Below are 57671 nucleotides of genomic sequence, written 5' to 3' on the forward strand. Positions count from 1 at the left end.
TAATTATGATATCGATTTATCAAAATACAATAATTTTTTAGTTATAGACAACATTATTAGGGCTGTTAATTTATTTCAAGATCAAATAATTATAAACCTTAAAATTAATCCTAATGAAAAAATTGATTTACATTTAGATATTGCAAAAAGTAAATTTGATCCAAGCTCACCGCATAATAAATTAATATCAGCTGCATTGAGATTTGAATTTAACAACTAAATAAAATTTTTTCTTGATTAATTAAGACTACATATTTGAATTATGAAATTGTAATTTTAATAATTACAATTTTTTATTACTTTATTTTTTTAGTTATATAATGTTATTATAAAAATATAACTTTTTATAACATTAAAATTATCGGGAGTTAAAATGAAATTAGTTATTTTTAAAAATATAGATGATTTACAAAAATATTGTGCCCAAAAATTTATTGATCAAGTAAAGACACAACCTAATTCAGTAATTGGGTTTGCAACTGGGGTTTCACCGATTGAAGCTTATAAATATATTATTAAAGATCACCAATTTAATCACACATCATGAAAAAATGTTACTACATTTAATTTAGATGAATTTGTAGGTATTGATCCAACTCATCCTGAAGCATTCATTCAGCAAATGCGAACCAATTTATTTAATCATATTGATGTTAAACCTCAAAACATTCACATCCCTAACTCTCAAGCTGCTATCCCAGAAATGGAAGCCAACAATTATGAAAAGCTAATTGCCCAAAATCCAATTGATTTTCAATATATTAGTTTAGGCATTAATGGCCATATGGCTTACAACGAACCTGGCACACCATTTGAGTCTTTTACACATGTAACTAACTTAACACGAGAAACAATCGAAGATATGATTGCTAAAGCTAAATTTACCTCTTACCAAGATTCGCCCAAACAAGCAATTACTATGGGAGTTCAAACCATTTTAAAACATACTAAAAGGGCAATTATGGTTGCTTATGGAAAACATAAAGCTTTAGTTACAAAACAAATGTTAGAAGATCGCCCAAATAGTCAAGTTACTGCCAGTTATTTACAACTCCATCCTAACTGCGAGTTTGTAATTGATGCTGCTGCAGCTAGTTTATTAAGTCCAGAAACTTTAGCTAAAGCAGAAAGAAGGTAATAATGATAAAAGTTTTACAAGGAGTTAAAAAGCAACATCTTCCAAATCGATTTAAGGCTTTTTTCAATCGCATTTTAAATCAATTACAACGTTTAGGAAAAGCTTTAATGTTTCCAATTGCTGTCTTACCAGTTGCCGCTTTATTATTAAGAATCGGTGCTTTAATTAGTGATCCTCAAGCTAATAATTCTGAAGGGATTAGTGAAGTACAGCAATTTATTGGCAAAATTATTTCCACACCTGGTGGCATAATTTTTGATAATTTAGCAATTGTTTTTGCAATTGGAGTTGGCTTTGGCTTAACCAAAGACTTACGCGGTGAAGCTGCACTTGTTAGTGCTGTTGTTTGATTTGGAATGACAGCCATGTTGAAAGACGGCATGCTTGCAAGCAAAATTTATCAAAGTGTTTTAGTTTCTGAAGATTTAGGAGGTAAAACTTCGCTGCTATATTTTTTAAAAAATGCTAAAGTTGTTTATCAACTAGACACTGGTGTAGTGGGTGGGATTATTTGCGGAGGTTTAACGGCTTGAATTTATAATCGTTACAAAAGCATTGAATTACCTCAAGCTTTATCATTTTTTGGTGGACGGCGTTTTATACCTATGCTTGGCGTATTTACAATTTTACCTTTGAGTTTAATTTTTGCAATTATTTATCCTTGATTACAACTAGGTTTATTAAAAATGGGTCAAGGTTTATCTAATGCTAGTGGATACGGAAAAGGAGCTGCAGCGGCAGTTTATGCATTATTTAATAGATTATTGCAACCTTTTGGATTACACCATATTTTAAATACATTTATGTGATTCCAACTACCGGTGTCTGGGGCAGTTGTTTCTAATCCAACCGGACCGGCAGTTGAGGTCAATGGTGATATTACTGCTTTTAACCGAGGAATTTTAGGATCAGGAATATTTACAACCGGGTTCTTTCCATTGTTTTTAGGTGGATTGCCAGGAGCTGCACTTGCAATGATTTTAACTTCTGATAAAGATAAGCGTAAGCAAATGTTGTTCTTTTATGGTGGTACAACAATCGTTGCTTTTCTAACCGGAATTGATGAGCCATTAATTTTTGCTTTTATCTTTATTTCACCAACATTATATTTAGCTAATGCCTTTATGACTGCATTAATTTATATGTTTGTAACTTGAACTGGAATTTCATTAGGAATTGGCTTTAGTGCTGGGTTTATTGATTACATTGTTTCAGCGCCAATGTCATGAAACATGGCAAATGCAAATGGTTCAGTTATTGCTAATCCATTGTGAATTTGATTATTTGCTGCCATTATGTTCTTGTTATATTTTGGTGTTTTCAGTTTTGTAATCAAATTCAAAAATATTCCAATTCCAGGAAGAGAAAAAGCAACTGGATTTGCTACAGATCAAGTGGTTATACCTACTTTTAGTACTGAACCTATTCCAATTGGTGAAGCACCAATTGTAGCAACTGCTGCTGAAACTATGCCAAAAAATATTAATACACCTCATGAAGTTATGGCTTATCAAATTATGCAAATTATAGGAAAGCAAAATATTGAAATTGTTGAAAACTGTGCTACAAGGTTACGCTTAATTGTGACAGATAATTCTAAAGATAAAATTAGTGATTCCGAAATTATGAAAACTGGGGCAAGAGGGATTGTGCGAGCTGGAAATAAAGGATATCAAATTATTATCGGTACAGATGTTGAACATGTAGCTGATGCATTAAAAGAAATTATGGAAAAATAAGAATCGATTAATTAAAAGGAAAATATGTTAGTTAACCCATTTGAAGTATTTAGCAAAGCTAATCATTCTAATCGAGCAATTTTAGCTTTTAATGTTGTAAATCTCGAAACGTTACAAGGCGTGGTTGCTGCTTGTGAAACAAGTGATCAACCAGTCATTATTCAAGTAACTCAAGGAGCTTTAAATTATGCTGGTTATGATTATTTAGTTCCAATGCTAAAACATGTTTTGACAGTTTCGTCACATCCTTTTATTTTGCATTTGGATCACTGCCAGGATTTAGCACTTTTGCAAAAAGCAATTGCTGATGGCTTTAATTCAGTAATGTTTGATGGTTCATTATTGCCGCTAAAAGAAAATATCACTCAATCTCAACAAGCCGCTTTAATTGCTAAAAAAAACAATGTATTTTTAGAATTAGAAATTGGTACTATTGGTGGTAAGGAAGATAACATTGTAGCTGATAAAATTGTGCTTCATGATGTTGACACCATTGTTGAATTTGCTCAAGCTACAAAACCTGATTCACTAGCAATTGCTTTTGGAACTTCTCATGGAATTTATAAGTTTGAAGCAGAATTAGACTTTAACTTAGTAAAAGCTGTAAAAGCCGCTTTGAAATTACCACTTGTCATGCATGGAACAAGCGGCTTAAGTGATCAATTAATTTTAGAAGCTGTAGCAAGCGGGATTAATAAGGTGAATGTAGCAACGGATTTATTAAAAGTTTTTAGTGCAGAAGTAGAAAAATACTTTCAAGCTCACCCTCAGGCATGAGATTTGCGTAAAATTAATCAAGCGGGGATTGAAGCAGTTAAATCCAAGGTTAGCAGTTATTTGAATTTGTTAAAATAAAATGATATTTTTAATTATTTCGCTTATTATTGCTTTGTTGTTATTTGCTATCACACTAATAATTAAAATTACATTATTTTACAAATTTAAAAATAAATTATTTGTTAAATTATTAATTTTTATTTTAGTTGTTATTGCTCTTGCTTTTATAATTTCTGGCTTTAGTTATTATTTTGCATCATAAATAAATTTTTGCTAATATATCTTCAACCTCAAAATTATTTGAGGTTTTTTTATATTTTTGTGAAAAGTTTATAATTAATGCAAAGAAAAGGGAATATGCAAAAAAATATAAGTTTATCACAAGCAAAAAAACAAAAAAATGATGAGTTTTACACTACTTTTAATGATGTTAAAGCTGAACTAAGTAACTATAAACATCAATTGCAAGGTAAAGATATTTTTTGTCCTTGTGATTATGATTGAAATGCTTTAACGCCAATTCAACAAACAACTATTAGACTTGGAAAGCTAGTAAAAGGAATTAATGATGCTTTTGCTTTTTCGCAATTTCTAGAGTCTGTCAAAGATAAATGAGACATAAAATCTATTACCTATGCTCATTATAATCCCGAAACTAATAAAGGTATCCCTTTTCAAAAAAGCATTCCGGATTTTGCAAAGAAATACCCTAATGGTATTGTAATTACTAACCCACCATTTAGTTTATTTCGCGAATTTATTGATATTTTAATGCAATATAATTTAAGTTTCTTAGTTGTAGGTAACAAAAATGCCATCACTTATAAAGAAATTTTTAGTTATATTCAAAATGATCGAATGTGATTAGGTTACAAAAAAATATACAAATTTTTAGAACCCAATTTAAATTTTAAAAAATTCGGCAATATCAATTGATTTACTAATTTAATTACAGCACAAAGAATTCAACAAATTCCTTTAGTATATTCATATAAAGATAATCCGGTTATGTATCCTAAATACGATAATTATAATGGCATTAATGTAGATCGCATTAGTTTTATTCCCTATGATTATGCCGGCCACATTGGTGTTCCAATTACTTTTTTGGAAAAATATAATCCTGAGCAATTTCAAATTATTGGTCAAGGTCAAGGTAAACTATATCAAGATTTAGCATCAAGAGGATTAAGTAAAAAATTTGTAGAAGATTATTATCGAAGCGGTCAAAAAGGTAACATCATTGAAGGCCACCTTGTTTTAAGTTATTATGACCAACAACAAAGACCGATTATCCCTTATATGCGCATCATTATTAAAAATAAAAATCCTAAAAATTAATTGATAAATTTAGAAAGTAAATTATGAATAATAAAAATGAAAGACTTCCAGAATTTGGAACTTTAAATTGAAAAGATTTTATTTTACAAGAAAAACAAAAGCCTTATTTTCAAGAATTATGAAATTTTTTAGAACAACAAAATCAAGAAAAGAAAGTGATTTTTCCAACAAAAGCTAATTGATTTCGTGCTTTTCAACTTTGCCCATTTGCAAAAACGCAAGTTGTAATTCTTGGTCAAGACCCTTATCATACTCCTGGTATGGCTGATGGGCTAGCTTTTTCAACTCACTCAATAAAATTACCACCATCTTTAAAAAACATTTTTCAAGAACTCAAAAACAATTATCCTGAAACAGAAATTCACGGCGGTCAATTAGATCATTGGGCGAAACAAGGTGTATTGTTGCTTAATCGTGTTTTAACTGTGGAGCAAAATCTTCCGACCTCACATTATCACCGAGGATGAGAAATTTTTACTAAAAATGCTCTTCAATATTTAGTGACTCATAAAAAAGATTTGGTATTTGTGCTTTTAGGTTCCAAAGCCCAAGAAATTATTACTGAAATTAACTTGACACAACAACATATTATCCAACTATCGCACCCAAGCCCCTTTAGTGCTCGCATTTCTTTTTTAGGTAGTGGTTTATTTTTGAAAATTAACAAATTAGTGAAACATCAAATTAAATTTTAGTTTTTTAAAAATTAGTTTAGTTGTTAAATTAAATTTAATGTTTTAAATTTTTAACATAAATTAACATTTTTAAAGATTTATAGCTTTGATATAATAAATTCATGACAAAAAATTTTTTATATAATTCTGCAATTTTGCAGTTTTTACATCAAGTTGCTTGATCAACATTTGATCCCAATGAAAATAAGGATAATTTACGCAAATGAGTTAAACCATTTAAATATTTATATGCAGCCATAATTGCTTTTGCTTGTTTGGTATCGTTTGGTACGTTGTTTAAATTTGATCCAACAATTCAAAAAAATTGAAATATTTTTATTGCAACTTCGCAAGCGATTGCATTAATTATTTTCATTGTTGATTATGTGATTCATTTTGTTACTTATATTTTTGTAAAAAATAAAAATGAACCTTTATGAAAAACCTATTTACGCTATCCGTTTAGTTATGGCGGTATAGTTATTTTATTTTGTATTTTGGCATCACTAAATTCTCTAACTGTTATTGCAGCTGATTTAGATACTAAGAGCTGACATGTGCAATTTTTTAAAAATTTTAATATGATTAAAATTTTACGTTTGCTATTAGTTTTAAAAATTTTTACTCCTTTTAAAATTATTTTTAATGTTTTTCAAAAGCAGGGCAAAATTTTATCCTACGTTTTTGTTTTAGTAGTGGTGTTAATTTTGCTATTTGCTCTTGTTATTTGAAATAACGAAAATACATGACTGAGTGAACAACAAGAAACATGAATCAAATCTAATCCTGGTGTGCAAGATTATTTAAATAATGCTGATTATCAAAATTTATCAAATGGAGTTGTAACAAGTTTTTGAAATAGTTTGTATGCTACAACAATTACGCTAACAACAATTGGATATGGTGATTTTACGCCACACTCTGATACTGCAAAATTTATAGTGATGATTATTTCGGTTGTTGCCGTTGCTCTAATTGCCATCCCTTCCGGGGTGATTGCTGGAGCATTTTTACAAGAAATTCAAAATAAAATTGTTTCATCTAAAACTAATCAATCTAAAAAACAAGATTCAAAACAACAGAATAATTCTGGTGTATCAGAGTAAAATTTTTTAATTCCTTAGGATTTAGTTTAAAAAATCAGCTACATTTTTAGTTAAAGTTACAATTAATTATCAAATTAAAATTTTTCATATTTTTTAATTCACTGCAAAATTTAGTTTAAAATTAGAAAATTTATAACTATGAAAAAAAAGATATTTTTTCACTTATATTTAGTTAGAAATGAGTAATTTTGTTAAAATTTTCTAAAAAAAGTTAAAATTTATACAAAACTATATAAAAAGTTTTAATACTTAGAAAGTGAGAATATTTATGGAACAAAACAACAATGTTAATAATGAAATTGAAATTGTTGAATAGGTAGAAATTGTTTCAAATAAAAGCAAAACTACATTAGTTTTACTTTCATTATTTTTAGGATTCATCGGTTTAGATCGTTTATATGCAGGAAGAATTGGTTTATTTATTTTTAAAATATTTTTAGGTTGAACTGGATGATATTTGGTTGATTTATTTTTGGCAATTACTGGTTCAATGCGTGATGAAAACGGTTTAAGAATTTCTAATTGATAAAAAAATGAAAAATAGCAAATCACAAACTTGCTATTTTCCGAATTGAAATATAAAATGCAACGATTAATGATAGTCGTTGCATTTTATATAATCTTAGTGGAAAAAGATATGAAAAAGCTAATCCACTATTGACAAAAATAAAAATGAACTTGATATAAATTATCAACAATTATATTATGGGAAAAAACCAAAAAATGATTATTTGTGACATTGTGTTTATAAGTTAGTTAAGTAAATACCCAAAATTTTAATAAGAAACAAATCCACAATTTAAAAAAATAAAAAGAAATTTTAATAGTAAAAAATATTATTAACTTAATTTTACACAACAAAAAAGCAAAATTTTTAAAACAAAAACAAAAAAATACTCGCTTAAGATGCAAACTAGTATAATTTCTTTTGTGTGAAAGTGTTGAATTTTATATTTCAATATAAAAAGCAAAAAATAAAAAATTAAGGTGAATAATGAAAAAAAATAAGAAAGTAAAATTATTAATACCAATGATGTTAATAACAAGCATCACTATAGTTAGTTCTTGTATTTCTAATTCTGATGTTACTTTGCCAAAAAAAACAGAACCTATTTTAGATGACAAAAAACCAAAAGATGAATTAGATAATTCTAAAAATAATGGTTTTAAACAAGAGGAAAAAAATTCTAAAGAGTTGTCAAAAGAAAAACCTAAGGAACCTAATCTTAATAATTCAGAGAATAAAAACCCAACCGAAAACCAACTCTTCCCAAATAAGCCGAAAAAAGTAACGGAAGCGGTTCAAAATCCAGAAAACAAAAACTCTGAAATAAATAATTCTGAGAATTCTCGAGATTCAGCAGTAAATAGTCCTAAAATTAAACCCTCTGAAGAAATAAAAAAATCAGAAAACTCAAGCAAAGTTAACGATAACGATGAAGAAAATGAATTAAAAAATACAGAAATTATCGAAAATACCGCACCTAAACAAGAAGAAAAAAAATTACCATCATATATCCCGGATCAAGAAAAAAATTCTAAAGATTTGTCAAAAGAAAAACCTAAGGAACCTAATCTTAATAATCCGGAGAATAAAAAACCAACCGAAACCCAACAACCTTTAACAAATAAGCCAAAAAAAGCAGTTGAAGCGGTTCAAAATCCAGAAAACAAAAACTCTGAAATAAATAATTCTGAGAATTCTCGAGATTCAGTAGTAAATAGTCCTAAAATTAAACCCTCTGAAGAAATAAAAAAATCAGAAAACTCAAGCAAAGTTAACGATAACGATGAAGAAAATGAATTAAAAAATACAGAAATTATCGAAAAAGTCTCGCCTAAACAAGAAGAAAAACCATCAGAAACAATACCAGTTTTAGCAAATCAACAAACAGCAGTTTACCAAACTTACAAAAATTATTTAGATCCAAATTTAGGTTTTGAAAATTATAAATTTAAGGTCAAACAAAAATCAGAAAATACATTTGAAAAGTTTTATAGAATAAATACGCTTTTAAATCGTAAAAATTGAAATTTTAATGAAAAAAGTCAAGTTTTTACTTGAAATTTTAGCTTAAATGAAATTGATGATGTTTTAAAAACTGATCCTTCCCATTCCAACCCTTATTTATGATTATTTTTAGATTTTAAAAGACATGCATGAGAAATTTCAGAATCTTCACCAACATTAATTGATAAAGGTACTTACTCATATTGATCAAACCACTTTAACAAAAATATTCATGAAAATATCAATAAAAAACAAAATGCCGGAATTAAATTTTCATTAAATGAAATTAAAAATAAAAAAGTTTTAGAAATTAATGATATTGACGATGTTGCAATTAAAATAGAATATAGCCTTGATAATGAATTAATTTTTTCATTAAAGAAAAAATCTTCTAGCACCAAATTATTAACTGATAATATTTATGATGCTAAGGCAAACAATAAAATATTTTTTTCATACTTTACATCATTTATAAATTTTAGTTTTACAAGTGAAAATAATCAAAACCAAACCTTAGGTAAATTTGAATTACCTGAAGCATATAAGCATTTTGATTTTGCTGATTTCTTTGATAAAAATGAATTTTTAATTTCCCAATCAAATTTTCCAACAAAAGCTTATTTATTTGATCCAAAAAAACCATTTGAAGTCAATGTTAATTCAAATGATTTAAGTACAAAAGAAGATGTAGATTGAAAAAATGTTGGTAATAAAAAATTCAAAAACACTTACACACCAACACTTAGTCAAGTTTATGGTCATAATGACACACCACTAACTGAAGAAATGCGTATTAGAACATTTTTTTTAGGCGGTACTTGAACAATGTTTGCTAAAGTTAAGCCTTCGGATCCTGAAGACGAAAGATATTATGTAATTACAAACAAGCATGTTTTGGCTGCGATGGGCCCAGCAACAACTTTTAAAAAAATTGGTAATTCATTTTTTAAAAACCATAAAAATGTTGATTTTTGATACGACATTGATACACTTACGAAAAAAGATGATAATTTTAGTATCAAGCATTTTTGAACAATTAGCAAAACAACAAAAAAAGACAAATTAGGTAATATAGATCCTGACGATATAGATGTACAAGTTGTGATTATTGATTTAAAAGAAATTAAACAATTAATTAAACAAAGAATTCTTTACTATAAACTTTCTGTCGAAAACTGAACATCTGTTTTAGAAGATTTTGAAAAATGACCAACGTTGCCACCTTTAGATTTTAGTGACGCCTACACAAATTTATACTCAGATTATGGTAGTTTTTTTGTAAGTTTTTTTATGAATGGTTATGGTGGTTTGGGATACAATAATCAAATTATTCACAAGGCTAAATATACTAAAGAAAATAATAAAGGTCCAGAATTTACATTTGAATATAACAGCGATGAATATTCTCAACTTATGCAAGGTAATAGTGGTTCATTAATTGTGGATGAAAATGGTAAAATAGCCGCAATTTATTGAGGAGGTACCAGAATTAGACCTGGTGTTTCTTTCCAAAAAAAACGAGCTTATCTTTTGAATTCACCAAAAACGGATGTTATTGGGGCAAATTATGGCAAATATGATCCTGCAAAAAATATCAATCCCAATACACTTTGTCACAAAATTATCCAATATTCTCAAAAATTACCAGATAAATTTGAAGTAATTAGTATGTGTCTCCCAGCAGGTAATTAGTTTTTGAAATATTAAAAATAAATAAAAAATAGCATCACAATCTTAGAAAGCAGATTTGATGCTATTTTTCATTATTAAGTTTTAAATAAAGATTAAAACTTTTTTGGCTTTGAAAATGCAAATGTTAAATAACAAAACATAAAAATACCCACTTAAAATTTATATAAGCATAATTTCTTTTATGTAAAAGTGTGTGTTGGATATTATATTGCAATAAAAAAATAGCAAACCATAAACTTGCTATTTTTTATGCTTTTTTAAGCTGCTTTAACCTTTAATAATCCTTGAGCTAAAACATGTCCTCGCATTGCTGTTAGAGCTTCAACGCTAGTTTTAAAATTTGGTAATGTTGTTGGATCTAAATCAGTTGCAAAAACAAAAACTGTATAAAACCCTTTGGTATCTGTTACACCTGGATAATCCACTAATCCCATTCCAGTAGAGATATCAACGGTTTGGTTTAATAAAGTTTCGGGTAATGTTTGATTTATAACATTTTTGCTATATGAATTTTGGGTAGTTTTGAAATTACCATTTTCTTCTAATACAACTGTATCACCATCAGCTGGTTGAGCAATACCATAAACATTTCAATTATTTAAAGCTAAACCTCATTTTTCCATGTTATTTGAATTGTTTAAAAATACAAAATATGACTTAGCTCCATCAACTTTATTTCATGAAATTTTTGGTGTACCTTTGGCTTCATATTTATTAGTTGTTGAGTTTAAAGTAGCGAAATATTTTTTCGGTAAAGTGTTGCTATCATTAATTTTAATATTTTTAATTACGCCATGTACTTCTGATTTGAAATATTTATTAGTTATTTTAGCTACTTGAATTTGATCATCTTTAACTTGAGGTCCGACAAAGTTATAAACATCCATTTTTAAAACTTTACCAGCAATTGCTTTTTCAAAATCTGGAAAAAACAATGGTTTAGAAACATCCAAACCTTCAAAAGCGTTGTCAGTATTTAAAGCAACTACAGTTAACTCATATAAATGATCTTGATCTGGAGGATAAGGCCCAAAATATGTGTTAGCAACTTCTTTTTGAAAACTAGCGGGGATGATTGAGCTGCCAAATTTTTTAGAAGTTGAATTCTCAAATTGTAATAATTGTTCTTTTAATTCGACTGCGGCATTTTCAGGCAGTGCGTTAGTTTTAATATTTCCAACAATTCAGTGAAAAAAAATCCCGCCAACTACATCAGTAGCATCTTTATCAATTAAAGCAATTGCATAAGATTTAGCCCCGGGTACAGCATCTCATGAAAATTGCGGTGAACGATTTGAACCTTTTGAAAATTCAGGTTTTAAAACTCCATTTGCATCGACGCTAGTTGAAGTGATATTCATATTAGCTCCTTTATTTACTGGTTGTTTAGGTTCTTCATTGGCAGCGGGGCCACAAGCAATAATTGTTAATGGCAAAATTGGTGTTGCTGCTAAGAAAAATTTAGTTATTTTTGATTTTTTCATATTTATCCTTTAAAAAATATTTAGTATTAGTTTCTAATTTAAGCATTAGAACTTTTGAAATACTAATTCTTAAATTATACTTCTAAATGAAAAAACTTAAATTAACTTATTTTTTTTAAATAATTTTTAACTTTTTTATAAAACAAAAAAAAAAAAAAAAGTTAAGACGATAACTTAACTTTTAATAATGCTTATTGTGGCTTGATTTGTTTTAATGCTGATTCATCAAATGTTTTAATAAATTCAACCATTAAATCAATTACAGCTTGCATGTCACTTAATGAAGCAACTCCAATTGGTGAGTGTAAATAACGAGTTGGAATTGAAACACTTACAGTAGGAACTCCTCCTTGTCCATATTGTAATTCTTCAGCATCAGTTCCTCCACCTTGAGAAACAAATTTATAGACAGGAATATTGTGTTTTTTACCTAAATCAACTAAAAATTGCAATAACTTTGGATTTGCTAAAGTTCCCCCATCAGCCACACATAAAGCAACCCCGCCACCTAAATGGCTTGTTCCTGGTAAAGCTCCATGAGTATCATGTGCAGCTCCGGTGTCAATTGCGAAAGCAACATCAGGTTTAATAATTGATGTTGAAGTTTTTGCTCCCCTTAATCCTACTTCTTCTTGTACTGTTCCTACAATGTAAGGTTGATTTGGTGTTTCAACATTTTTTAACGCATTAACGATTTCATCAATAACTGTTACTCCAGCACGGTTATCCATTGATTTAGCTCCAACAAAATCTCCATTGTGGAAACGAATTGTTTCACCGTTTAGATAAATTTTATCACCAATTTCTACACCTAATTCTTCAGCCTCTTTTTTGTCTTTAAAACCAAAATCAGCAAATAAATCTTTTTGCTCAACAGCTTTTGTAATTTTATCACGTTCTAAAATGTGAATTGAAGTGTGTCCAAATACTCCGTAAAATAGCTTCCCTGCTGTAGTAATTAATTTTGCTCGAGTTCCAACTACAACATTTGGTCAAACTCCACCGATTGCTTTAATTAGTAATTGCCCATTGTCTAAAATTCTTAAAACAATGTAACCAACTTCATCCATGTGTGCCGCTAGTAAAATTTTTGGTCCAGTTGTTTGCCCTTTTTTAGTCATAATTAGTGACCCAAAATTATCACGTGCATAATCAACTCCGGCATTTTTAGTGTTGGCTTTTAGTTGTTCAACCACCTCATCTTCGTGACGCGACATTCCTTCGATTTCGCAGTAAGTTTTTAATTTATTAAACAAATGATCTAAATTTTTATTATTCATTTTTTCTCCTTAAATAATTTCACATGAAATTTTAGCATTTATTAACTAATTTAATGCATATTTAATTAATAAATTTTTGTTTAAAAATTGCAAATTTTTAGTTATTTTAATTTTAGGGTTTGTTTTTTAAAATTAAAGTGGCTAACTTAATTTTAATTAAGCTTATTTTTGTATAATTTAAAGCATGAAATCACGTAAAAAAATTTTTGGTTCTATTGCTTTTGGAGTTATTATTTCAGTTACACTGGTAGCTTGTGGCGAAGTATCAGTTACTACAACTACTCAACCACCACAACCAAATCCACCACAACCGCCAATAGATACTAATCCCAATCAGGCAAATTCTGCACCAAAACCAAATCCACAACCCCCAGTGGATACTAATTCAAGTCTGTCAACCCCAACCCCGAAACCAAATCAACAACCTCCGGTAGATACTAATCCAAGCCATCTTAATCCTGCAACAAAACCAGATCCACAACCCAAACTAGCTGAAGATTTGGATCTAGCTATTGGAGATCTTGAATTATTTAAAGATTTTAAAATTACATTAACAAATGATAAATTACCCCCAAGTGCTTTGATAAATAAATACAAAAAATTTCCATATATTTTTTATAAAGATATATTTAAAATTGATAAACAACCCAAGATTGAGGATAGTGAAATTAAATTAAACGTTTTTAGCTTTAATGACTACACTGGTAAAGTTGAAGTGGAAGTAATTATAGAACACTACAATAAAAAAGCTAAAAAAGTTTTTGAATTACAAACAGCAACAAATTTTGTTGATAAATTTAATGAACAAACAAGACCTAAATTCGATCTAAAATCAAATATATCTTTTAAATCTAAAGGTAACTTAGATGAAGAATATATTCATGAAAATTATGTTCTTCTTAAAAGTTATGCAACTAATCCACCACTTTTTAATAAAGTGATAATAGATAATATAGAACGTTTTGGTAAATTAGATATAAGTGCAAAAATTAATAATATGGAAGTTCCTAGAGATCTTTGAAATTTTTCCATAAATAATGTTGAAATAAAAGAAAATAAATTGTTTATTGATTATGAATTTGAAGTAATTTTTGAGTGATATGATAAAAGATATAATAAAGGTGCATTTAATTCAAATGTTTATAAGGGAAAAGTTAAAAATTCAAAAATAGTTATAGATTTTAATTTAGATCCTAAAAATATTTTTGAAAATGTTACTGTAAAAAATAATTTTGAAAAAGGATTTTTTTATCCTTCTTGATATAAATACGTATTTGAAATAGTTCGTAACGGAACCCAAGCAGAACGTAATTGATTGTATAATTTTGATGATGATTCATCAGAGTTTGAAAACTTTAAAATATTAAATAACAGCTTTTATAATAGTATTAAGACAATTTTTGATGAAAAGTTTTTAGATATCAAAAATAAAGAAACTGATTTTATTAAACATTTTTTTAATTTTCCAAAAGACTTTAATTTTGATGAATATATTGTAAATGTTGGAACAATAGCAAATGTAAATGATATAAATGGAACTATGGTTCTTACTTTAGCTTTTACAAAAAAAAATACAAAATTTGCAGGCAAGCCTTTATTAACTAAAACTTATACAATCAGAAACATGAATAAATGAAAAAAAACTGACTATAATTATTTTAGTTTAAAAAAGAAACCGGCTATTGATACTCAAAAAGGCATCAATATACTAAATAGCATTTTAAATGACGAAACAAATTACAAAAATAAAAATAATATAGATACTTATTTTGATACTCCTAATAAACAAATTCACATTAATCTTACTGGCGAAATATCAAAAAATATAAATTTGGATAACTTTAGTAATTTTAATTTAGATAAAATGTTAAATTTATTTTATAAAAATTATAAATTACCAATTAAAGAATTTGAGAAAAGACTTTTTCCAGTTGTTTGGTGAGATCCTATAAATGGTATTGAAATCAAAGCTTTTTCGGGATATATTGAAAATAAAAAACTTTATATAACATTTAAATACTTTCTTAAAGTTGAAGGTGATTCTACCTCTAAAGAAATGTCACAAACATTGATTTACGATGTTACTAAAAAAACTAATAATAAAGGTAATCAATATTACATTGTAAATTAGTTATTAAGATACAAAATTTATTTTGTATTTCCAAATTAAAATATGAAAATATAGTAACTATAAGCACGGATAAAAAAGTTAATTTTTTAAATAGTATGAAACTCTCATGTATTTGAGAAGTTTTTAACTACAAATTGATTGAATTTTTTCGTTGTTATATCAATTGATATATGTTTGAATTTCTTCTTTTGAGTCATAAGAGATAATTTTGAAAATATCAATAAAATTTAATCATTTTAAATTTTATATAAGAAAAGAAATACTCAGCTTTTTTAATCGTCTAATAAATTACCGATTCATAAAATTAATAAAATTGCACTTTTGTTTTTGGCTATATTAGTAAATTCTAATGATAAATATTAAATTTTATGATTTAAATTAATAATTTATTTATTTGAAAAATAACTAATTTCTTTGTGATTTTACAAAATAAAATTTGTATTATATTTATTTCATTTTTTTATTTTTATGATGAATAGTTACTGATAAACAAAAATAATTTTTTTTATGCAAAAATGCATTTTGACTTTAATTTTAATGAAGAAACATTCATTAATAAAATTATTTTAATTACTAAAAGAGTATAATTTATTTTTATTATTAAATTAAGGAGTAATCGAATGAAAAAAACATTGAAATGAATTGGATCATTAAGTGCTATTGCTGTTGTTTCATCAGCTGCAGCACTTTTTGTTTTTCAGCCTTGAAACAAACAAGAAAATGTTGTAACAGATTTAGCACTAAAAACATTTAACTATAATCTTGTTGCAAAAGCACCTATTGATACTAAGGAAACAACCAAACCTGGAGAAAAATCTTTAGTAGAAGTTGCTAAAACTGAAGAAGCAAAAGAAGTTGCTACAACACCCAAAACCGAATCTAGTTCAACATCATCTGCGTCAGGAAAAACAGATGTTGAATTATTAAATAATATTAAAGATAGCACCAACTCTGTTTTAGATGCTTATTTAAAAGCAACTAAAACAAATGAAATAGTCCCAATTGAAGAAGTTGAAACACTAGAGACAACACCCAAAACCGATATTGAAGTTAATGAGGATGCAGGAGGCTATGGAACATATAACCGCCAAAGGGGAAAATACAACGGTAAGTGAAACAGTAACACTTATGCTCAAGGCGGACAAGAATCGACTCAAACAATGACAGCTTTGGTTTATAGCCAACAAAAATTTAAAGCACTAAAATCTGGGGCAAAAAAAATTAACTCAGCTGATTTTAAATTTATAGCAGTAAATAGCTTATTTTTCACAGGGGCTGAAATTTTAGAACTTGATGAAGAAGTTAAAAAAGCTGCGGTTGATTTTATGAATAAAGATTTAGAAGAAACGATTGCAAAATCAACAGGATATGAAAGACAACGCTGAGATGAATGACAAAAAGTTGCTCCAAAAAGAACAGTGGATAACTTAACTGATCAAGAAATTTCTTGATTAAAACAAGGAATGTTCCCAACCTCCGCTTTTAGTTGAGGCTTTAGACCAGCATTTATTAATACTTATGTTTATGAACAAACTAAGAAAAACTTAGATCGTTACATTCCCGTAGCTTCAAGCTCACAATTGGGACAAGATGACATTTTTAACTTAAATTTTAATGGAAATTCAAGCACTGAAACAAAAAATAAATGAGAAGTAAAAACCGAAGAAATTCAAACAGTAAATAAAACTGCAGCAGTTTTAAAAACTTATAAAAATACAGAAGGTGTAATTCGTTACATTGTTGAAATTTTTGATCCATTAAAAATTAATGATTCAAGTGAATTTTTAGAACTTGTTAAAAAACAAGTTGGTGAATCTTTTACAGATCTAGGTGTTGTAGTTCGTGATATTAAAGATAGCACAGTAAAATCTGCAGCTGAAATTGTAAAAAAATTACCATCATTTGTAAAATCATTAACACTATTTTATGAAACATCTAATCCAAGTGTTGTTAATGCTTTAGGACAAAATACTAACTTTGATGAGAAAACACCATTATTTGAATTAAATATCGTTGGCTCTTATAACAATGGTAATTCAATTGATGATAGTAAAGTTTTAAATTCTGTTGATCCTCAAGTTTTTGTAAAAGTAAGACAAGGAACATTTAGTTATGGAACAAATGTTATTTTTAAAAAATTTGAAGTTGGAAGTGAAGTTAATAAACAACTATTAGAAAACATTTTTAAACTTGTTTACATCAAAGACAAAGATCGTAGAGAGTTCCAAGGTGAATTTGGTAGTGGTGGATATGTAACTAATTGAGATTTATCAAAAACTGAATTAATTGACTTAAATAATATGGAATTTCCACAACGTGATGAAAATCAACCATTAAAACTAACTTCTGTATTGTTTAGCGAAGTAAAAAATAATACATTAAACATGAATCTATCTGACTTATCAGTTGACAACACTGACAAAATTTCAGAACACGGTTCAGTAATGTATGGTAAAAAAGCAGAAAAACAACCGACAAAATTAGTTTTAGAAGCTAAATCAAGTCGTTCAACCCAAGAAGATATTGAAACTTTAGTAAGAGTTTTTAACTACTCACACCAAATTAATATTATTGATTTATCAAGTGTTAGTGATTTTACTGAAGAAGCAGTTAAAAAACTGTTTATTAATGTAAATCGTAAGGTTACCGTTAAAACAGCGGATGGTGAATTTGCTGTAGAAGCAAAAGCTAAAACAGAATCCAAGTAGGGTAAACTCAAAAAAATCAAAAATTTATAGTTAATTTAGAAAAAAGTAATATTTTTCAAATAATGTAGGCTCTATAAACTAAAACAAAAAAGTGAACCACAAAAGATTAAACTTGCTCCAATATTAGAGCAAGTAAAACTTGTGGATTCACTTTTTTTAGTTTAAGTTTTTTAGTTTATTTTTTTTATGAATAATTTATTTAGTAATCAATATAAAATATTATATCCAAGGTTTTTCCATAATAAATTCTGTTTGATTTTTAAATAAAGCTAAATTAGTTTTTAGACCGATTATTCTAATTGAAATTAAATATTTTAATGATTCATAGTAGTTGTTTGCATTGATGTTTTAAAAATATTTTCTAAGCTAAGGTCATAACATATTTTTTAAAATATTAGTGAACCATAATTTTTGTTTTTATTATGATATTTTTCAAACCATCAATATGAATAAAAAGTATTTTTTTAACTTTTTATTTTCACATATCAATATTTATATACTCAACATTATTTTTTTAGCTTTTATAAAATTAATATGACTCATTTTTAGATCTTATAATTGCTTAATCTTAAAATAGCTTTTTAGCTATTTTAATAAGTTTTAAGGATTGCGTTTTTTGTTCATCTTTATTTTGTAAAAAGATTAAAGGTGTAATTTTCCCCAGTTACATTTTTGTATACAGGAATGAAAAAAGTTCTGTTAAATGTTTTGGGTTCAAAACCTTGTATTTTAATTGTAAAGGTAACATCTGCATAAAGTTTTTTATTGCGTATATAAAGTTTATTAAGATGAAAATTATTATAAAAATCATCTCATCAATAAATTGGGAAAGGGTACAAATCAGATCTAAACAAAGAAAGGCCATATTCCTTGTATAAAAAGTTAAATCATTTATTATAAAGATCCTTATTTAATGAAGATACATTAAATTCATATTCATTTTCTGTTTCTCATATATTAGCAATTGATCTTTTGTTTAACCGAAGCATTGTATCAATTGATGAATTAAGTTTTTCATCATTAGCATCTAATCAAAACATAATATGAAAATCATTAAATTTTTCTTCACTTCATTTGTTTAATCCCGTAATTTTATATTTTTTTTCATAAATTTCCTTACCTGAAAAATAATGGCCATTTGCATCTTCAGTTTTTTCCAAAAATACTAAGGTGACGTCAAGCGTCCCTTCCTTATCATCAAATGCATCAATTGATTTTACAGCCATTGAAAATTTACGAACATTATACTCAGGAATATCAAAAAAATACGAAATAAAAGCTCCGATGTACTCTTCCCTATGATATTTTTTGTTAAAAATAATTTGAATATTATGAAACCCTGTATTTAATTTTCAAAATGGTTTTCCATGATAGTAATTATTTACTGTGCTACCTGTATCAAATAAATTTTCTTTTTCTTCTGATTCTTTTTTAAAAACTTCATTAAATCAAGAAGGAAATGTTGTACCTTTTTCAAAGTTAGCTTTAACTTTTACTTTATCAAAAATTTCTTTAAAATTTTGCTCTAAACCAATATTTAGAAATTCCGTTTGATAAAAATTGTAAAATCTATCTTCTATTTTATTTTGACCTTCAATCAATAATTTATAATAACCATTATAAGTGTATTTAACAGTTAGTATATTATTTTTTTCTTGAGCGCTTTCAATTGTTATTCTTGGACTCTTTAAAGGCGAATTATTGATTATCTCAAGATTACCTAACTCTTTTAATTTTGTTATTTTTTCTTGATCGCTTTTAGTTTTATCATTTAAAAAATTTACATATTCACTAATATTTTTGTCCAAAATATTTAAATTTGTAATTTTTAAATTCATATATTCAGTTGGTGAATTTAGTAATAAATTAGTTTTAAATTCATATATTTTTTGTTCAATTTTTTCACCTGAAATTATTTTTGCTTGAAGTTTTATTGTTCCTTCAAAATCATTAAAGCTCAAAGCTTTCAATTCTACTTGAGGATTAGGGATTTTTGGGTCAATGTTAATATTAAAAAAATGATTATTTAATTTAAGTGATACTTCGTTTTCTAAAAGTTGACTAGGAAATTTTGGGACGTTGATTTGAATATTGAAATTATTAAATAATGAACCAATTTCTTGTTTAGCACCATCATTATTATCATCATTATTAGGATTGGGATTTGGTTTTGGTTTTGGTTCAGGAATGAGTTCCGGGTTAGGGTTTGGTTCGATCGGCTCAAATGGTTTTGTAGTATGTTGGATATCAAATATTTGTTGTTTAACTTCGACATCATCAATGTTAATAACGACATTAATTTTTTTAATGTTTTTTGAAATTGAAAAAATTGTTTCAAATTTAAAGTTTGAAATTTCTTGATTCTTAGAATAAAGAAACACACCATCAATAGATGATATGTTTACTGAAATTTTTTTAGCTTTGACAGGTAAATTTGTAACATTTAAGCTAAAATAACTTTTTTCAGAGTTATTTAATTCCATTTCTTCAGCAATGTTAATTACAACTTCTTGTTTTTTTGTAATACTATTATCATTGCTGCAAGCCAAAATTGTTAAAGGGATAAAAGGCGTTGTTAATATTGATAATAAAAGTTTATTATGTGTTTTCATAAATAAATTTTAATATTAAATTTTGAAAAATACAAAATATTTAAAATATTATTTGTTTGCTGCAAATTTTTCAATCATTTTTTAAAATCTTGATTACTAATTTATAGTTTAAATCAAGAAAGTTTATAAGTTTTTTCATACATTTTAAAAAATTCTAACCATTCCGATAGTTTTAAATGCTTTGTAATAATAAAAAAATAAAATTCCAATTTTAGTGGGCTTAATATTGAAGTTGTGTCAATTTTTTAAGTTTATTTTTCGCATAATTTAAATAATTTTGAATGAAATTTAGCATTTATTAAATTATTTTTAATACATATTTAATTAATAAATTTAGTTTTAAAAATGATAAATTTTTATTCATTTTAAAACTAAAATTTGCTTTTAAAAATTAAAGTAGCTAACTTAATTTTAATCAATTTTATTTTTGTATAATTAAAGCATGAAATTACGTAAAAACATTCTTGGTTCTATCGCTTTTGGAGTTATGGCTTCAGTTACGCTTGTGGCTTGTGGTGAAGTATCTTTTGCTACGAATCCTCAACCAACACCAATTCCACAACCACCAGTAGATACTAATCCTAATCAACCAACACCAATTCCACAACCTCCAATAAATAATAATCCAGTTCAGCCAACACCAACCCCTGCACCAGAACCAATTCCTGAACCACCAAAAAACTCAGATCCATCAATTAGATCTATTGATTTATTTAAAGATTTTACAATTACATTAAATAATAGCCAGGTTTTTCCAAGTGATGTAGTTTATAGAAATGAACCATTTATAGTTAAAAAAGCTTATTTTACAATTACAAAAAATGATCAAATTAGTGATCAAGAAATCACAATTAAATCATTAAGTTTTAATGATTATAGTGGTAAATTAGAATTAGAAGTAACTATTAATCACAATGGCAAAACAGCAACTAAAATTTATCAATTTCAAACAACTTTTCAAATTGCTGAAAACTTGTCAAGTTACACTTATGTTGGAACAATTAATTTCAAACCTAAAGCAAATTTAATTATGCAAGAAATTGATGAATATATTACAGATACTTCGCGCTCTTGACTTACAGATGATCAAAAAATTGAAAAATTAAAAAAATTGGGTAAAGTAGAATATGAAGTTGAATTAAATGGCATTAAATTACCACTTAATAAATTAGAATTTAATATAAGAAGTATTGAAAAAGAAAATAATCAATTAGTTATTGAATATATTATTAATTCAACAATGTATTGAAAAAATAAAAATGATACCACTATTCATTCAAGAAATCACGGTTCTAAATCATATGAAGCTGGAACTAATTTTTATAAAATAGCAATTAATTTACCTACATCAACCTCAAAAAATGCTACTGCAATTAAAATTTTCGATAAAATTAGCGTTAAATCTAATTTTGAAAAAGGTAATATTTATCCTTCTTGATACCAGTTGATTTTTAAAAAATGACGTGGTACTTCTAGGATAGAACGCGACGCTTTATTTGATATGGATGTGACAAAAAATATTTATGAAGGTGAAAATTTTCGTGCATTAAATGGTATTTTTAGTGATAAAAGTATATTATTTACTGAAACTTATTTGAGCAACAATGATGGTTCTATAGCTTTTATTAATAACTTTTTTAATTTTCCAAGTGATTTTAAAATTGCAGATTATGTTGTAAATGTCGCTGAAATTGTAGAAGCTAATGATGTTGAAGGCAGCTTAAATGTTAAATTGGGTTTTGCTAAAAGATATAAAGAAGATTATTTAGTACCAACAAATGAAATAAGAGAAATTTATACTAAAACTTTTAAAATTACTGGTTTAAATAAATGAACCGATAGTGATTATGATAAATTTAAATTAGAAGCAAAAAATGCACAAAATTTTGAACAAGGTATTTCTACTTTAAATGGTTGATTAAACTTAGATGGTTATAATAACAAATCAAATATTGATGCTCAATTTGACAACGAAAATGTAGAAATACCAATTGAAATACCAGAAAAAGAAAATACAAATCTTATTAATAATATTGTAAAAATGTTTTATAACAATCATAGATTATCAATTTTACGACCTAACAACTACCCTTTTCCAGTTGACTGATTTAATACAATTAATTTTAAAAAAATAAAAATTGTGTCTGCAAAAATAGTTAAAAAGCAATTGTACATAACTTTTGAATATCAACCTTATGTAGTTGGTTCTACAGTGAAAATGCGGAGTCAAACTTTAATTTATGGTATTACTCAAAAAACTGAAAATGGCAAAACTAAATATATTGTTCACTAAATTTTAATTATTAAAAATACAAAATCAATTTGTTAGCTCATATAAATAATCGCACTAAATAATTAAAGATTTGTTGTGTTTTTATGTACAAATTGGTAATAAAGAAATTTTGTCAGGATAAGCTTCATGCAATTGGCGTACTCAGCTGCAGAATGATCCTGGACTAACATTTTCTTGACCTTCGTCGTCGTCGGTATTATCGCCAATAACATTATGTCACCAAGATTTAAATAAATCAACAGTGCTAATATCAATTCCTCCTCAATAAACACCAGCAATATTATTTTGACCATCAACAAAAGCGGTTCCGGAAGAACCTTTAGTATTTAAATATCAATTATTAAATTTATCTGTTTTTTTATAGTTATTTGAATTTATTCCCACCGAAACGGGTTCGCTTTTTTGATCACCCATTAATCATCCGGTATTAATAATTTTATTAATATGATAAGACAAATTTGCTTTACCAGGATAGCCATTAATATAAATATCAACTAAATTGGTGCCACTATTTAAATAAATCAAATGTTTGAGCGGTGAATTGAAACTTAATGGCGGTAAATTTTCTCATTTTTTAAAATACTGTTGCATTATTTGATGGTGTTTTGGATTTGAAATAGTTTTCAGGATTAAATTTATGTCAATAATTGCAATTCCCATATCTAATTGGTGTTTGCCTGTGTGATCATAACCTAAAGGATTATTTTGTTTACTTACAACATTTTTTGGATATCAAACAAAACTTGCTAAATTTAAAGGGCTAATTGCTTTTAATTTTTTTCCATAATCATTAGTTCATTTTGCAACCATATCTCCGAAAGGGATGTAACCTTTAGTATCTAAAATATCACCAATCGGTTTGTCATCATTGAAGTTAGGATTTATTTTAAAATTATGTCCTGAATATTTATCAAACACATGTTTGTTAGTTGCTACATAATATAAACCATCATTTCTGTCAACATTAACTTTAGAAATCATAGTTCATGTTCCACTCGCGCTAAAAGTTCTACTTCTTAAATCTGCCATTATTTTATTTTCGTTAAATTTGTAAATTCTTTCTACAAAATCAACAAAACTATTTTGGTATTTAAAAACATTATTTCTTTGATGAATAAAATCTTTATAACTAACTCTTTGTAAGTATTCAGTATCAAAAGCATTTAAATAAAAATTTTTTGGTAATTGTGAATTTAGATCTACCGAATCAAATAAACTGACTTGATCTAATTCTGGATTATAAAATGAAAGATCATTACTAAAATTAGGAAAACTATCGGGAGCATTTGATACAAAATCATCATATTTTGAATTTAATTTATATGGAATTAAACTATTATTATTGGGGTTTGTAGTTTGATATTGAATTCCAGTAAAAGAACTCAAATAATCAAATAAATATTGATTTTTATCTTTGTTAAATAAACTATAATTGTGAAATAATAAATTATTTGTTTTATCGATATTTTCAACTTCAAAATTCAATTTTTTACCAACTTTTGTAATTGTTAATCTTACATTTTCTAAATTTAAATCAACACTATAATTACCATTAGTTAATAAATATTGATAATCAATTTTTAAACCAATCCCTAAGGGAAAATTATTTTTTTTAGAATCACTGTTAAATACATTTCCCTTAACATTATTTTTATAGTATCATCCTAGGTTATAATGGTTATTTTCCAATAAATTAGTCTTTTTAGGATGAATTGCAAGATAAACAAGCAATTTAGTATTTTCATAATTTGGCTCAGTATCCAAAACATCATTAAATAAGTTTTGATCAATACTTCAAATAAATTTTTTGGTTGCTTTTTGATATGATCAAACTTCTTTATCCATTAATTGATTAATTCTTCAATTTTTTAAATATTTATTATTTTCAGTTTTTTGAACTAATAATTTATTGTTCACAAAACCTAAATTTGAATTTCTTAAATTTTCAACTCCACGATAAATAGTGCTATTAGCTTTGAATTCTATAACATTTTGATTAATATTATTAATTGCAGAAAATCCTTGCGCTAAACTTGAGTTAGTTTTATCTTCTTCTTTTTTGAGTTTTTCTTCGGGTTCATTTTTTAATTTAGGATTTAAATTAGCATTTTTTCCTTTGCCTTTTTTAGGAACTGCTAATTCAATTTCTTTCTTGTCTCCCGAGTTATTATTAGAATCTTTTTTAGGATTAGAATCATTTCCTTTATTTTTTTCTGAAAAATCTGTTTTAGGCTTTTCTTTGGGTTTATTTTCTAATTTAGGATTTAATTTATTTTTGTTATTTTGATTTTCTTTTTTATCTAATTGTTTGGGATCATGTATAGGAAAAGGTTTGGGTATTTGCGGGTCATCTTCTCCCTTATCTATTTTTTGTATGGGGGCGCAAGAAAATAAAAAAAATCCAGTACTAAATATTGTTATAGGTATAGATTTAAAAATTAATTTGTTTTTTAAATTCATAATATTGAATTATATCACTTGCATTTTAGGTATTTTAAATTGTGTATTTTCAAGCAAAATTTTCTATTCACGTTTTCCAGCAAAACTTTATTTAATTTTTGTTAGCAAAATTATAGGAAATTATAAATAAATAAGCATTGAGATGAATTAGCTAATTATGAAATTAAAAATTTAAAAATAAAAACAGTAATTATTAAATTCCAAAATATTCATATAAAGTAGCGCTCTTTTTCTATTTGCTTTATATATATATATATATATATTAAAATATAAATAATTAATAACCATGAGGCAGGAATTGATTTTTACTTATTAGTTATTTTTTATTTTTTTGAAATAAGCAAAAAAGTTTTAAATACCATAAAAAAACAAGCTAAAATAATTTTTTTTATTAAAAAAAAGATCTTAAATAAATTTATAAATTAGAGCCTAAATTACATTAAGCATCAATTCAAGATTAGCATTACCAATTTATTAATTAAATTTTTAATTAATAAAATAATTTACACTAGGCTTTTTGAAAGAAGGTTTTTATGAAAAACACAAATAATAATTTCAAATTACAAAATTTAAGGAAAACTAGTTTATTTGTTTTATCAACCATTCCATTAATAGCATCGAGTATTGCTATTTCAGGAGTGGGAAACGGACCTAATGACTGGTATGATGGCGAAAGTATTATGGATTGAATTAATAATCCTATTAATAATATTAAAAATTTAACCCCTGGTCAAAAAGAAGCGTTTGTCAAAGGTAATGCCCATACTTTTGGAAAAAATGATATTCTTCAAGTTGAATCTGATATGGCTGAGCTTTATCAGCGGTACATAGCTATGAAAAAATTAAGGGATACTACTACTGGTGAATATTATCCTCACTATTCTCAGTCAGAAGAATTTGTTAGACCTATTTTTGATAAAGCACTAGAAGATGCTAAAAATGCTTTATCTAATCCAAATTACAATGTAATTGATTTTGTTGAAATCAAAAAATTAGGGGAAGATCTATATAAAAAATGAAATGCTCTTGATGGTTTTGAAAATATTCTTCTTAAAGAAGTTGCTTCGAAAAAAGTTTTAACACCTGCTATAAAAGCCTATTTTAATAATTGGATAATAGTTGGTTTAAGATCTATGCGAGAAAATGAAATGGGGGAAAGAAATAATATAAATGAAGCCTATTTAGGCAAAGTTAAAGAATGAAAATCATTGATTGATCAAGCGACAAAAAAATTAGAAGGCTATATTGCTTTTATTAATGAATATAAAATTAAAAAGAATGAAGCCAAATATCAAAATGCAACATCAAGATTAAAAGAAGATTTTGATAATGCTATTGAAAATGCTTTAAAAGCAGATATCATGACACCTGACATCGAATCTGAAAAACAAAAAATTATTAATGCTTGAAATAACTTAGATGGCTTAGTAAATTCCAATGAAAATTTAAGAACTTTAGAAAACAAAATCCAAGATGTTAATAAATTGCCACACTTAACCAACGGTTATAAACAAAAAATTATTGATTTATTAAATTCTAGTGGTAAAAGAACTGCAAATTTAAGTAAAACAAATGAAAAATATAGCGAAGATTTAGAAAAAATAGTTGCAGATGCTAGAGAAAAAGATAATCAATTCAATAGTGTTGTAGAAGCCTTTAAAAATTATCAAAATACTATTGGAACAATAAAATATGATGAAGCTAGCAATAAATTAGCAGAGGATACAAAAGTTTTTGAAGCTTTAGCATCCATTTTAGAAGATCCCGCACAATCAGATGGTTCAATTGCAAAAACAGTAGATAATCTTTTGAATAAGTCATATGATTTACAGTATTTCAAATTGAAATTTACTAGAAATTTAAGAGATGTTCAAAGCGCAATACAAAAAATAAATCAAGCTAAAAATGCTTTAAATGGTGTGGAAGAATTTCAGAGAAAAAAACAAGTTTTAATAGATAAATTAAATGAAGAACCGCTAAAAAATTTAAACACACCAACTAAAAATGATATAAAATCTAAAATTAATGCTGCAAAAACTTCTTCAGAACTTTCTGATATAGAAGCTAAAGCTGATGATTTAAATAAGGCAGTCGAATATTTAAAATCTGTTATTGCTGATATGGAAGGCTATAAAAGAAATGGTGAATATACACTAGCAACTAATAGAAGTGAATATGATGCGGCCTTACAATCTCTAAAAGATAAATTAGTTGCTAATTTATTTGTGGATTCAGTTGATAATTTATCTAGATTTATTTCTAATGGAGTTCAAGCTAAAACTAAATTAAATGGCCTAGAAGTTAGAAAAAACCAACTAAAAGAGAAATTAAAAACTTTACCTTTAAGTAATTTAAATCAAGAAACAAAAGAAGCAATTACAGCAAAAATTGATGGAGCTCATAGTGTTTCTGAATTAGATTCACTTGACACAAAAGCAACAGAAATTGCCAATACATTTAAAACCCTAAAAGATAAAATTACAGACTTAGAAGCTTATAAAAATAATGTTGATTACACATTGTCAACTGAAAATTTAAAAACAGCTTATGATAATGCCTTAGCATCATTAAAAACCAAAGATACTACAAATATTTTGGACGACACAGTTGATTTGCTTACAAACTTAGTTCAAGCTGGAACGACGGCAAAAGATAATTTAAATGGGATTGAACAACTTCAGAGTCAAAAAGAAGCAAAAGTTGAGCAAGCTAAAAATGCAATTAAAAGCTTAAATAAATTAAATAATAATTTAAAAAATGAGTTTGAACAAAAAATTAGCGCTTTATTAACAGCTAGCAATTCTTCAGAACCACTAGATCAATTTAGCAATAAAGTTACTTTAATTCAAACCGAAGCAACTACTCTAAATAACTTATTTGCTGAAATGAATACAGCTTTAACTAAATTTAGAGATAGATATCATATTGAAACTAATGGTAAATTATCAACAAATTGAGATACTGAAAAAGAAAAAGTTTTATCTGCAATTGATGAAGTAGTAACAATTAGCCTATCTAGGAATATTAATAATACTTATGATTTACAAACTAATAGTAGCGTTATGTTTAAACCTGGAGCGACCGCTACAAAAGTTCAAGAAATAATTTCGAAAATTAAAACTGCTACAGCGGCACTAAATGGAGATTTAATAGCTAAGCAAAATGCTTTAAAAACAGAATTAGCTAAAGAGCCTTTCAATAAATTAGATTCTGCTATAATCCAAAAAATCACTCAAGAAATTAATGCTGCAACAACATTGGAATCATTAAATTTATTTGAAGCAAAAATTAATACAGCCAAACCGGTTGTAGTAGAGATTAATGATAAAGTTACTCAGCTTATAAATATGGAAGCATCAAAAAATTATAAATTAGCTAGTGATGACAAGCAATCAAGTTTTAATACAATTAAAAACAATATTGAAAGCCTACTAAGTCAAGATTTATTTGAAGCTACAAAATTAGAACAAGCTAAAGAAACACTAAAAACATTTAATAATATTAATTTAGATGGTGACAAAAATTTAGAAGCCGCGCTTGAAAAATTAAATAACCTAACAAATATTAAAGTTACACAAAGAACAGCGATTGTTACAAAAGCTCAAAATTTAGATGAAACAGATAATAAAACCAAATTAGATAATTTAGTTACTACATTCACTGCAATAAATAATGATATTGCAACAAAACAAAGTGCAATAGCTGGTTTATCGCATTTATCGCCTGAAGTTCAAAAATATTTTAAAGACCAATTATCAAATATCAATCCTAGTTTAGATAAAACACAAATTGATACAAAACTTGCTAAAGATCTTGCTAATGCTACAACATTAAATGCTAAATTTACAGATTTAGAAGCTAAATTAAAATCATATACAGATGTAATTGGCACATCAAAACACAATTTAGCAACTAACAAAGATGCTGAAGATAATAAAGTCATAGCTGAACTTGCTAAGGTTTTAGCAACGCCAACTGTTTCGACATTAACCGCCACAACAAATATCAATGGTGGAACTTTGAGTGTAACTGATGACGCTAAAGTTGATGAGACAATTACTGCAATTGATAATTCGTTAAAAACACTTGATGGCGAAAATATTCTTAAAAAACAAAAAACTGATTATGCTAATGAGATTAAAAATCAAATTAAAGTTTTACCGCATTTTTCAAATGATTTAGGAACTGAATTTGATAATCGAATTAGTGCTCTTATTACAGCTAATGTTGATAATGCAACTCAATCGCTTGATGAATTCAAACCATTAATTAATGCTTTAAAAACTGAAGCTGAAAATTTAAATAATGACTATGATAAATTATCTAGTGCTTTACAAGATTATTTAAATACATTTGATAAAACTAAATACATCAAAGCAACTAATAAAGATGAGCAAAATAACGCAGTATTTACAGCACTAAATGAAGTGTTGGAACCAAGTGTTTCAAAACCTAGTGATTTAACTAAAGACTATACAATTGCAGCTTTAAAAATGAAATTTGGCACAACTACAACCAAAATCAACGAAGCTGTAGCAAAAATTACAGCAGCCAAAGTAGCGCTAAATGGTGAAACTATTTTAAAACAACAAAAAACTGATTTTGTTACTGAAATTAAAAAAGAGATTGCTGCACTAAATCACATTTCAGTTGATTTAGCACATGAATTTGATGACAAAATTGATAAAATTGCAGCCCCTTATTTAGATAATGCTGATCAAGATTTAGATGCTTTTAAAGTACTAGTAAATGCAGTAAAAACAACATCCGAAAAATTGAATTCTGAATATTCAAAAGTTAATGATGCTTTTGTTAACTATAAAAATACAATTGGAACTAATGCTTATGATCATGCAACCAATCAAAATACTCAGAATGATGCAGTATTTGCAGCCTTAAATACACTTGTTGATCCAAAATTAACAAAACCAACAACACTAACAAAAGATTATAAAGTTGATAGTTTAAAATTAGCAGTTGGAACTGATTTGGCAAAACTTACTAAAGCGGTTGATAATATCAAGGCTGCTACAGTGGCCCTTGATGGCGATCAAGTTGTTTTAAAAAATAAAAAAGATGAATTGAAAAATTTATTAAAAAATTCGCCACTAAACGATCTTCCAGACAGTGTTAAAGATAAACTAAAAGAAGAAATTAATTCCAAATCAGATCTAGGTGATTTAAATAAAATTAAAGATCGCATTGATACTGCTAAAGATGTAATAGAAAAAGTTAAAGCACAAATTATTGATTTAACAGCTAAAAAAGCTACTCCGGATTACAAATTAGCTGATAAAGCAAATAAAAATAATTTAGATGAAGCATTAACAAAATTAAATGGAGACTTAACTAAAGATTTATTTGATCAAACTAATGTAGATGAAGCTAAGGAAAATATTGATGCAGCTAAAAATGTAACATTAAATGGTGATGCACACCTACAAGCTGCTAAAAAGCAAATTGATGATTTAGTTAACTTAAGTAACAATCAAAAAAATCAAGCGAAAACTAAATTAGATGAAATTGCAAATTCATCAAATAATAAAGCAGGTAATCCAACTTCGAAAGCAGATCTTGATGCAGCTGTGGAGAATTTTAAAGCAATTGATAATGAAATGGAAATTGCTAAAAACAAAATTGCTAATTTAAGTCATTTAAATAACACTGTTACAAATAAAGGAAAAGATGATATTAGCAAAATTGACATCAAAGACCTTTCAAGTTCTGAAGCAAAAGTAAAAAGCGATGAAATTGTTAATAAATTAACAGTAGCACACAACCAATTAGACCAATTACAAACAAAATTAAAAGAATACACTGACACAATCGGTACTGTAAAACATGATTTAACAAATGATGTTAAGGCAATTGATCAAAAGATAAAAAATTCATTAGCAAATATACTTGATAGTTTACCTAGTGGTGAATTAGTTAAAAACTATAATATTAGTGGGGCTAAACTAAAAACAGCAAATGCTGAAGATATTCAAACAGCAATTACAGCAATTGGAGATAGATTAAGCAAATTAAATGGTGAACAAGTTTTAGCTGCAAAAATTAAAGAATTAATAGATAAATTAACTAGCGATGCCGCTTTAACTACATTAAATCAAACAACAAAAAATGCAATTATCACTGAAGCTAATAAGGCAAAAACTCTTGAAAAATTAAAAGAAATTGAAGATAAAGCAAAACAAGCTGTGTTAGATCAAAATAAATTACAACAAGTAATTAACGATTTAAAAACTGCAAAAGAATCAGCAAATTACAAATTAGCTGATCCAGCTAAACAAGCTGATTTTGATTCAAATTTTACTACACTAGAAAATGCTTTAGCTAATAATGATTTATATGATAAAACAACAGTTGCAATTGATGCTATTTCAGCCCCTGCTAAAAATGCAAATACTGCTTTAGATGGTAATAGTAATTTAGAAAAAGCTCTTAAAGATATTGAGGGCATGACAAATATCCCTGCAACACCGCAAAGGGCGGCGATCAAAACCCGAGCTAAAAATTTAACAGAAATTAATAACAAAGCCGCCTTAGATAACTTAATCACTAAGTTTAGCACAGCTGATACAGCAATTTCTAATGCTAATACTGAAATTGAAAAATTAAACCATTTGTCACAAGGATTACAAAATCAATTCAAAGCTAAAGTTGATAATATTAATGTCAATGCTGACCAAACGGAAATCACAAATACAATTAAAAAACATGTTGATGATGCCAAAGCACTTGAAGCTAAATTTACTGAGCTTGCTGAAGCGGTAGAAAAATACAAAGCCGCTATGGCAACTCGAAAATATTTAGAAGCTGATCTAACAAATCAAGCTTCTCAAAATCAAAAAGTTCAAGAAGCATTAGAATCTGTTTTAAAAGATAAAACTTATACTGATTTTGCAAATGAGTTTAATACAATTAATAACGAAACCTTAAAATCTAATACAACACTAGCTAATGTTGAAGCCGCAATTGCTAAAATCAAAGATGCACTTAATTCATTAGATGGTACTAAGCAAGTTGATGATGTTAAAAAAGACTTAAAAGATAAGGTTAATAATCTAGATGGAATCTACAATAAATTAAATGATGCAACTAAAGGTGCTGTTTTAGATGAAATTGATAATGCCGATACTGACACTAAAGCTAAAGTTAATCATATTGATCAAAAAGCTAAATCTGCCTTTGACACGCATAATAAATTAACTGATAAAGTTAAAGAATTAGAAGATTTTAAAAATAATCCAAATTACAAATTAGCTTCTGATGCTGAAAAAACAGCTTATGATAATGCAATTACAAAGTTAAAAGAAGAACTAAATAAAAATCTTCTTGATTCGGATAATAAAACTACATCAAATACAGCAATGAGTGATGCTGATGCGGCTAAAAATGCTCTTGATGGTAATACCAATTTAGCAAAAGCTAAAGAAGAAATTGACAAACTAACTAACTTACCAGACGAAATTCAAAATGACATTAAAAATAATTTAGATACAATTGCTGCTTCAGGAGATGGAAGCAATTCAAAATTAACTGATGAAGTTAATAAAGCAAAAGAAACTGCACAAAAATTAGCTGATACAATTCAAGCAATTGATGGACAACCAAATCTTTCTGATGCAGCTAAAACAGCTTTAAAAGATCAAGCCAAAGCAATTGATGCTAATACTTCAATCTCTGAGATTGCTAAAAAACTTGATGAAGTAACTCAAAAAGCAAAAGATTTAAATGATAAATTTAATGACTTAAAAAATGCATATAATAAATACAAAGATGCAATGGATAGTTCCAAATATAAGGATGCAACTTCAGAAAATAAAGCTAAACAAGATGAAGCAGTTACAGCTGCAACTAACAGCGTTTTAGATTCACCAACTACACCAAGTGCTACAACCGATTTACAAGGTAAAGTAAAAGCTGGAACGACAACGACAGATTTAGATCAAGCAATTAAAGACATTGAAAAAGCACTAAATAATTTAGATGGTGATACTGAATTACAAAAAGCAAAAACCGAATTAATTGATAAAACCAATCCAGGTAATAATTTAGACCCACTAAGTGTAGCAACTAAAAATGCAATTAAAGAAGAAGTTAATAATGCTGCTTCGAAAAAAGATGTAAAAGATATTAGTGACAAAGCTGATGAAGCATTAAATACTTTAAAAACAATTGAAGAAGAAATTAAAAAATTAAATGATGCTAAAGTTAGTGATGATTATAAATTAGCTAGCGATGATAAAAAACAACAACTTGATGAAGCCTTAAAAGAGCTAACTGATTTAAAAGATAGTAATTTAATTGATACCTCTATTAAAGATAAATTAGATAAAGCTCAGGTTAATAGTGATAAAGTTATTAATGAATTAGATGGTAAGGCAAATCTAGATAATGCTCAAAAAACAATTGATGGGTTTACTAATTTATCACTGGCAGATCGCGAAAAAGCTAAAAAAGGCATTCCAACTACTTCATTAGATGATTTAAATAAATATGTTGATGACATTAAAGCAATTAATGATGAAATTAAAAAACAAAATGATTTTATTGATAAGTTACCAAATATTTCTGATGAAGCCAAAGCACAAGCCAAAGACAAGATTGCTGAGGTTGTTGATTTAGATAAATCTAAGGAAGAAAATATTGAAAATATTCAAAAAGTAGTTGATAATATTTTAGATATCAATAACCACTTTAGTGATTTAAGAGAAGTAATTGACAACTACTTATCAGTAAGACAGACACCAACCTACACAGCGTCAACAAATGGTGTTGAACAAGATCAAAAATTTGTGAATGCTTTAAATAAGGTAATTGCAAAACCAATCACTAGTCCCGATGACAATATTGTAAATCGCTTTAAAGCCGGAGTTAATGAGGATAAAATTAATGAAGCAATTGTTAAAATTAAACAAGCTACTGCAGATTTAGATGGAAATATTGAAGTCAATAAATTTAAAGATAAATTAATTGATATGATCGATAATGATGCAAAATATAAACATTTATCACAAGCTACTAAAGAATCACTAAAAGCAAAAATTTATGCCGTTAATCCAAATGAAAGTAATTGAAAAGAACAGCTAAATATCATTCTTTTAGAAGTTGAAAATATTATTACAAGAGTAAATCAAGTTTTAGCAAAAATTGTCAAACTTGAAACCTTAGGTGCTACAAAATATAAAACAGAAATTACTGAATTGAAAAAAATATTAGAACAAGATTGAACACGCCCAATACACCTACCTGAAGATGGGATTACTGATAATCAAAATTTTGAATCACAATCAACTAATAAATTGTGATGATTATTATCGCTTTTAGGATTAATTCCACTTTCATTAGCTGCTCTTTGAGCTAAAATGAAAAAGAAAAGATAAATGTATTCTAATACCAATTTAAAAATATTTTATCAATGTTAAAGTTTAATTAAATAAGTTAAATATCAAAACATCAAAAATTTTTTAGTTTTAAACCTAAACAAAAAAAGTTAACCACAAAAAAATTAATTATTTTACCAATGGATGAATCATCTATTCAGGTCATGAAGTCCAATATTCTTCTACGGAATTTGCTAAAATGGCTCAAAGTAAAAATGCAATTTTATCAATGTACAAAAATTCATAATTCATTAAACAATCATGAAATTGTTTTTTTGTATAAAATTAGAATTGCTAAATTTTATTAATATTTCTAAAATTACTTTTGAAAAATTAAAACAAGAAATTCAAACACATATTGATTAATATAATAATGAATGAATTCAATTAATTTTAAATTGAAAAGCCCCTTAGGAATCCTGAGGGGCTTATTACATTTAAAAAGATTTACTTTTTTATCTTTGTTTATGTATATTTTTGATTAAAAAAGTAAAACTTTCGTTTGAAAATTACAAATTTTTATTTATTTTTAAGTTTAAAATTTATTTTTAAAAATTAAAGTAGCTAACTTAATTTTAATCAAGTTTATTTTTGTATAATTTAAAGCATGAAATTACGTAAGAACATTCTTGGTTCTATTGCTTTTGGAGTTGTTGCTTCAGTTACACTCGTAGCTTGTGGTGAGGTATCCGTTATTAAAACTCCACAACCTCCAGTAGATACTAATCCTAATCAACCAACACCAACTCCACAACCTCCAGTAGATACTAATCCTAATCAACCAACACCAACTCCACAACCTCCAGTATATACTAATCCAGGTCAGCCGACTCCTAAGCCTGAACCAACTCCACATCCCGAACCTCCAAAGAGTTCGGATCCAGTTGTTGGAGATGGCGATTTATTTAAAGATTTTACAATCACACTAAATAATAATCAGATTTTTCCAAGTGATGTAGTCAATAGAGGTGCGCCGTTTTTTGTTAGAAAAGCTTATTTTACAATTACAAAAGCAACACAAATTAGTGATCAAGAAATTACAATTAAAGCATTAAGTCTTAATGATTACAGTGGTAAATTAGAATTAGAAGTAACTATTAATCATGGTGGTAAAACAGCAACTAAAATTTATCAATTTCAAACAGGTTTTCAAATTAGTGGCAACTCATTAAGTTATAGTTATATTGGAATTATTAATTTCAAACCTAAAGCGAATTTAACTATGCAAGAAATTGATAAATATATTACAGATACTTCACACTCTTGACTTGGAGATGATCAAAAAATTGAAAAATTAAAAACATTGGGTGAGGTGGAGTTTAATGCTGAATTAAGTAATTTTAAATTACCGCGTAGTAAATTAGAATTTGATATAAAAAGTATTAAAAAAGAAAATGATCAATTAGTTATCGAATATATCATTTATTCAAAAATGTATTGAAAAAATAAAAATGATAACATTATTCATTCAAGACATCATGGACCTAGATCATATGTGCACGGAACTTATTTTTATAAAATAGAAATTAATTTACCGAAACCAACCTCAAAAAATGCTGCTGCAATTGAAATTTTCAATAAAATTAGTGTTAAACCTGATTTTGACAAAGGTTATATTTATCCCTCTTGATATAAATTCATTTTTAAAAAATGACGTGATACTTCAAGGGGAGAACGTGATGCTTTATTTGATATGAATGTACAAGAAAATATTTATGCAGGCAAAAATTTTTATGAATCAAATGGTATTTTCAGGGATAAAAGTGAATTATTTACTGAAAATTATTTGAGTAATAGTGATGGTTCTATAGCTTTTATTAATAACTTTTTTAATTTTCCAAGTGATTTTAAAATTGAAGATTATGTTGTAAATGTTTCTGAAATTGTAGAAGCAAATGATGTTGAAGGTAGCCTAACTGTGAGATTAGGTTTTGCCAAAAGATATAGAAATGAATATTTGATGCCAACACAAGAAATAAGAGAGATTTATGCTAAAACATTTAAAATTACTGGTTTAAATAAATGAACAAATAGTGATTATGACAATTTTAGATTAGAAGCAAAAAACGCTGAAGATTTTGAAAAAGGTAATTTTACCTTAAATAGTTGATTAAACTTAAGTGGTTACAATAACAAATCAAATATCGATGCTAAATTTGAAGAAAAAGATGCAGAAATACCAATTGAAATACCAGAAAGAGAAAAAAAAGATATAAATATTATTATGACCATTGTAAAAATGTTTTATAAAAATAATAGATTATCAATTTTACAACCCGAAAATTATCCTTTTCCAGTTAAATGATTTGATACAATACATTCTGAAAGAATAAAAATTGTGTCTGCAAAAATAATTAATAAACAACTGCATATAACTTTTGAATATCAACCTTATGTAGAAGGTTCTGAATTAAAAATGCGTAGTCAAACATTAATTTATGGAATTTTAAAAAAAACAGAAAATGACAAAACTAAATATATTGTTAGCTAGATTTTAATCATTAAAAATACAGAATTTTAGTTTTGTATTTTTTTATAATTTAAAAAATATTTTAATTTTTTACCAAAAATTAAAAGCCATATAATTTTATTTTTTTCATTCTAATAAAGATTCTAAAAAAATTTCTTGGAATTTCTAATTTTTTTTATAAAATTTTAAAGCAATATTACGTATTTTATTGCCTCTAGCGAGTGGAAGGGGCTTTTAAACTCCGGTACTACCACGCAGAGATTTCAAAAAAATTTGAAAGGAAATGCTCGAATGGCTAAAGAAATAGTACGTGTAGCTAAATTGCAATTCTTAGCAGGGCAAGCAAAACCTGGGCCAGCACTTGCTGGATTAGGTATTGTTATGCCTGAGTTTACAAAGCAATTTAACGACCAAACTAGAGATAGAGGGGACGAACCGGTTCCTGTAGCTATCACAATCTACAAAGACAAATCATTTGATTTTCGTTTATTTACAGCTCCAGCTTCATACAAAATTATGAAAGCAGCTAAATTAGATAAAGGATCAAGTAATGCAAAGACTACAATTGTTGCAACAATCACTGAAGGACAATTGCGTGAAATTGCTGAATACAAATTACCTGACTTAAATACAGATGATGTTGAGGCTGCAATGGCAACAATTGCTGGAACAGCTAAAAACATGGGTGTTTTAGTTGAAGGATGAGATGACATTTTTAAGGCTAAAGCAGAAGCTAAAGTTGCAGCTAAAGCGGCACATATGGCAGCGGTTAGAGAAGCACAAATTGATGCTGAAGCCGAAGAATTAGCAACCAACAAAGGTTTTGTTGAAGCTGAAGTTATTAAAGAGAAAGGTGATGAGTAATGAAAAAACTTGGAAAAAAATTACAAGCAGCTCGTCAACTTGTTGATAAAAACAAAGCTTATACATTAGAAGAAGCAATGAATTTAGTAAAACAAACTTCATATACTAAATTTGACGGTTCAGTTGATTTAGCAATTAAATTAAACTTAGATACTAGAAAAGCTGATCAACAATTAAGAGGATCAATTGTGCTACCAAATGGAACAGGGAAAAATGTTCGTGTACTAGTAGCAACAGATTCTCCTGAATTACAAAAAGCTTCAAAAGAAGCTGGTGCAGATTTAGTTTATTCAACTGGAGAACTTGAAGAAGTTTTAAAGGGAGATAAATTTGATTTTGACGTTATGGTTGTTGATCCTAAAATGATGCCTGTGTTAGGAAAATATGGGAAAAAATTAGGACCTAAAGGTTTAATGCCAAATCCTAAAACAGGAACTGTAACTCCAACACCAGAAAAAACTGTTGAAGAATTGAAAAAAGGTAAAGCTAATTACCGTGCCGATAAAGCTGGTATTGTGCACTCATTAATTGGTAAAACATCAATGACAGCAGAACAATTAGCTGAAAATGCCCAAACATTAATTACTTTAATTAAGAAAATTAAACCAAGTGTTGTTAAAGGTGCTTACATTCAAAACTTAACTGTTTCTGCTTCAATGGGACCTTCAATCAAAATTAAATTTGATTAATTAAATTACTCACTGTAATTTTGCAGTTTTAAAATTTAATAATCATATAATTTAATCAAGGAGATGAACAATGAAAAGAACATACCAACCTAATAAAAGAAAGCACATCAAAACACACGGATTTAGAGCAAGAATGGCAACTTCATCTGGTAGAAAAGTATTAGCAGCCAGAAGAGCTAAAGGAAGAACTAGATTAACTGTTTCTGATAAGTAGGATTTGCGATGCAACCTAAATATCAGCGTTTGCGCAAAAATTGAGAATTTCAAGCAATTATCAATCAACGCCGACAAATTTTTTCAAAACATCTGGTATTTTATTTTCAACCCAGTGTTGAGTTATCTATTGGAATTTCAGTTCCAAAAAAAAATAGCAATGCTGTGGCACGAAATTATTACAAACGCCAAATTAAAAGTATTTTACAAACAATTAATCTGAATAATTTAAATTACAAAATTGTAATTATTATTCGTAAAAGTTTTTTAGATTTATCATTTGTAGATAAAACGAAAGAACTAATAAAATTATTTGAGAGGATGCGGAGTGAAGAAAAACCCAAAGCCTAGTTCATATGATTTTTTCAAAGGTAAAGAATATTTGAAAAAAAATATGACTCCAAAAGAAAAGTTAAAGAAATCTTGAAAATGAGTAAAGATTTTTATTTATACACTTCTTTTTGCGATTACGCTAACAGGCTGCATTCAGTCACTTGCATTACGTTCATCTTCATCAGTTGGTTCAGGAGTTGAATTTTATAACTCACAGCAACAAGTTTCTCCTTCATCAACTACAGTTGTTCAAACGGAAGAAAAAATTGAAGTAGTTCGTGATCAACGTTCTGCTATTAATGGTTCTGACGAAGTTGATCACAAAGAAATTGAAGCATTGCGTGAATATACTAAAAAACGTGGTGGTGAATATGGCGTTTATGGAACCAGTTCATCATTAATTATTTTAACTCCCAATGTTGAAGATTGAGCATCACGTAAAATTGATGTAGTCAATGACCCGGTTAACCCTGAATGAAAAAAATTATTTTATCATTCAACATTTAAAACTTATGCGCAAGTGGCGCAATGAACTGCTTTAAAAGTTCCGACATTTGATTTTAACATCAAGGCTTTCGAAGAAGGTTCTGATGCTATTAAGCAAGGCTTTAAAGATTCAGCTGCAGGGAAGAATTCAGTTTACACTATCGCTCCTAAATTGGGACCTTCAGCTGATCCGAAATTAGCTGCCGATCCCAAAACAGGATTTACAGCTAATAAACAAGCAGTTTATTCAAGAGATGTAATTCAAGTATTGTATGAAAATACAATTGCATTACCAGAATTTAAAAATAACAATGCCTTAGCAAAAGCTTTGGAAGAAGTTAATACCAAAGGATATGGAGCTAGTTTAGAAGATCTTAAATTAGTTAAAAAATTCAAAGATACTTTAGAACCATTTTTAAAAGCAACAAGTTTTACTTTTGAAGGCAAAAATTATGAGCTTGAATATAATTACCTTGACCAAAATCCTATAAGTTTTGTTGGTGAAGCATCAAAACCATTAATTACATGAGGCGAATATTGAGAGCTAGGCCCATTTTATGGTTTAGTAATCTTCCCAGTTTCAAAATTAATGGTAAGTATTGTTTATGCGCTGCCTAATCTAGGTGGATGAGAAACAATCATTTCAATTGCATTAGCAATTATTATCAGTAGATTATTAATTTTTGTGATCGGCTTTAAAGGTTTATTTATGCAAAGTCGTCAAGAAGAGTTATCACTGAAAAAAGCTAAAATTGATGCTAAGTACGCCCCTTATAAAGGTAACAAAGCAATGGATCAACGTAAGCAACAAGAAATTAGTGCGATGTATAAGAAAAATAATTTCAACCCATTAAGTTCATTGGGGAGAATTTTCTTGACAACACCGATGTTTCTAGCGATGTGGAAAATTGTTCAGGGTGTGGCGGTCATTAAATCCACAACCTGATTAGGAATTAATTTTTCACTAACTTCATGGCAAGAAATTTTTTACAATCAGCAATGAGTTTACTTGGGACCGATTTTATTTTCGATTTCCTTGCAAACATTAGCTTCATTTTTACCAAAAATTTTGAACCGCAAAAAACGTTCAAGATTACTGAATGAAAATGATGTGGCAGCAATGAAAAAAACACAAAAAGTACAAAATATGATGCAAGTATTTTTTATGTTTATATATGTTTTATGACAGGCTGGAATTCAAATCTACTCAATTTTTGGGGCAATTTGGACGATTGGTGAGACACTTGGATTACATTACTATCGAAAATCAAATCACTTTAGGACGAAGTTGCGACCATGGCTATTTAAAGAAGTCAAAAAATAAATTATTACAAACTTACAACAAATTTATTGTTAATAATGTTGTAAGTTTTTTATGTAAAAATTTTTGTAATTAAAAATATTAAATCATTGATTTAATATTAATTTAATAAGTGTAAAAACTTAGTTCTCAAATTGTACACATTTTTTAATAACAAATTTAGCTTTTTTTGTAATATTAGGTATAATCTCATAACACAATCCAACAAAACAAGGAGATTTATTTTTAAATGAACTTTTCAGCAAATTATGAAATTTTAAAAGGTAAATATGAAGTTGTTAAAATTTTGTCTTATATTCTTTGAGCCATTATACCCTTAGGCTGAATTTTTGGACTTATCGGCATTTCTGGAGTAAGTGTAGTTGCAGTATTTGCATTTATCTTATTTGCTGCTTTAGCCATAATTGGGATTACTAGAATTATATTTAAAATTCAGATTATTTTAAAAACTTCTAATCTAAGAGTTTATTCACAAAGTCATTATGAATACAACAGTCGTTTAGATTCAATTAGATTATTTTTTATTTTAAGTTTCGTTTTACCTTTTGGAACTATGATTGCTATTTTTAGCCAAAAAGATTCAATCTATAAAATTGGCCAAATTTATGAACAACTTCAACAATCTCAGCGAGAAAATGAATATGAATCAAAAAATCTAGAAAATCACTAAAAAACATTAATTTTTTTAAAGTTGATTATCAACATCAAGTTAATTATTAGAATTTAAAATGGAGTTAAAAAATGCATGAAAGACAATTTAACTATCAGCAAATTATTAAAAAATTTAAAGGCATTAAAGTTTTAACTATTTTAATTGTTGTGCTTTGATTTTTATTTCCAGTATTTCTTGGTTTAATGATTCATAGTCTTATTCAAAGTGAAGGCGAAAGACTTTATGGTTCCACATTAGTATTTTTGGTAATTTTTATTATTTGAGTTATTTTAATTACTGCTTCATATATTGCTCGATTGGTAATACAAATTTTATTTTTAGTTAATATCAATAAATTAAAAGTATATGAACACGAAAACAAAGAGTTATATGTAATTTTAGAAAAACTTGAAAGCATTTTTATTATAAGTTTTTTAATACCATTTGGACAGCTTTATGCGATTATTACTCAAAGCAAAAATATTGAAAGAATTCGTTTTATGACACAAGAAAATTTACAGCATTTTTAAACAATTTAAAAAGGCAATTACTTTTTTAAAAATCATCAGCTAATTTAGCTGATTTTTTATATTTTTATAATTAATTAAATATATCTTAAATTGAAAAAATATTTACGCCTTGATTTCATAAAAAACATCACTCCTATAAAATTAAACTAAAATTTTTTTATTTCATTAAGCATTTATTAATTTTTTGTTATTTTGATTATTATTTTATTTTTAAATCTCATTTACGCGATATAGATATTCAATTTATTTGTCTAGCAATGATCATTGGAGCATACTTGAAATTATTGTGACTTTAAAAATTATTTTCTTTTCAATACATTTCCAAAGCTTTTAAAATTTTTTGATTAATTTCAGGTTTAGTATTATATAAGTATTTTTTTCAATTTTGATTTAAATCAAAATAAGCTTGTAACTCTTCTAATGATAAGATTTCATTTTTATGATCATAACATAAAAAGCCCCCGCGGTGATATTTAAAATCAGCAATATTTTCAGTAGTTTGACATTCTATGCACTGGTTGTAGTTAGGGTAAATTCCATTAAGTTGTAACATTTTATTAATCAAAATACTTAGTAACAAATAATTATTACCTTGACCTCACAAGTCTCAAATGCTTTCTAAAAATTTAAAAAATTGTAAATTTGTAGTATTTATTTTTTCTAAGTAATGCAAAATTTTTAACATTGTTAAGCGATTTTCAGAATTGGTAATGTCAAAATTAATTATGGGAGTAGCTTTTTTTAATTTGGAAACTTTGGTATTTAGTCGTGCCTCAAAAATAATAAATTCACTCAAAGATCCCAGAACAAGAGCATATTGATTTTTACTTTGCGGTTTACGAATACCTTGAGCTATAAAAGAATAAATTTTTTTGGGTCCTAAAATTGTGGCAATAATGTCAGTTTCGCCATAATCAATTCTTTTGATTACAATTCCTTTAGTAATAGTTTCCATATTTTAAAAATTATATTTTTTTTAATAATTTTTTAATTAAAAAAATAATAAAAGTATCAAATGTTAGTTTGATACTTTAGAAAATTGTTGGTACTTGTTTATTTTAGGTAGTTTATTTTTTTTAGTTTTAATTTCAAAACACATAGTATATTCACCTTTAATTACTTCTGGTAATTGTTGTAAAATTTGTTGTGCTGTACCAAAAAAATGCTGCTCAAATTTTTTAGTCATTTCTTTAACTAAAAAAATTTGGTTTTTTTCGGGGAAAATGATTTCTAAATCTTGTAGTGTACTTAATAATTTATGAGGCGCTACATAAACAACATATGTTCCATCATTTAAATTTGCTAATTGTTGGGAACGTTGGTTACTTTTATCTTTTAAAAAACCTAAAAAAGTTAATGGATGAGAAAATCCAGATAAGGCAAAAGCGGCTACAAAAGCACTTGGTCCGGGAATTATTTCTAGCTCAATATTGTTGTTACGTGCTAAATGTACTAAATCATAGCCAGGATCAGAAACCAAAGGTGTTCCAGCATCAGAAATTAAGGCAACATCATAACCGGAATTTACTAAATCAATAATTTTTTGTGCTGCAAAAGTTTCATTAAACTTATGATAGCTAATTAATTTTTTAGCAATATTATAATGTTGTAATAATTTTGTGCTTACACGCGAATCTTCAACGGCGATATAATCAACTTGCTGTAAAGTTTCTAATGCTCTTAATGTAATATCTTTTAGATTACCCAAAGGTGTTGCTACTAGATAAATTTTATTTTTTTTCATAACACATCACAATTTTTCATAGCAAACTAGCTTTTTGTAAATTAAAATTAAACCCATTATAATTTTGATTTAAAAAATCATATATTAATTCTAAATTCATAATTCAATCAACATTACTTTTTTGTAATTTTTTTCATACTTTACAATCATTAAAAAATAATTCATTGCATTTGTTATGTAAAATTTGAATAATAATTAGAGCATAAAGCTGCAAAAATCAAACATCTATTTCTGATTGCATATTTTGATCAATATAATTTTTAAGAATATGTGGATTTTTTAAACTATTTTTTATAACCTTAACAAAATCTACTACATATTCAGTAATTTGTGAACTAATTTTTTGTGCAATTTTAACATCGTTTATAATATTGCTTATAACATCAATTCATGATTCTGATAAATTAGTTATAACGTTTTTAAATTCAATATTGGGCAAATTAATTACCTGAGCTCGTGAGCGAATGGTTGGCAAAATTTGGTTAATATGCTGAGTTGTAATGATGATATAGCAATTATCAAATGGCTCTTCGATAAACTTCAAAAGCGCATTAATTAAGTTATAACTTAATAAATCGCAATTAAAAATTACCAAAATTTTTACTCCATCCACTCAGTTTCGATAAGACATTTGATACAAAGCTTTTTGTAATGCTTCCCGATCAAGTTTTTGTTCTTGATTTTGGTTTAGTAAAATTAAATTTTGGGTGTCAAATTTATCAAGTTGGGCATAATTTTTATTTTGCAATAAATTAGCAAGTTTTAAAACTCCAGCTTCAATTACTTGTTGCTGTCTGCTATGTAGTAAAAAAGTATGAGGAATTTTATTATTGCTAAAATAAGGTTGAAAAAGTTGATTAAGTTGTTTTTCCATAACTATTTTCTATTAAATAAATTTGTAATTTTTGTCAAACTTTTTTTACTACTTCCGAAAATGGCAAAGAGGCATCAATTACTACAAAACGTTGTGGTTCTGCAATAGCTAATTGATCATAAATTGCTGCTGTTTTTTGAAAGTAAGCCAAGTCCTTTGATTCAATGCGATCAGTGCCTTGAGAACCGTTTAATAATCTTTGGCGCGATACTTCAGGTGTTAATTTTAGTAAAAATGTTAAATTAGGGCGGCTTTTTTCAGTTACAAAATCATTCAGATCTCAAATTTGTTTTTGAGTTATACCATTGCGTTCACTTTGATAAGCTAATGATGAATCGACAAAGCGATCACAAATTACAATTTTGTTTGCTTTTAATGAAGGTCAAATTAGCTTTTCTAAGTGAATTCTTCTTGAAGCCGCAAATAAAACTGCTTCAGTAATTGGACTTAGGTGATATTCGGGATTTAAAATAAATTCTCGTAAAATTTTATTTTCCGGAATTCCACTACCACCAGGTTCATGAGTTATAACTAATTCATGGTGTGGAAAATGTTGTTTTAACAATTCTACAATTGCTGTAATTACACTCGATTTACCTGAACCATCCAGACCTTCAAAAGTAATAAACATTATGCCCCCTTATTTTAATGATTTTCGATTATTCAATGCTTGTTTTAATGTTAATGGATCAATATATTCTACTTGAGCACCCAAAGGAATTCCGTGTGCTAGTTGAGTAATTTGATTTTGTTCAGTAGCTAAAATTTTTTTTAAATAAGCTGACAAAATTTCGCCTTCTAATGTTGGCGAAAGTGCTAAAATGATTTCTTTAAAATTTTTACTATAATCTTGTAATTTAGAAAATTCATAAGGTGTTGTTTGACCATTTTCTTTTAAAATTTGACTAACAGATTTTTCAAGTACATAATATTTGCCACTAAAAAATTCTAAGCTTTCAAATTTATTTAAATCAGCAACATTTTCAACAACTAACAATTTATCAATTCGCACTGAGTTTAAACAAATTTCACATTTTGAGCTATTAGTTGTTAAATTATTACAAATTTCACATTTTTTTAATGTTGATTTTAAATCATGAATTGATTTAGTAAAATCAGCTACTCAAGAATTTGATTGATTAATAATGTAAAAAGAAATCTTGTCAGCTTGTTTTTTGCCAATTCCTGGTAAACTGCGCAATAAATTAACTAGTTTTTCATATTCATTACCATACATACGGAAATTAATTACATTCCTTGTTTTGGTACTAAAGCTTCATGCAATTCATTAATTTCTTCATGAGCCTCATTTAGAGTTACTAAAATTAAGTCTTCTAATGTTTCTTTATCTTCTGGGTCAATTAAAACTGGATGTAATTTAATGCTTTTAATTTGGTGATTACCTAATATTACAACTTCAATTCCTTGTTTTTGAAATGTAAATTCTTGTTTATTTAAGGCTTCTTTCTTTTTATCAAGTTCAGCTTGCATTTGCTTAGCTTGACGCATTAGGGCATTGATATTCATAAAAAAATCTCCTTATTAATAAATTAAATAAAAATTAATGTTTTAAAGTAAGCTCGGCAAAATCATCATTTTGTTGCTCTACTTCAGTTTCTTCTTTCATTCGCTTCAATTCTTCGATATATTCTTGCGTTAATTGTTCAGCTGTCTTTAACACAAGCGGTTTGATAGCAATTCCTTTTGGTCGATTAGAACCAAAATCCACCCATACTTGTTTAGCTTTTTTAAATAATGACTGTGAAATAGCAACAAAATGTAATGGTTTACCAAAAATTTTACTAATAAAATCTTTAAAAATATGATCTTTAATAAATAAGTTAATTTTTCAAATAACTTCATCTTCGCGCGAAGACACCAATACAAAGTGATCACCACCAGTAATAATATTTACATTATTCAAATAAGAAATATATTCAAAGTATTTTTCTTCATTTTCATAAGCGGTAATTCGAGAAAATTTTTCTTTATATTTTTCTAATGTTTCCCGATCACTCAAAGCATAAAAATTAATAACTTGTTCTAAATTATAAATGTCCTTTTGAATTAAATGACCAACACTTTTAGCAACTTCAATTTCTTTTGTGTAGTAATGTTCCAATGTTAGTTGACTAAAACTTGTGCGAGGGTTTTCAAGATCAACAATCTGCTGTTCCAAAATTTTGTCTTCATCATTTGATAAAATACTTTCAACAACAATTTTTTGTGAATCTTGTAATAATTTTTCTTGCTCAATATCATGTTGTAATTGTTTATTCCATTCAACACTCTCTCACATTACATCATTTGATAATTTTTGTAAATTCAAAATTTTTTCAGGATTAGTTTCACGGTTAATAATGATAGGTTTTTGCACATCATATAAAAATTCTGTTGTTTCCAAAAATAGCGTGTTTTTAAAAGCTTCAGGAATTTCAGGTTTATCATCAGAAATTTCTAAATCTTGTGTTAACGAATCTAACTCATATTCCTGTTCTGCTAACTCAATTTCACTTGTTGTAACAACATTGGAATCATCAAAAACATTATCATTCAATGCTTCTTGCTCCTCATTTTCGTCGTTATCTACTATTGCCCCACTAAACAATAAATCTTCTAAATCATTTTTGGAATGGGGATTCATAATAACATCATCAAAATCTAAATTAGTAATTTCTGGTTTTTCTTCATTCTTTTTAATTTCAGAATTAGTTTCATTAATATCGCTATTTTTAAATTCAGTTGTTGCTATTGAGTCTGCGATAGTCTTCTGAGGATCATAGGCAATTTTAATTAAGCTCAATTCTAATAATTGTTCAGAAATTGGTGAATAATGAATTTTTGCCTCAATATCAATTAATGTATCTAAAAATGCATGAGCTCGATTTAAATCTAAATTGATAGCCTGTAAATCATCACTTTTTACTGTAGTTAGTAAACTAGCATCATAAGTTTTTTTATAAATTACATAATCTCGTAAAATTTCAATTAATGTTAAAATCATCAACTGAATATTTGAGCCTTTATGAATTAATGATTTAGTTAAATGCAAAACATTTTTGACATCATAATTTTCAACATAATGAATTAGTTGTAATAATTGTTGATTTGAAGCAACTCCAAAAACATTAAATAAAACTTCATCATCAATTTTATTATTACCATAAACAGCAACTTGGTCAACCATTGATAATGCATCTCGTAGTCCCCCATTTGCTAAACGAGCAATTGTCTTAATACTTGATTCCTGATAGCTAATATTTTCTTGGTCTAAAACATTTTTTAATTGCGATTCAATTACAGCTATATCAATTTGTTGAAAATTAAAGCGTTGTAATCTTGATAATACAGTTAAGGGGATTTTTTGAGGATCGGTTGTTGCTAAAATAAAAATTATATGTTTTGGCGGCTCTTCTAGTAATTTTAAAAAAGCGTTAAAAGCACTTTTTGACAACATATGTACTTCATCGATGATGTAAATTTTATAGGGTGCATTAAAAGGTAAATTGTAAGTTTTTTCTTTTAATTCTCTAATTTCATCAACACCGTTATTTGAAGCTGCATCCATTTCAATAATATCCATATTATTTTCGATTTTAGTAATACATTGAAGACAAGGTTCTAATGCATTAATTTTATGTTGACAATTGATTGTATTGGCAAAAATTTTAGCAACTGATGTTTTCCCTGTTCCTCGAGGACCTGAAAATAAATATCCATGAACAATTTTATTATTTAAGATAATGTTTTTTAAAGTGGTTACAATGTGATCTTGGCCTTTAACCTCCGCAAAAATAGTTGGTCGATATTTACGGTATAGTGCGCGATATTGATTTGTATTCATGTTAAATATTTTATATTAAATAAATTAAAACTTTTGATAATCTCAAATTTTTTCAAAAAAATTTTTAAAAATAATCTTTTAGTAATTTTTTTTAGAAAAAAGTTATTTTTTTCTATCGTTTTAAAAATTCGAATAAGAATTTTGAGATATATTTTTCTATGTGAAAACTTTTTCAAAAATTATTTTACAAAATTAATAGTTTTTAGCTATATATAAATGGAGGAAAAAATATGTCACTATTATTTTTCATATTATTTCAACAATCAATTTATAATTTAGGAGGTTTCTATGTCTAAAAATAACAAAGTTAATGACTTAGAAAAACTTTCTAAGGTTCAAGCCAAAAAATATATTAATCATTCTGAAACTATTAAATTTACAGATTTTCAAAAAGAAATTGTTGCTGGCAAAGAAAATGGTAGATTTTGCACAGAATATAAAGGATATACCAATATGAAAACACCAACACCACCAATTGATAACGATCAAATTTCAAAAATTTTTGAAATGCTTTATGAATTAAAATCTCAAAATGAAATTCGCAATCAAAAAGATGCTGAACGTGATAAGAAAATTGAGCAGATTTTAATAGATCAGCAGCAAATTAAAGCAGATCAGCAAGAAATCAAAGCCAATCAAATAAAAAACAATGAGCGATTAGATTTTTTAGAAAAAAGAGATATCGATCGTGATCAAAAGATTGATTTAATTTATCAAAATCAACAAGAAATCAAAGCCAATCAAATAAAAAACAATGAACGATTAAATTTCTTAGAAAAAAGAGATATCGATCGTGATCAAAAGATTGATTTAATTTATCAAAATCAACAAGAAATCATATTAACATTAAAAGATCATAGTCAACGGCTAGATTTAGTAGAACAAAATATTATTCAAATTAACAAAAGAATTAGCGTTTTAGAAAATTATCATCAAAATCCTCAAGATAAATAAATATTTTTTTGCTAAGTAACAAAAATTATTGATTTTTGATATTTCAAAAATATTAATTAATAAAATTTATGTTTAGAGCTAGAATTCAGCTTTTAAATTAAAAAATTTATAAATAACTTTTAAAATAGAAAGTTATTTTTTATTGCTTTAAATTTTAATAAAAGTTTTTTTAAATAGTTTTTGCAATATTAAATTTAGTTATTTGGTTTAACTTTTATAAATATTGAACAATTGGAGGATAAATTTTTATTAAATTATTTTGCTTAATAAAAATTAAAAAAACATTTTAAAGTATAATATCAAATTATGAAGAAAAAAGTTTTAGGAATTATTATCGATTCATTTAGTAGTGTTTCACAAACTGCAATTAATAGCTACGAAAATTTTTACTTATTACCTTTAAGATTTGAAATCGATGGCAAACAATACATAGATAATGGAATAGAGCTTCAAGGTGATGAATTAATCGAAAAATTAAATAATGCAAAAAAGATTTTTACTTCACAACCTTCACCATATGACATTGAGCATGTTATTGACAAAGCTAGCGAAGAATGTGAGGAGGTAATTTATTTAGCGATTAGTTCAGAACTTTCTTCAACTTATGCCAATGCAACAACTTATGCTAGCAAAAAAACTAATGTAACTGTTCTTGATAGCCACATTGTTGGAGAATCATTTATTTGACTAGGTAAGAAACTCCAAAAAATGTATCAAGATGGTGTGACATCGAATGATATCATTGCATACTTTGAAAAATATAATAAGCACTCATTAAATTATTTATTGCCAGAAAATTTAGATTCATTAGTGCGTGGGGGAAGATTAAAAGGAATTAAAAAAGTTTTACTAACTTCAATTAGTTTGTCCCTTATTTTAAAAGTTAATGCTAAAGGAATTAACTTTGGAGGGATTAAACGCTCATTTATGGGTGCTGTTAAAAAAACTGTTACTAGTTTAATTGATTTTATTGGAGGAGAAACTCAAATTAAAAATTATGAATTTCAAATTTTACATGGTGGTAATGAAAAAGCTGTAACTGTTGCTGAATCCATTATGCGTAAGTTTAATATCACGCCTGCTGCCAAACCATTTGCAACGCCAATTATTTTAATTCATACTGGTACTGGATGTATTTCTATTGCTGTGTCTCCTAAAATTAACTAAAAAATTATTTTCATTATAACAATATCAATTCTTTAAATTGCGGTTTAAAGATTTTTTTTATTGCTTTTTAAATAAATAAGTCAATTAATTTATTTTAAAAAAATGTAATGTTTAGTATATTTTAGATATGGAAAAAAATTATTATGATGAAACTATTGATAAAATTGATCAGTTAATTGCTGATAAGGATTATGAAACCGCTTATGGAATAGTAATTACAGAATTGGGACTGCCATATGTTCCAGAAATGTATTTGCCAATTTTTTTAAAACAAAAACAAGAAATTTTACAAAAATTAAAGAGAAAAACAGATCACAAACCTAATTTTACAACTGCTGATTTATTTAGTATTATTTTAAATCGTGATGTTGAATTAACGGAATTTGCCTTAAGCGAATTAGAAAATAGTGCTTTAATTAATCACCTTGATAAATTAGATGCAATTTTTCAAAATGAAAAATTAACTAATGAAATTAAAGGTTTATTTTATGAAATGGCGTGTAAACAAAAAATTGATCACAATTTTGTAATTTATGAAACAAGCATTAATCCTTTAAAAAATTTATCAGTTGGTCATCAACCAAGTTACTTACCTAATTGAAATATCATTGAAACTAAATGTGAAAAAGACCAAACTATGATTAATGCAGCTTATTTTATTTACAATAAATATCTGCTAAATAATTTTTGATTGTATGTAACTAATCAATTAAAATTTGATATTACTAATGCTGTTTATGAATTGGCTTTATTATATTTACGTAAGATTACTGAGCAAGATTTAAGTGCTGATGCCTTAAAAATTATGAATATTTTCCTGAAAAACCAGTAATTTGATAGTTGTTATAATGTGGTGCAAGCTAATTTTTGCATAAAAAAAATGGCGATCACGAGAGGATTCGAACCTCTGACCACAAGCTTAGAAGGCTCGTGCTCTATCCTGCTGAGCTACGCGACCACATAAAAAGTTAAATTAACTTTTTAGCCTCAATTATTTTAACACATTTTATATTTTTTTTACAAAATAATGTATAATTAACTAACTTATTAATAGAAAATCTATTTTTAAAGCATTTTTTAGTAAATTTCATAGGAGAAAATATGGCTAGAAGAGATGATTTAACAGGCAAAGGGTGAATGTCAGGTAACCGTCGTTCTCATGCTTTAAATGCAACTAAAAGAAAGTTCAATTTGAATTTACAAAAAGTTACAGTAATAGCTGAAAATGGTCAAAAAGTTACACTAAAAGTCACTGCTAAAACTGCTAAAACTTTAAGAAAATGAGGACAAATTTAATTTTCCTTTTTTCAGCTAATAAAAAATAAAATAATAACTTGCTAATAAAATATTAAGCAAGTTTTTTTATTATTTATTTTTATTTATTTTTGAGGTAATAATTCTACAAAAGTAAAAGTATGATCAGAAATTTTGCGTGGTGAATCAATAAAACTTGAATCAACTAATTCTGGATTTTTAACTAATTCAAAAATATCGCCTTTTTGAGCATTTTGAGTTGGCAATTGTCCTTTGTAAAACATTTTGTCATAAGGTGAAGCAAATTGTTTGCCAGCTTTTGTTGAAAGTGTTGTAGCATTTGCTTCACTTTCAGGAAACAATGATGTATAACCTGAACTAATTAGGGGTGCAAAAGCTTTTGCTTCATTACCTAATTTAATATTAGTATCACCCATATAAAATAATTCTTCGTTGGCACCATCTATTTGATCGAATCATTCCATCACTTCTTTTAAGCGTAAAGCTTCATTAACTTCTTGCAAACCTTGTCCCGGAAATCCATATTTAGTTGCATCAATATCATAAGCGCGTTTTTTTCGATGTGGTCCTGGAGCATCATTATGACTATAAACTACTGTAAAATCTTCGCCATTGGCAATAATTTTAAATTTTGCTCCAAATGGAGGGCGGACATAATCAATTTCTTGATCAGGTATAAAAGGGTTGGTTCAACGATTGTTTTCATAAAATAATCCTGCAGTTGAATAGCCTTCGAATGGAATTGGAGCCAAAAGTGTTTTTTGATATAAAATTGCAATTTGTTCACTTTGGCCTTGTGTTCCTGTTGTCGTTGTTGAAGGCGAGCTAATAAGTGCTTGTCAAATTTGTTCTTTTAATCCCTCATTTAACACTTCTAAAATTTTTTCAACACCACCAGGCTTTTTAACCTCAGTTAAACCAATTAGATTCATTTTTTGATTTTTAATAATGTTAGTGATTGCACTATATTTTGCAATATTTTTAGGTTCTGTTTTATCACCTAAATTAAAAACATTTCAATGACCAACTCTAATAGGTTCTAATTTTGCATTAGCAAGAGTTGTAGCTACTGAAGGATTTTGAACTTCGGTAGATTTTGGTTTTTCCTTTGGGATTGTTGTATTGGGAATTGAATCATTTTTAGGTTTGTTAATTTCATTTTTTAGAACATTTTTTTTCGAATCTTGTGAAACATTTGGCCTTTGCGGAATTGAATTAGCATTCATTAATTGATTACGCTCTATTTGATCTATTTTGCGATTTAAAAAATCTAATTGATTTTTTTGTTGGCGTAATTTAATCTCCAAGATATCTAATTGTTTTTGTAATGTTTTACTTTGTTCTTCTGTTGAATTAAGAAAATTAGAATTTGCGATACTCTCTATCCCTGTTTCATTAGAAATTTCTTTTTTTGCATTTTTACTTTGTTGAGAATTATTATTTTGATGCACTAAAAGCCCGCCAATTGCACCAAAAAAAATTGCAATTGCGCCAATCCCGCTAATTGCTAAATATTTAATTTTTTGTTTTTTTGTCACTAGACCTCTCTCCCTTTTTATTTATTTTTTATAACTTAAAAAAATTATAAAATTAAATTTTTAGATTTAGCTCAAAAAATTTAACAAAAATAAATAAAAGTTAAATTTTTTTATCATTTTTTATGTTTTTACTAATTTTTAATCTTTTGATAAAAAAAAAAAAAAAAACTTGCTAAATCTTTTAGCAAGTTAAAAATTATTTTTGAGAAATTAAGTCAACAAAAGTAAAAGTATGATCAGAAATATGTTCTCTAATTTTAGTAATTTGACCACTATCAACTAAATTTGGATCTTTAAAAAGTTCAAAAATATCACCTTTTTGAGCATTTTGAGTTGGCAATTGTCCTTTGTAAAACATTTTGTCATAAGGTGAAGCATATGCTTTTTCATGACCTGATAAGGTAGTTTTATTTGCTTCACTTTCAGGAAACAATGATGTATAACCTGAACTAATTAGGGGAGCAAAAGCTTTAGCTTCATTGCCTAATTTAATATTAGTATCACCCATATAAAATAATTCTTCGTTGTCGCCATCTATTTGATCGAATCATTCCATTACTTCTTTTAAGTGTAAAGCTTCATTAACTTCTTGTAAACCTTGTCCTGGAAATCCATGTTCAGTTGCATCAATATCATAAGCCCGTCCTTTTCGATGTGGTCCGGGAGCATCACTATGGCTGTAAACAACTGTAAAATCTTCGCCATTGGCAATAATTTTAAATTTCACTCCAAATGGTGGGCGTATGTAATCAATTTCTTGACCAGGAATAAATGGGTTTTGTCATTGATTATTTTCATAAAATAACCCAGCTGTTGCATAATTATCGAAAGGAATTGGTTCTAACAATGATTTTTGATATAAAATTGCAACTCGTTCACTTTGTCCTACAGAGCCAGTTTTTGTAGTAGATTTTTCACTAACAATAGCTTCTCAATCGGGTGTATCTAGATTTTGATTTAAAATTCCCAAAATTCTTTGAACTCCACCATTTTTTTGTACTTCAGTCAGTCCAATTAAATTCATTTTTTGATTTTTTATGATATTACCAATTGCACTATATTTGGCTAAATTTCGTGGTGCTGTTTTATCACTTAAATTTAAAACATTTCAATGCCCAATTCTAATCAGCGCCAATGTTGCGTCAGAAGTGTCATTAATTTGAGTTGGTGTTTTAGTTGTTTTATTAGTGATTACTTCTTTTGGTTTTGTTTCAGTTGCTAAAGATTCATTTAAACTATCTTTTTGAGATTTGGTTGGTTTTTTCTTACTTAAGTTTAACTCTTTTGATTTTGGTACTGAATTTGTTAATGATTGTGTAGATGTAGAATAGATTCCTAATAATTGATTTCTTTCTAGTTGATCAATTTTATGATTTAAATAATCCAATTCCTTTCGTTGCTGATAGATTTTTAAGTCTAAAGCATCTAATTGCCTTTGCATTTTTTTGGTATCTTTATCATCTGAATCAAGCGAAGATGAATTTCCCTCATTTTGCAATTGATTTTCACTAGCAATTTCTTTTTCAATATTCTTACTTTGCGATTGATTATTGCTCTGATGAATAAAATAACCAATTGCACCAGAAAAAATCGCAATTGCGCCAAGCCCGCTAATTGCTAAATATTTAATTTTTTGTTTTTTTGTCACTATACCTCTCCCCCCCCTTTTTATTTATTTTTTATACTTTAATCAAATTATAAATTTAAACTTTTAAATATATTTTTAAAATGGCAATAAAATTAATAAAAATTTAATTTTTGCTGTATTTTTTAAAACTTAAAGCTTTTTAAAGTTAAAAATAAAAAAACTTGCTAAAAAATTTAGCAAGCTCAAAATTATTTTTGTGGAATTAAATCAACAAAAGTTAAAGTATGATCAGAAATATTTCTCGCACTGGTAATTTGTGTTAAATCAACTAAATTTGGATTTTTAACAAATTCAAAAATGTCGCCTTTTTGAGCATTTTGAGTTGGTAATTGTCCTTTGTAAAACATTTTATCATAAGGTGAAGCATATGTTTTTTCACGACCTGATAAGGTGGTTTTATTTGCTTCACTTTCAGGGAACAATGATGTATAACCTGAACTAATTAGGGGCGCAAAAGCTTTTGCTTCATTACCTAATTTAATATTAGTATCACCCATATAAAATAATTCTTCGTTGGCACCATCTATTTGATCGAATCATTCCATCACTTCTTTTAAGTGTAAAGCTTCATTAACTTCTTGTAAACCTTGTCCTGGAAAACCTAATTTCCCTGCGGCAATATCATATGCTTTGCCTAGTTTGGATCCTGGTGAATCGTTATGACTATAAACAACTGTAAAATCCTCGCCATTGGCAATAATTTTAAATTTCACTCCAAATGGTGGGCGGACATAATCGATTACTTGATTATGAATAAAGGGATTAATTCAGCGGTTATTCTCATAAAATAATCCAATAGTTGTGTAATTATCAAAAGGAATAGGTTCTAATAAAGATTTTTGATATAAAATTGCCACATGCTCAGCTTGATTTTTAGTTCCTGTTATTGATGTTGATTTGGCGCTAACTATCGCTTCTCAATCTTGATTGGCATTATTTTTATTTAGTATATTTAAAATTTGACTTACACCACTAGGTTTTTGAATTTCAGTTAAGCCAATTAAATTTATTTTTTCATATTTAATGATATTGGCAATGGCGTTATATTTAGCAATTTGTTTTGGTTCTGTTTTATCCCCTAAATTTAAAACATTTCAATGTCCAATCCGAATGGGTTTGATTTCATTAACCGGGATATTTGAATTATTATTATTATTATTATTATTATTATTTACTGCATTAGGAAGTGGTTTATAAGGATCTTTAACTACTGGCTTTGCTTGTTGTTTGGCTATAAAGTGATAAATTAAATAACCTCCTGCAGCATTAATTGCTAATAAAAACATAATTCAAAAAATCCGTTTTAATCAAACATTTTGTTTTTTATTATTTTGCATTATTTATTCTCCTAAAAAATAATTTAACATAATTATGTAAAATTATAAAAAAATTTCAAAACAATTATTAAGTTTTGAAATTTAAACTAACAAATTAATGGAATTAATTTTCTTCTTCTTTAATTTTTTGAAAAATCTTTTCAAGTTTTTCAGTTTGTTTAGCAACTTCATCAATTTTAAAAATTAAGTTAGGAGTTTTGCGTTTGTCTCAATATTTAGATAATTCTGAACGAATAAACCCTTTGCTTCGAATTAAATATTCTAATGAACGAGATTCATGTGATAAAAATGAAACATACACAGTAGCAATTGAACCATCGCGAGTTAATTTAACATCTACTACAGTTGTTGGAGTAATGTTAACATTTTGAACATCTTCAGAGATGATTTTAGCTAGCAAGATTAATAAACGTTGTTCTAATTTTGCATGGGTGATTGAATTCATATTTTGATCCTATCCTTCAACTAAAACTTCTTCAAAAAATTTCAAAACATCATCCGGTTCAACATCATTAAATTTGCGGATGTGGCATCCGAATTCATGTCCATTTTTAACTTCGGCAACATCATTTTTTTGTATTTTTAATGAATCTAGCTTACCTTCGTGAATTTTCTTATTTTTTCTAAAAACTTGTACACTACATTTTGAACGCACCAAACCACTGTTAACAACGCATCCAGCAATATTTCCAACTTTAGAGTAAAAAAATACTTGTAATACAGTTGCTTCACCAATTAATTTGCTTTCGTATTTTGGAGCTTTCATGCCTTTAATCATCGCTTCAATTTCTTCAATAATTTTGTAAATAATATTGTAGCTTCGTACATCAACTTTTTGTTCTTTAGCAAATTGCATAATTGAATCAGAAACTTTTAAGTTAAAACTATAAATAATGG

Annotated in this window: 40 protein-coding genes, 1 tRNA gene and 1 pseudogene (1 of these 42 running past the window's edge); 24 read left to right on the forward strand and 18 right to left on the reverse strand. The window is 27.1% G+C overall.

The features are described from left to right. The 7 genes from ACW95P_RS02750 to ACW95P_RS02780 all read left to right on the forward strand — a co-directional run. The coding region (locus ACW95P_RS02750; protein WP_457961708.1) for a hypothetical protein at positions 1-220 on the forward strand (220 nt) is incomplete at its 5' end. A 153-nt stretch (positions 221-373) separates the two neighbouring features. After that, the gene (locus tag ACW95P_RS02755; protein ID WP_457961709.1) at positions 374-1138 is read left to right on the forward strand and encodes a glucosamine-6-phosphate deaminase; all 765 of its coding nucleotides are present in this window, start codon (positions 374-376) and stop codon (positions 1136-1138) included. A gap of 2 nt (positions 1139-1140) precedes the next feature. Continuing rightward, positions 1141-2877, forward strand: coding sequence for a PTS transporter subunit EIIC (locus ACW95P_RS02760; protein ID WP_457961710.1), 1737 nt, complete (start codon positions 1141-1143; stop codon positions 2875-2877). Positions 2878-2901: 24 nt separating this feature from the next. Next, positions 2902-3732, forward strand: coding sequence for a class II fructose-bisphosphate aldolase (locus tag ACW95P_RS02765; RefSeq protein ID WP_457961711.1), 831 nt, complete (start codon positions 2902-2904; stop codon positions 3730-3732). A gap of 279 nt (positions 3733-4011) precedes the next feature. After that, positions 4012-4995 (forward strand): adenine-specific methyltransferase EcoRI family protein, encoded by a 984-nt coding sequence (locus tag ACW95P_RS02770; RefSeq protein ID WP_457961712.1) that lies wholly within the window; start codon positions 4012-4014, stop codon positions 4993-4995. 23 nt (positions 4996-5018) lie between these two features. Beyond that, positions 5019-5690, forward strand: coding sequence for a uracil-DNA glycosylase (locus ACW95P_RS02775; RefSeq protein WP_457961713.1), 672 nt, complete (start codon positions 5019-5021; stop codon positions 5688-5690). Between the two features lie 101 nt (positions 5691-5791). Further along, on the forward strand, positions 5792-6775 hold the full coding sequence (locus ACW95P_RS02780) for a potassium channel family protein (RefSeq protein WP_457961714.1): 984 nt from the start codon (positions 5792-5794) through the stop codon (positions 6773-6775). A gap of 249 nt (positions 6776-7024) precedes the next feature. Here ACW95P_RS02780 and ACW95P_RS02785 read toward each other — a convergent pair whose 3' ends face one another. Further along, a complete protein-coding gene (locus tag ACW95P_RS02785; RefSeq protein WP_457961715.1) occupies positions 7025-7327 on the reverse strand; it encodes a hypothetical protein in 303 nt (100 codons plus the stop codon). A 442-nt stretch (positions 7328-7769) separates the two neighbouring features. Between ACW95P_RS02785 and ACW95P_RS02790 the strand changes: the two genes are divergently transcribed. Continuing rightward, positions 7770-10478, forward strand: a complete 2709-nt coding sequence (locus ACW95P_RS02790) for a hypothetical protein (protein ID WP_457961716.1) — start codon at positions 7770-7772, stop codon at positions 10476-10478. A 257-nt stretch (positions 10479-10735) separates the two neighbouring features. Here ACW95P_RS02790 and ACW95P_RS02795 read toward each other — a convergent pair whose 3' ends face one another. Beyond that, positions 10736-11962 (reverse strand): YbhB/YbcL family Raf kinase inhibitor-like protein, encoded by a 1227-nt coding sequence (locus ACW95P_RS02795; RefSeq protein ID WP_457961717.1) that lies wholly within the window; start codon positions 11960-11962, stop codon positions 10736-10738. A 191-nt stretch (positions 11963-12153) separates the two neighbouring features. After that, positions 12154-13242 (reverse strand): M42 family metallopeptidase, encoded by a 1089-nt coding sequence (locus ACW95P_RS02800; RefSeq protein ID WP_457961718.1) that lies wholly within the window; start codon positions 13240-13242, stop codon positions 12154-12156. A gap of 184 nt (positions 13243-13426) precedes the next feature. On the opposite strand from ACW95P_RS02800, the gene ACW95P_RS02805 reads away from it, so the two are divergent. Both ACW95P_RS02805 and ACW95P_RS02810 read left to right on the forward strand, forming a co-directional pair. Then, entirely contained in the window at positions 13427-15373 is a 1947-nt protein-coding gene (locus ACW95P_RS02805; protein WP_457961719.1) for a hypothetical protein, read from the forward strand. A 620-nt stretch (positions 15374-15993) separates the two neighbouring features. After that, a complete protein-coding gene (locus ACW95P_RS02810; protein WP_457961720.1) occupies positions 15994-18081 on the forward strand; it encodes a hypothetical protein in 2088 nt (695 codons plus the stop codon). 626 nt (positions 18082-18707) lie between these two features. Here the strand turns inward: ACW95P_RS02810 and ACW95P_RS02815 are convergent. Beyond that, complete coding sequence (locus ACW95P_RS02815; protein WP_457961721.1) at positions 18708-20693, reverse strand: hypothetical protein; 1986 nt, start codon at positions 20691-20693, stop codon at positions 18708-18710. Positions 20694-21135: 442 nt separating this feature from the next. Here ACW95P_RS02815 and ACW95P_RS02820 point away from each other — a divergent pair, with 442 nt between their 5' ends. Beyond that, complete coding sequence (locus ACW95P_RS02820; RefSeq protein WP_457961722.1) at positions 21136-22986, forward strand: lipoprotein 17-related variable surface protein; 1851 nt, start codon at positions 21136-21138, stop codon at positions 22984-22986. Between the two features lie 81 nt (positions 22987-23067). Here ACW95P_RS02820 and ACW95P_RS02825 read toward each other — a convergent pair whose 3' ends face one another. Further along, the gene (locus ACW95P_RS02825) at positions 23068-25446 is read right to left on the reverse strand and encodes a hypothetical protein (RefSeq protein ID WP_457961723.1); all 2379 of its coding nucleotides are present in this window, start codon (positions 25444-25446) and stop codon (positions 23068-23070) included. Between the two features lie 533 nt (positions 25447-25979). Between ACW95P_RS02825 and ACW95P_RS02830 the strand changes: the two genes are divergently transcribed. The 9 genes and pseudogenes from ACW95P_RS02830 (at position 25980) to ACW95P_RS02870 (ending at position 42393) form a co-directional block, all read left to right on the forward strand. After that, entirely contained in the window at positions 25980-34835 is an 8856-nt protein-coding gene (locus tag ACW95P_RS02830; protein WP_457961724.1) for a hypothetical protein, read from the forward strand. A gap of 607 nt (positions 34836-35442) precedes the next feature. Beyond that, positions 35443-37326, forward strand: a complete 1884-nt coding sequence (locus tag ACW95P_RS02835; protein ID WP_457961725.1) for a lipoprotein 17-related variable surface protein — start codon at positions 35443-35445, stop codon at positions 37324-37326. 270 nt (positions 37327-37596) lie between these two features. After that, positions 37597-38016, forward strand: a pseudogene (gene rplK, locus ACW95P_RS02840) (50S ribosomal protein L11); the annotation flags it as partial. Between the two features lie 152 nt (positions 38017-38168). Further along, on the forward strand, positions 38169-38858 hold the full coding sequence (rplA, locus tag ACW95P_RS02845) for a 50S ribosomal protein L1 (protein WP_457961726.1): 690 nt from the start codon (positions 38169-38171) through the stop codon (positions 38856-38858). 70 nt (positions 38859-38928) lie between these two features. After that, on the forward strand, positions 38929-39072 hold the full coding sequence (gene rpmH, locus ACW95P_RS02850; protein WP_457961727.1) for a 50S ribosomal protein L34: 144 nt from the start codon (positions 38929-38931) through the stop codon (positions 39070-39072). Positions 39073-39080: 8 nt separating this feature from the next. Continuing rightward, positions 39081-39422 (forward strand): ribonuclease P protein component, encoded by a 342-nt coding sequence (rnpA, locus tag ACW95P_RS02855; RefSeq protein WP_457961728.1) that lies wholly within the window; start codon positions 39081-39083, stop codon positions 39420-39422. Continuing rightward, positions 39400-41214, forward strand: coding sequence for a YidC/Oxa1 family membrane protein insertase (locus tag ACW95P_RS02860; RefSeq protein ID WP_457961729.1), 1815 nt, complete (start codon positions 39400-39402; stop codon positions 41212-41214). Before rnpA ends, ACW95P_RS02860 begins: the two co-directional genes overlap by 23 nt. A gap of 226 nt (positions 41215-41440) precedes the next feature. Continuing rightward, positions 41441-41881, forward strand: a complete 441-nt coding sequence (locus ACW95P_RS02865) for a hypothetical protein (protein ID WP_457961730.1) — start codon at positions 41441-41443, stop codon at positions 41879-41881. Positions 41882-41952: 71 nt separating this feature from the next. Beyond that, entirely contained in the window at positions 41953-42393 is a 441-nt protein-coding gene (locus ACW95P_RS02870; RefSeq protein ID WP_457961731.1) for a hypothetical protein, read from the forward strand. Positions 42394-42685: 292 nt separating this feature from the next. Here the strand turns inward: ACW95P_RS02870 and recO are convergent, their stop codons facing one another. From recO to dnaX, 7 genes are all read right to left on the reverse strand, one after another. Then, a complete protein-coding gene (gene recO, locus ACW95P_RS02875) occupies positions 42686-43348 on the reverse strand; it encodes a DNA repair protein RecO (protein WP_457961732.1) in 663 nt (220 codons plus the stop codon). Between the two features lie 63 nt (positions 43349-43411). Then, positions 43412-44137, reverse strand: a complete 726-nt coding sequence (rsmI, locus tag ACW95P_RS02880; RefSeq protein WP_457961733.1) for a 16S rRNA (cytidine(1402)-2'-O)-methyltransferase — start codon at positions 44135-44137, stop codon at positions 43412-43414. Continuing rightward, positions 44124-45011, reverse strand: coding sequence for a hypothetical protein (locus ACW95P_RS02885; RefSeq protein ID WP_457961734.1), 888 nt, complete (start codon positions 45009-45011; stop codon positions 44124-44126). The genes rsmI and ACW95P_RS02885 overlap by 14 nt, the downstream gene beginning before the upstream one ends. Next, a complete protein-coding gene (gene tmk, locus ACW95P_RS02890) occupies positions 44995-45642 on the reverse strand; it encodes a dTMP kinase (RefSeq protein ID WP_457961735.1) in 648 nt (215 codons plus the stop codon). Before tmk ends, ACW95P_RS02885 begins: the two co-directional genes overlap by 17 nt. Positions 45643-45651: 9 nt before the next feature. After that, the gene (locus ACW95P_RS02895; protein WP_457961736.1) at positions 45652-46248 is read right to left on the reverse strand and encodes a toprim domain-containing protein; all 597 of its coding nucleotides are present in this window, start codon (positions 46246-46248) and stop codon (positions 45652-45654) included. An 11-nt stretch (positions 46249-46259) separates the two neighbouring features. Beyond that, the gene (locus ACW95P_RS02900; RefSeq protein ID WP_457961737.1) at positions 46260-46538 is read right to left on the reverse strand and encodes a YbaB/EbfC family nucleoid-associated protein; all 279 of its coding nucleotides are present in this window, start codon (positions 46536-46538) and stop codon (positions 46260-46262) included. A gap of 34 nt (positions 46539-46572) precedes the next feature. Further along, on the reverse strand, positions 46573-48855 hold the full coding sequence (dnaX, locus tag ACW95P_RS02905) for a DNA polymerase III subunit gamma/tau (RefSeq protein ID WP_457961738.1): 2283 nt from the start codon (positions 48853-48855) through the stop codon (positions 46573-46575). A gap of 288 nt (positions 48856-49143) precedes the next feature. Here dnaX and ACW95P_RS02910 point away from each other — a divergent pair, with 288 nt between their 5' ends. From ACW95P_RS02910 to ACW95P_RS02920, 3 genes are all read left to right on the forward strand, one after another. Then, on the forward strand, positions 49144-49809 hold the full coding sequence (locus ACW95P_RS02910) for a hypothetical protein (RefSeq protein WP_457961739.1): 666 nt from the start codon (positions 49144-49146) through the stop codon (positions 49807-49809). Between the two features lie 306 nt (positions 49810-50115). After that, positions 50116-50976, forward strand: a complete 861-nt coding sequence (locus ACW95P_RS02915) for a DegV family protein (protein WP_457961740.1) — start codon at positions 50116-50118, stop codon at positions 50974-50976. 127 nt (positions 50977-51103) lie between these two features. Further along, positions 51104-51808 (forward strand): DUF3196 family protein, encoded by a 705-nt coding sequence (locus tag ACW95P_RS02920; RefSeq protein WP_457961741.1) that lies wholly within the window; start codon positions 51104-51106, stop codon positions 51806-51808. A gap of 49 nt (positions 51809-51857) precedes the next feature. Here the strand turns inward: ACW95P_RS02920 and ACW95P_RS02925 are convergent. Then, a tRNA-Arg gene (locus tag ACW95P_RS02925) sits at positions 51858-51934 on the reverse strand. 143 nt (positions 51935-52077) lie between these two features. Here ACW95P_RS02925 and rpmB point away from each other — a divergent pair. Then, positions 52078-52272 (forward strand): 50S ribosomal protein L28, encoded by a 195-nt coding sequence (gene rpmB / locus ACW95P_RS02930; RefSeq protein ID WP_457961742.1) that lies wholly within the window; start codon positions 52078-52080, stop codon positions 52270-52272. An 83-nt stretch (positions 52273-52355) separates the two neighbouring features. Here rpmB and ACW95P_RS02935 read toward each other — a convergent pair whose 3' ends face one another. From ACW95P_RS02935 to infB, 5 genes are all read right to left on the reverse strand, one after another. Continuing rightward, complete coding sequence (locus ACW95P_RS02935) at positions 52356-53789, reverse strand: endonuclease/exonuclease/phosphatase family protein (protein WP_457961743.1); 1434 nt, start codon at positions 53787-53789, stop codon at positions 52356-52358. Between the two features lie 196 nt (positions 53790-53985). Continuing rightward, the gene (locus ACW95P_RS02940) at positions 53986-55437 is read right to left on the reverse strand and encodes an endonuclease/exonuclease/phosphatase family protein (protein WP_457961744.1); all 1452 of its coding nucleotides are present in this window, start codon (positions 55435-55437) and stop codon (positions 53986-53988) included. Between the two features lie 188 nt (positions 55438-55625). Further along, the gene (locus tag ACW95P_RS02945; RefSeq protein ID WP_457961745.1) at positions 55626-56774 is read right to left on the reverse strand and encodes an endonuclease/exonuclease/phosphatase family protein; all 1149 of its coding nucleotides are present in this window, start codon (positions 56772-56774) and stop codon (positions 55626-55628) included. Positions 56775-56877: 103 nt separating this feature from the next. Then, positions 56878-57219, reverse strand: coding sequence for a 30S ribosome-binding factor RbfA (gene rbfA, locus ACW95P_RS02950; protein ID WP_457961746.1), 342 nt, complete (start codon positions 57217-57219; stop codon positions 56878-56880). Positions 57220-57228: 9 nt separating this feature from the next. Then, positions 57229-57671, reverse strand: the 3' portion of a protein-coding gene (gene infB / locus ACW95P_RS02955) for a translation initiation factor IF-2 (protein ID WP_457961747.1). 1363 nt of this gene lie beyond the right edge of the window; only the last 443 of its 1806 coding nucleotides appear in the window; its start codon lies beyond the right edge, outside the window — the gene reads right to left on this strand; its stop codon occupies positions 57229-57231.

The sequence above is a fragment of the Mycoplasma pogonae genome (assembly GCF_054170725.1).